Annotated in this window: 49 protein-coding genes, 1 tRNA gene and 1 pseudogene (2 of these 51 cut by a window edge); 20 read left to right on the forward strand and 31 right to left on the reverse strand. The window is 73.8% G+C overall.

Going from position 1 to position 57,027, the window contains the following annotated elements:
* Nucleotides 1–1,501 carry the 5' portion of a glycoside hydrolase family 2 TIM barrel-domain containing protein gene (locus O7599_RS16735; protein ID WP_281622954.1) on the reverse strand. Its footprint begins 1,184 nt before the window's first position, so 1,501 of the gene's 2,685 nt are visible here — the first part of the coding sequence; the start codon lies at nt 1,499–1,501; its stop codon lies beyond the left edge, outside the window.
* A 479-nt stretch (nt 1,502–1,980) separates the two neighbouring features.
* Here O7599_RS16735 and O7599_RS16740 point away from each other — a divergent pair, with 479 nt between their 5' ends.
* Nucleotides 1,981–3,003, forward strand: a complete 1,023-nt coding sequence (locus O7599_RS16740; protein WP_281622955.1) for a hypothetical protein — start codon at nt 1,981–1,983, stop codon at nt 3,001–3,003.
* A gap of 5 nt (nt 3,004–3,008) precedes the next feature.
* Here the strand turns inward: O7599_RS16740 and O7599_RS16745 are convergent, their stop codons facing one another.
* Together O7599_RS16745 and O7599_RS16750 are read right to left on the reverse strand one after the other, a co-directional pair.
* Nucleotides 3,009–3,245, reverse strand: a complete 237-nt coding sequence (locus O7599_RS16745; protein ID WP_281622956.1) for a hypothetical protein — start codon at nt 3,243–3,245, stop codon at nt 3,009–3,011.
* The gene (locus O7599_RS16750) at nt 3,242–4,579 is read right to left on the reverse strand and encodes an amidohydrolase (RefSeq protein WP_281622957.1); all 1,338 of its coding nucleotides are present in this window, start codon (nt 4,577–4,579) and stop codon (nt 3,242–3,244) included. The genes O7599_RS16745 and O7599_RS16750 overlap by 4 nt, the downstream gene beginning before the upstream one ends.
* 210 nt (nt 4,580–4,789) lie before the next feature.
* Between O7599_RS16750 and O7599_RS16755 the strand changes: the two genes are divergently transcribed.
* Complete coding sequence (locus tag O7599_RS16755; RefSeq protein WP_018840305.1) at nt 4,790–4,963, forward strand: thiazolylpeptide-type bacteriocin; 174 nt, start codon at nt 4,790–4,792, stop codon at nt 4,961–4,963.
* Nucleotides 4,964–5,057: 94 nt separating this feature from the next.
* Here O7599_RS16755 and O7599_RS16760 read toward each other — a convergent pair whose 3' ends face one another.
* The 10 genes from O7599_RS16760 to O7599_RS16805 all read right to left on the reverse strand — a co-directional run bounded on the left by O7599_RS16760 (nt 5,058) and on the right by O7599_RS16805 (nt 22,032).
* Complete coding sequence (locus tag O7599_RS16760) at nt 5,058–7,085, reverse strand: TOMM precursor leader peptide-binding protein (RefSeq protein WP_281622958.1); 2,028 nt, start codon at nt 7,083–7,085, stop codon at nt 5,058–5,060.
* Nucleotides 7,082–7,837, reverse strand: a complete 756-nt coding sequence (locus O7599_RS16765; RefSeq protein WP_281622959.1) for an ABC transporter permease — start codon at nt 7,835–7,837, stop codon at nt 7,082–7,084. The genes O7599_RS16760 and O7599_RS16765 overlap by 4 nt, the downstream gene beginning before the upstream one ends.
* Nucleotides 7,838–7,906: 69 nt before the next feature.
* Nucleotides 7,907–8,827, reverse strand: coding sequence for an ABC transporter ATP-binding protein (locus tag O7599_RS16770; RefSeq protein ID WP_281622960.1), 921 nt, complete (start codon nt 8,825–8,827; stop codon nt 7,907–7,909).
* A gap of 46 nt (nt 8,828–8,873) precedes the next feature.
* Nucleotides 8,874–9,983: a M50 family metallopeptidase gene (locus O7599_RS16775; RefSeq protein WP_281622961.1), complete on the reverse strand. Its 1,110-nt coding sequence runs from the start codon at nt 9,981–9,983 to the stop codon at nt 8,874–8,876.
* On the reverse strand, nt 9,980–11,059 hold the full coding sequence (locus O7599_RS16780) for a lantibiotic dehydratase C-terminal domain-containing protein (RefSeq protein ID WP_281622962.1): 1,080 nt from the start codon (nt 11,057–11,059) through the stop codon (nt 9,980–9,982). Before O7599_RS16780 ends, O7599_RS16775 begins: the two co-directional genes overlap by 4 nt.
* Nucleotides 11,056–13,935, reverse strand: coding sequence for a lantibiotic dehydratase (locus O7599_RS16785; protein WP_281622963.1), 2,880 nt, complete (start codon nt 13,933–13,935; stop codon nt 11,056–11,058). Before O7599_RS16785 ends, O7599_RS16780 begins: the two co-directional genes overlap by 4 nt.
* Nucleotides 13,936–13,944: 9 nt before the next feature.
* Nucleotides 13,945–15,567, reverse strand: a complete 1,623-nt coding sequence (locus O7599_RS16790) for a nitroreductase family protein (RefSeq protein WP_281622964.1) — start codon at nt 15,565–15,567, stop codon at nt 13,945–13,947.
* A gap of 30 nt (nt 15,568–15,597) precedes the next feature.
* Entirely contained in the window at nt 15,598–17,478 is a 1,881-nt protein-coding gene (locus O7599_RS16795) for a TOMM precursor leader peptide-binding protein (protein ID WP_281623412.1), read from the reverse strand.
* 487 nt (nt 17,479–17,965) lie between these two features.
* Nucleotides 17,966–20,164: a TOMM precursor leader peptide-binding protein gene (locus tag O7599_RS16800; RefSeq protein ID WP_281622965.1), complete on the reverse strand. Its 2,199-nt coding sequence runs from the start codon at nt 20,162–20,164 to the stop codon at nt 17,966–17,968.
* A 5-nt stretch (nt 20,165–20,169) separates the two neighbouring features.
* Nucleotides 20,170–22,032, reverse strand: coding sequence for an AfsR/SARP family transcriptional regulator (locus O7599_RS16805; protein WP_281623413.1), 1,863 nt, complete (start codon nt 22,030–22,032; stop codon nt 20,170–20,172).
* Between the two features lie 459 nt (nt 22,033–22,491).
* Between O7599_RS16805 and O7599_RS16810 the strand changes: the two genes are divergently transcribed.
* From O7599_RS16810 to O7599_RS16830, 5 genes are read left to right on the forward strand one after another with little or no spacing between them, the layout of a single operon-like run.
* A complete protein-coding gene (locus O7599_RS16810; RefSeq protein WP_281622966.1) occupies nt 22,492–23,631 on the forward strand; it encodes a serine/threonine-protein kinase in 1,140 nt (379 codons plus the stop codon).
* On the forward strand, nt 23,628–24,818 hold the full coding sequence (locus O7599_RS16815; protein WP_281622967.1) for a hypothetical protein: 1,191 nt from the start codon (nt 23,628–23,630) through the stop codon (nt 24,816–24,818). Before O7599_RS16810 ends, O7599_RS16815 begins: the two co-directional genes overlap by 4 nt.
* A gap of 29 nt (nt 24,819–24,847) precedes the next feature.
* Complete coding sequence (locus O7599_RS16820) at nt 24,848–25,456, forward strand: hypothetical protein (RefSeq protein WP_281622968.1); 609 nt, start codon at nt 24,848–24,850, stop codon at nt 25,454–25,456.
* The gene (locus O7599_RS16825; RefSeq protein WP_281622969.1) at nt 25,453–27,951 is read left to right on the forward strand and encodes an Hsp70 family protein; all 2,499 of its coding nucleotides are present in this window, start codon (nt 25,453–25,455) and stop codon (nt 27,949–27,951) included. The genes O7599_RS16820 and O7599_RS16825 overlap by 4 nt, the downstream gene beginning before the upstream one ends.
* Nucleotides 27,948–28,955, forward strand: a complete 1,008-nt coding sequence (locus O7599_RS16830) for a hypothetical protein (protein WP_281622970.1) — start codon at nt 27,948–27,950, stop codon at nt 28,953–28,955. The genes O7599_RS16825 and O7599_RS16830 overlap by 4 nt, the downstream gene beginning before the upstream one ends.
* 44 nt (nt 28,956–28,999) lie before the next feature.
* Here the strand turns inward: O7599_RS16830 and O7599_RS16835 are convergent, their stop codons facing one another.
* The 5 genes from O7599_RS16835 to O7599_RS16855 all read right to left on the reverse strand — a co-directional run bounded on the left by O7599_RS16835 (nt 29,000) and on the right by O7599_RS16855 (nt 37,230).
* Nucleotides 29,000–29,305 (reverse strand): hypothetical protein, encoded by a 306-nt coding sequence (locus tag O7599_RS16835; RefSeq protein ID WP_281622971.1) that lies wholly within the window; start codon nt 29,303–29,305, stop codon nt 29,000–29,002.
* On the reverse strand, nt 29,305–33,867 hold the full coding sequence (locus O7599_RS16840) for a DUF6531 domain-containing protein (RefSeq protein WP_281622972.1): 4,563 nt from the start codon (nt 33,865–33,867) through the stop codon (nt 29,305–29,307). The genes O7599_RS16835 and O7599_RS16840 overlap by 1 nt, the downstream gene beginning before the upstream one ends.
* Before the next feature lie 233 nt (nt 33,868–34,100).
* The gene (locus O7599_RS16845) at nt 34,101–34,484 is read right to left on the reverse strand and encodes a GNAT family N-acetyltransferase (RefSeq protein ID WP_281622973.1); all 384 of its coding nucleotides are present in this window, start codon (nt 34,482–34,484) and stop codon (nt 34,101–34,103) included.
* On the reverse strand, nt 34,484–35,839 hold the full coding sequence (locus O7599_RS16850; RefSeq protein ID WP_281622974.1) for an acyclic terpene utilization AtuA family protein: 1,356 nt from the start codon (nt 35,837–35,839) through the stop codon (nt 34,484–34,486). The genes O7599_RS16845 and O7599_RS16850 overlap by 1 nt, the downstream gene beginning before the upstream one ends.
* Entirely contained in the window at nt 35,836–37,230 is a 1,395-nt protein-coding gene (locus tag O7599_RS16855; protein ID WP_281622975.1) for a citrate:proton symporter, read from the reverse strand. Before O7599_RS16855 ends, O7599_RS16850 begins: the two co-directional genes overlap by 4 nt.
* 112 nt (nt 37,231–37,342) lie before the next feature.
* Here O7599_RS16855 and O7599_RS16860 point away from each other — a divergent pair, with 112 nt between their 5' ends.
* Nucleotides 37,343–38,272 carry a LysR family transcriptional regulator gene (locus O7599_RS16860; RefSeq protein ID WP_281622976.1) on the forward strand — a complete coding sequence of 310 codons (930 nt, stop codon included), beginning with the start codon at nt 37,343–37,345 and terminating at the stop codon, nt 38,270–38,272.
* Between the two features lie 18 nt (nt 38,273–38,290).
* On the opposite strand, the gene O7599_RS16865 is transcribed toward O7599_RS16860, so the two are convergent.
* Nucleotides 38,291–39,685, reverse strand: a complete 1,395-nt coding sequence (locus tag O7599_RS16865; RefSeq protein ID WP_281622977.1) for a PHB depolymerase family esterase — start codon at nt 39,683–39,685, stop codon at nt 38,291–38,293.
* Nucleotides 39,686–40,059: 374 nt separating this feature from the next.
* Between O7599_RS16865 and O7599_RS16870 the strand changes: the two genes are divergently transcribed.
* The 3 genes from O7599_RS16870 to O7599_RS16880 all read left to right on the forward strand — a co-directional run bounded on the left by O7599_RS16870 (nt 40,060) and on the right by O7599_RS16880 (nt 40,925).
* A complete protein-coding gene (locus O7599_RS16870; protein ID WP_281622978.1) occupies nt 40,060–40,359 on the forward strand; it encodes a hypothetical protein in 300 nt (99 codons plus the stop codon).
* Nucleotides 40,360–40,521: 162 nt separating this feature from the next.
* Nucleotides 40,522–40,647, forward strand: a complete 126-nt coding sequence (locus O7599_RS16875) for a hypothetical protein (RefSeq protein WP_281622979.1) — start codon at nt 40,522–40,524, stop codon at nt 40,645–40,647.
* Entirely contained in the window at nt 40,644–40,925 is a 282-nt protein-coding gene (locus O7599_RS16880; RefSeq protein ID WP_281622980.1) for a hypothetical protein, read from the forward strand. The genes O7599_RS16875 and O7599_RS16880 overlap by 4 nt, the downstream gene beginning before the upstream one ends.
* Nucleotides 40,926–41,026: 101 nt before the next feature.
* Here O7599_RS16880 and O7599_RS16885 read toward each other — a convergent pair whose 3' ends face one another.
* Together O7599_RS16885 and O7599_RS16890 are read right to left on the reverse strand one after the other, a co-directional pair.
* Nucleotides 41,027–41,434 (reverse strand): GNAT family N-acetyltransferase, encoded by a 408-nt coding sequence (locus tag O7599_RS16885; RefSeq protein ID WP_281622981.1) that lies wholly within the window; start codon nt 41,432–41,434, stop codon nt 41,027–41,029.
* A gap of 11 nt (nt 41,435–41,445) precedes the next feature.
* Nucleotides 41,446–41,631: pseudogene (locus O7599_RS16890) on the reverse strand (transposase); the annotation flags it as partial.
* Between O7599_RS16890 and O7599_RS16895 the strand changes: the two are divergent.
* Nucleotides 41,621–41,812 (forward strand): hypothetical protein, encoded by a 192-nt coding sequence (locus O7599_RS16895; RefSeq protein ID WP_281622982.1) that lies wholly within the window; start codon nt 41,621–41,623, stop codon nt 41,810–41,812. The pseudogene O7599_RS16890 and the gene O7599_RS16895 overlap by 11 nt on opposite strands.
* Nucleotides 41,813–42,021: 209 nt before the next feature.
* Here the strand turns inward: O7599_RS16895 and O7599_RS16900 are convergent, their stop codons facing one another.
* Genes O7599_RS16900 through O7599_RS16910 form a run of 3 tightly spaced genes read right to left on the reverse strand, consistent with a single transcriptional unit; the run spans nt 42,022 to nt 43,623 of the window.
* Nucleotides 42,022–42,876: a helix-turn-helix transcriptional regulator gene (locus O7599_RS16900; RefSeq protein WP_281622983.1), complete on the reverse strand. Its 855-nt coding sequence runs from the start codon at nt 42,874–42,876 to the stop codon at nt 42,022–42,024.
* A 5-nt stretch (nt 42,877–42,881) separates the two neighbouring features.
* Nucleotides 42,882–43,397, reverse strand: coding sequence for a DUF6879 family protein (locus O7599_RS16905; protein ID WP_281622984.1), 516 nt, complete (start codon nt 43,395–43,397; stop codon nt 42,882–42,884).
* Nucleotides 43,372–43,623, reverse strand: a complete 252-nt coding sequence (locus O7599_RS16910; protein ID WP_281622985.1) for a hypothetical protein — start codon at nt 43,621–43,623, stop codon at nt 43,372–43,374. The genes O7599_RS16905 and O7599_RS16910 overlap by 26 nt, the downstream gene beginning before the upstream one ends.
* Nucleotides 43,624–43,792: 169 nt before the next feature.
* Here O7599_RS16910 and O7599_RS16915 point away from each other — a divergent pair, with 169 nt between their 5' ends.
* The 4 genes from O7599_RS16915 to O7599_RS16930 all read left to right on the forward strand — a co-directional run bounded on the left by O7599_RS16915 (nt 43,793) and on the right by O7599_RS16930 (nt 45,051).
* The gene (locus tag O7599_RS16915; RefSeq protein WP_281622986.1) at nt 43,793–43,981 is read left to right on the forward strand and encodes a hypothetical protein; all 189 of its coding nucleotides are present in this window, start codon (nt 43,793–43,795) and stop codon (nt 43,979–43,981) included.
* Nucleotides 43,978–44,190, forward strand: coding sequence for a hypothetical protein (locus tag O7599_RS16920; RefSeq protein ID WP_281622987.1), 213 nt, complete (start codon nt 43,978–43,980; stop codon nt 44,188–44,190). The genes O7599_RS16915 and O7599_RS16920 overlap by 4 nt, the downstream gene beginning before the upstream one ends.
* Before the next feature lie 136 nt (nt 44,191–44,326).
* Nucleotides 44,327–44,449, forward strand: a complete 123-nt coding sequence (locus O7599_RS16925) for a hypothetical protein (RefSeq protein ID WP_281622988.1) — start codon at nt 44,327–44,329, stop codon at nt 44,447–44,449.
* Between the two features lie 68 nt (nt 44,450–44,517).
* Nucleotides 44,518–45,051, forward strand: coding sequence for a hypothetical protein (locus O7599_RS16930; RefSeq protein WP_281622989.1), 534 nt, complete (start codon nt 44,518–44,520; stop codon nt 45,049–45,051).
* Here O7599_RS16930 and O7599_RS16935 read toward each other — a convergent pair.
* Complete coding sequence (locus O7599_RS16935) at nt 45,017–45,778, reverse strand: helix-turn-helix transcriptional regulator (protein ID WP_281622990.1); 762 nt, start codon at nt 45,776–45,778, stop codon at nt 45,017–45,019. The genes O7599_RS16930 and O7599_RS16935 overlap by 35 nt on opposite strands.
* Nucleotides 45,779–46,501: 723 nt before the next feature.
* Between O7599_RS16935 and O7599_RS16940 the strand changes: the two genes are divergently transcribed.
* Complete coding sequence (locus tag O7599_RS16940; protein ID WP_281622991.1) at nt 46,502–46,939, forward strand: hypothetical protein; 438 nt, start codon at nt 46,502–46,504, stop codon at nt 46,937–46,939.
* A 1,297-nt stretch (nt 46,940–48,236) separates the two neighbouring features.
* Here O7599_RS16940 and O7599_RS16945 read toward each other — a convergent pair.
* The 3 genes from O7599_RS16945 to O7599_RS16955 form a co-directional block, all read right to left on the reverse strand.
* Nucleotides 48,237–48,791 (reverse strand): hypothetical protein, encoded by a 555-nt coding sequence (locus tag O7599_RS16945; RefSeq protein WP_281622992.1) that lies wholly within the window; start codon nt 48,789–48,791, stop codon nt 48,237–48,239.
* 303 nt (nt 48,792–49,094) lie between these two features.
* Nucleotides 49,095–49,631, reverse strand: coding sequence for a flavoprotein (locus O7599_RS16950; protein ID WP_281622993.1), 537 nt, complete (start codon nt 49,629–49,631; stop codon nt 49,095–49,097).
* Nucleotides 49,628–50,830: a helix-turn-helix transcriptional regulator gene (locus O7599_RS16955; protein ID WP_281622994.1), complete on the reverse strand. Its 1,203-nt coding sequence runs from the start codon at nt 50,828–50,830 to the stop codon at nt 49,628–49,630. The genes O7599_RS16950 and O7599_RS16955 overlap by 4 nt, the downstream gene beginning before the upstream one ends.
* 693 nt (nt 50,831–51,523) lie before the next feature.
* Here O7599_RS16955 and O7599_RS16960 point away from each other — a divergent pair.
* Both O7599_RS16960 and O7599_RS16965 read left to right on the forward strand, forming a co-directional pair.
* Nucleotides 51,524–52,672 (forward strand): radical SAM protein, encoded by a 1,149-nt coding sequence (locus tag O7599_RS16960; RefSeq protein WP_281622995.1) that lies wholly within the window; start codon nt 51,524–51,526, stop codon nt 52,670–52,672.
* Complete coding sequence (locus tag O7599_RS16965; RefSeq protein ID WP_281622996.1) at nt 52,669–53,274, forward strand: 3'-5' exonuclease; 606 nt, start codon at nt 52,669–52,671, stop codon at nt 53,272–53,274. The genes O7599_RS16960 and O7599_RS16965 overlap by 4 nt, the downstream gene beginning before the upstream one ends.
* 213 nt (nt 53,275–53,487) lie before the next feature.
* Here O7599_RS16965 and O7599_RS16970 read toward each other — a convergent pair.
* Nucleotides 53,488–53,560, reverse strand: a tRNA-Lys gene (locus O7599_RS16970).
* A gap of 206 nt (nt 53,561–53,766) precedes the next feature.
* Nucleotides 53,767–55,848, reverse strand: coding sequence for a DEAD/DEAH box helicase (locus tag O7599_RS16975; protein WP_281622997.1), 2,082 nt, complete (start codon nt 55,846–55,848; stop codon nt 53,767–53,769).
* Between the two features lie 334 nt (nt 55,849–56,182).
* Between O7599_RS16975 and O7599_RS16980 the strand changes: the two genes are divergently transcribed.
* Entirely contained in the window at nt 56,183–56,749 is a 567-nt protein-coding gene (locus O7599_RS16980; RefSeq protein WP_281622998.1) for a hypothetical protein, read from the forward strand.
* Nucleotides 56,750–56,822: 73 nt separating this feature from the next.
* On the opposite strand, the gene O7599_RS16985 is transcribed toward O7599_RS16980, so the two are convergent.
* Nucleotides 56,823–57,027, reverse strand: partial view of a metallopeptidase family protein gene (locus O7599_RS16985; protein WP_281622999.1) — the 3' portion only. The gene runs 146 nt beyond the window's last position; 205 of the gene's 351 nt are visible here — the last part of the coding sequence; its start codon lies off the right edge, out of view; the stop codon is at nt 56,823–56,825.

The raw sequence follows: 57,027 nt of genomic DNA on the forward strand, positions 1-57,027 counted from the left end.
CGCCGCGGCGGCCGGCGGTGTTGTCGGTGATCTCGTTGCCCAGCGACCACATGACGACGCTGGGGTGGTTGCGGTCGCGGCGGACGGTGCCGGTGAGGTCCCGCTCCCACCAGTCGGCGAAGTGCAGGGAGTAGTCGTCCGGGTTCTTGCCGGTGTCCCACACGTCGAAGAGCTCGTCCATCACCAGCATGCCGAGCCGGTCGCAGACGTCGAGCAGCTCGGGCGTGGGCGGGTTGTGGGCGGTGCGGATCGAGTTGAAGCCGGCGGCCTGGAGGATCTCCACCCGGCGCTCCTCGGAACGGGCGAGCGCGACGGCGCCCATCGGGCCGTGGTCGTGGTGGACGTTGGCGCCCGCGAACTCGACTGGCTCGCCGTTGAGGAGGAAGCCCACGTCGCCGTTCCAGGTGAGCGAGCGGATGCCGAAGCGGGTGCTGACGGTGTCGACGGCCCGGCCGCGTACGAGGACCTCGGCACGGGCGGTGTACAGGCTCGGCGAGGCGGGGGACCAGAGCGCGGGGCGGTCGAGGGGGATGTCGAGGCGGACGGCGGCGTCGTCCGGTACGTCCCGGGTGCCGGGGGCGACGTCCCGGGCGGGCGCCTGCGCCGTCGCGACCGGCCGGCCGCCCGGGTCGAACACGGTGACGCGTACCGCCGCCCGCGCGGGGTGCTCGCCGAGGTTCGCGACGGAAACGGCCACGCGCGCGAGCGACCGGCGCTCGCCCACCTCGGGCGTGGTCACGTGCACGCCCCACAGCGGTACGCGCACGGGGCCGGTGCTGGTGAGCCAGGTGTGCCGGTAGATCCCCGAGCCCGCGTACCAGCGGCTGTTGCGGCCGGAGTTGTCGACGCGTACGGCCAGGACGTGGGGGCCCGTACGGCGCAGGTGGGGGGTGAGGTCGTACGCGAACGAGGTGTAGCCGTACGGGTGGAAGCCCAGGTGCTCGCCGTCGAGCCAGACGTCGGCGTTCTGGTAGACGCCGTCGAAGCGCAGCTCGTGGTGGCGGGCGGCGGTACCGGGAAGGGCGAAGTGCTTGCGGTACCAGCCGACGCCGCCGACCGTGTAGCCGGTCGAGCCGTTGCCCTCGGCACTCGCGGGGTCGAACGGGCCGATCACCGGCGGCGGTACGGGCTCGGCCGGCGGCTCGCGGGGCACGAGCAGCGACGGGTCGGCGGTCGCGGCGCCGTCGGGGGCCGGGGCGTAGGGCAGATCCTCGATGCTCCAGTCGTGCGGGAGGTCGAGGGTGCGCCAGGCGCGGTCGTCGTACGCGGGGTCCTCGGCGCCGGCGGCGTCGCCGCGGTGGAAGCGCCAGCCGTCGTCGAAGGACCGGTCACGGTCGGGGTCGTGACCGGGCGCGGCGACGGATGCGGCGTCGGCCCCGGCGGCGGATGCCGTACGGGCCGACAGGTCGAGCGCCGCCACCGCGCCCGCCGCCGCGGCGCCGACGCCCAGCGCCCGGCGGCGGGTCACGCCGTCCGCTCCGGAGGATTGCTGTCCGCTCATCGACTCTCCCCAGGATGTCCGAAATACCGAATGGCATACGAGATTTGGGGCGGAGCGTAGTTCTGCGGGGAGGACAGCGCAACGACACTTTCGCGACGAGGTCCGAAAGTAGTTCGAGCCGGGTGATCAACCCGGCAGGACACCCGCCCGGCCGCGACCGGCGGGGGGGCGGGGGGCCGGCCCGGGCGCCTCCTCTGTCACCGCCACGGAACCGGCGTCGGCGTTCCGGGGGCGCCGGTTCCGGTATTCGGCATCCGCTGAATTCACCGGCTTCGCCCGGGAATTCGGAGATCATGCGCTCACGCCGCGCCCGCCCCTCGCATTCCACGGAACGCCCCGGGTATGCATGGCCGCAGCGCACTCCGGCGTGACAAATTGTCGTTACGCCGAAGTTCACCCTGCCGTGGCGACGGCGCGTAACCATGGGGCCGACGACCGACGGCCCCTCGTGGCAGACCGCTCGAAGCAGGAGGCTCGCCGTGCACACCAATGAAATGGGCGTTTTCGGGGTCTCCCCCGCCGAGGAGCATCTTTACCGGCATTTCCTCCGGCACCCCGATTCACCCTCCGAGGGCCTCCACGTGAAGCTCGGCATCGCCTCGCACGAATTGGACCAGGCCATGACCCGGCTGATCGGGCTGCGGCTGCTCAGACCCGGGGATCGGGCGGGGAGCTTCGTCCCGGTCGATCCGGAGCAGGTCGTGGCGCGGCTCACCGAGATGCGGCTGCGCGAGATGTACCAGGAGATCCAGACGCTCACCCAGAGCCGGCACGTCCTGACGACGCTGCGCGCGGAGACCGCGGCCCCGGCGAACGGCCGCCCGGCGGGCGCGTACGACGGGGAGCACGGGGTGGAGGAGATAGACGAGCGCGCGGACCTGATGAACCGGGTGGAGGAGCTGGTCTTCTTCGCGCGGGAGGAGATCGCCTCCGTCGAGCCCGGCTTCCACATGATCACCGACGAGGTGGTGAACCGGCGGCGCGGGGTGGAGTGGCGGGCGCTGAAGCGCGGGGTGCGGCGGCGGCTGGTGGTGCCCGCGGACTCGCTGCGGTATCCGCGGGCCTCCGGCTACGTCCGGGAGCTGCTGGCCCGGGGCGGCGAGGTACGGGTGGTCGAGGACATATCGGACCAGCTCGTCGTGTACGACGGCCGGGTCGCCCTCATGCCCAAGGACCCGAAGAACGCCGACGAGGGCGCGCTGATGGTACGGGGGCGGGGGCTGGTCAGCACGCTGTCCGGGCTCTTCGAGAAGATCTGGGAGCAGGCGGAGGACGTCTCCGTCGAGCTGCGCGAGCCCGAGGAGCCGGCGCCGGAGCTGTCGGAGGCGGAGCTGCGGGTGCTGCGCATGATGTGCGCGGTGGGCAAGGACGAGACCGGGGCCCGGGACCTGGGGGTCTCCGTGCGTACGTACCGCAGGCACATCGCCGACGTGCTGCGGGTCCTCGGGGCCTCCACGCGGGCGCAGGCCGCGCTGCTCGCCCGCGAGCGCGGCTGGGTGTGACCGGGTCAGTTCTCCACCGACCAGCCCGTGCACGCGCTGTGCGTCAGCGCGTCTCCCGCCACCGCCGTCGCGCCGGCCTCCGGCGGCGTCAGCCGCAGCCTGATCCGCTCCGGCTCCACCCGCAGGCCGTGCGGCAGATGGGCCCGCAGCAGCCACAGCAGCCGCACCGCCGTCGTCTCGGCCGGCGGGGCGTCGAAGTCCCGGCGGACGAAGGCCACCTCGACCGACCTGCCCGGGCTCATCGGGCCGCCTCGCCAGGGCCGGGACCGGGGCCAGGACTGGAATCGGCGCCGGAGCCGGGATCGGCGCCGGGATCGGCGGCGGGGCCGGTCGCGCCGCCGGCATCCGGTGGACGCGCGCCCAGCGCCCGTCTCGCCGCCGCCGTCAGCGCCTCGATGCCCGTCGGCAGCGCCGTCCGCAGGTCCGGCGCGAACCGCGGCGAGTGGTTGCCCGGCACCGGCAGCCCCGTGCGCGCCGCTTCGCGGCGGGCCGACGCGGAGACGGTGCCCAGCATCCAGTAGCCGAGCCGGGCGCCGGGGGCACCGTGCACCTCCGCGCCGGCGGGGCCGTACCAGGCGAAGTCCTCCGCCGCGGTGGCCGGTTGCCAGCGCAGCACCCGGGCGCCGCCGAACGCCGCGACGTGGGCCGCCCGCAGCTCCGCCGTCAGTCCCACGTCCGGCAGCAGCGTCCGCGCGCGGGACCGTACCGCCACCTCCGGTGCCCGCGGCGCCCCCGCCGCCTCCGCCTCGGCGGCCAGCACCCGGCGCACCCCCGCCAGCAGCCGCTCCAGCGTGCCCTCGTCGAACGCCCGCAGGCTGATGCCCAGTTCCGCGCGGTCCGGGATGACGTTCGCCTCCGTGCCCGCCGCGAGCCGGCCCACGGTCAGCACCGCCTGCTCCGCGGGCGCCCGTTCGCGGGCGACCAGCGCCTGGAGCCGCAGCACGGCCGCCGCCGCCGACACCACCGGGTCCACCGTCAGGTGCGGCGCCCCGGCGTGGCCGCCGGTGCCGTGCAGCACCGCGTCGACCGCGACCGTGCCGGCCAGCAGCGGGGCGCCGTCCGCGTGCGCGACGGTGCCGGCGGGCAGCGGCGCGGTGTGCTGGGCGAGAACGGCGTCGGGGGGTCCGGTGAGGTCGTAGAGCCCGGCGCGCAGCATCGCCAGCGCGCCCTCCAGCGTCTCCTCGGCCGGCTGCCCGACGACCGCCACCGTGCCGCGCCAGCCCGCCGTGTCGCGCGCGAGCAGCCGGGCGGCGCCGGCGAGCGCGGCGAGGTGCACGTCGTGGCCGCAGGCGTGGGCGACGCCGGGCACGGTGCTGGCGTAGCGCAGCCCGCTGTCCTCCGTCACGGGCAGCGCGTCGAGTTCGGCGCGCAGCAGCACGGTCGGGCCCGCGCCGCGGCGCAGCAGGCCGACGACGCCGTGCCCGCCGACGCCGCGGGTGACGGCGTAGCCGTCGGCGGCGAGCGCGCCGGCCAGCACGCCCGCGGTGCGCTCCTCGGCGCCGGACGGCTCGGGGTGGAGATGGACGTCGAGACAGCACTCGACGGCGGACCGAAGGACGTCCGCGGGTACGGCCATGCGCGCCACGCTCCTCTTCCGGGCGGCTCCAGCCTGCCCGACGACGTGATCGGTACGGACTCAGCCCCCTGTCGCCGGGTGTCAGCGAAGTGACAGCGAAACACGGGCGGGGGTGGCAGCCGACGTCGTTTCAATGGCCGTGACAAGCATCGGACCCGCCGGTCCCACGGGCGACGGGCCCGACCTCCGGACACGGAAGAAGGAGTTCCCATGGCTGACAAGGCGCTCTCCACCCTCGCCGACGAGATCCTGGAGCTGGAGTCGGAGACCTTCGAGATCTCGGACTACTCGGACCAGGCCGAGGTCGTCCTCGCCGGTTCGACCTCCTGCTCCTCCACCTCGACCTGCTCCAGCACCACCAGCACCACCTCGTGCAGCGCCTGACGTTCTGTCGGTGACGCCGCGCCCAAGGCAGCCCTCACGGGACCGGACCAGGTCCTCCCGCGAGGGCTGCGGTGCGCGGCGGCCCCGCACCTGACTACGGGAACGGGTGCGGCACCGCGCGCGGGCGGGCTCCGCCAGCCGCCCGGGCCGCCGCCAGCCGCGGCATCCGCAGCGCCCGCTGCCGGTGCCAGCCGAAGTCCAGCGGCAGCAGCCCCGGCGCCAGCGTCGCGACGGTGCGCAGGCCCAGCGCCCGCTGCTCGGGCGTCGTCTGGTCGACGGCCACCACGTCGTGCCCGCGCGCCGCGAGCGCGTCGACGAGCAGCCGCAGGTCGTCACGGAGATCGAGCGTCGCCGGGCGCGTCCGGGCCCAGTCGGCGAAGACGCCGGCCAGGGGCTGCGCCGGGTCGCCGGTCAGGAAGTCCCCGGCGTGGGCGGCCATCCGCGGCAGCCCGTAGAGCTGGGCGTGGTCCTTCAGTTGCCGTACGAGCCCGAAGTCGTCCGCCATCGCCTCCAGTTCGGCGCGGCGCTCGGCCACCTGGTACGGCAGGTGCGGGATGTACGTGAGCACTTCGCTGAGCGCGCCGGTCAGCGCCCCCGCCGGGTCCGGGCCCGCGGCGGCGCCGAAGGACAGCAGCCCGGGGCCGCCGTCCTCCCGTACGGCCACCGCGGTGATCACCGGGACGTCGAGGTCGCTGCGGGTGTCGAAGGCACGTACCTCGTAGCCGAGGAGCGCCGCGCGGTCCAGCATGCCGCGCACCCGCGCGTCGCCGGCCGAGCGGGGGTCGACGCGGGGGCCGGGGCCGCGTCCGTACCAGGCGAGGAGGAAGGCGTCGCGCTCGATGAGCTCCAGCAGCCCGTACAGCGCGGCCTCCGCGAGCGAGCCGCCGGTGGCGCAGCCGTTGGAGCACTCGAAGACGAAGTTGTCGGACGGCAGCCCGGCGCCGTAGTGCACCAGCCGCGCGGGGACGAGCACCGGCCGGTCGTCGCGCAGGCGGTGGCCCCAGATCCAGGGGATGGGGCGGGCCGGGTCGAACGGGTCCACCAGCGGGTCGGCGCGGTACGTCTCGGGGGCGTACACGCCGGTGTCCCGCGGGTCGACGACGCCGTCCTCGCCCCATGCGGCGGCGAGTTCGTCGAGCGAGGCGGTCACGGGGCGCAGGCCGCGGCGGGCGTGGGTGCCGGCGTAGCGCTCCAGGCCCTCCAGGTACGCGAGGGTGCGGCTGGTGGCGTACGCGTCGGCCTGGCCGGAGAACGTGACGTCGTTGAGGCCGGCGTAGCCGCGGACGAAGGCGCTGCCGGAGATCGGCGCGGTGGTGGTGGAGGCGGGGTTGAGGTGGGTGGTGGAGCCGAGCACGCCGCAGACGGGGTTGGTGAGCGCCGCCTCGGGAAGGTCGAGCGCGTCGAGCGGGCTGACGCGGTAGACGTCGGGGGCCGGCTTCGGGGCGGGGGCGAGGTGCATCCGGCCGTGCTCGGGGGCGTCGTCTCCGGGGGTCACGCAGGCGGGGCAGAGCGGCTCGGGGAGCAGCGGGAAGGTGGCCAGCGCCAGGGTGCCGAGGTCGACGCGGGTGACGCGGGCCTGCCCGTCGGGCGAGCGCCGGCCGGCGACCGCGCGGCACACGGCCCACACGGCGTCGGCGACGTGGTCGGTCAGCACCGGCCAGGCGGAGCCGCCCTCGGGCGCGAACCCGCCCTCCAGCGCCTCCCGTTCCGAGCGGGTACGCAGCCGCTGCCACCGCATCGCGAGGCACCGGCCGCAGGCGGGCCGCGGTGCGGGCGGTCCGCCTGCGGCCGGATGCCGTCCGGCCCCCCACGGGCCGACGAGCACCGCGCGCGAGCTGAGGTGCACGGTCGCGCCGGGGCGCTGGTCCGGCCACGGGTCGCGGCCGGGGTGCAGGACGTCGGCGGCGCCGAGGGGAACGACGAGGGGAAGCGGGGGGTTTGGAGCGCGGGTGGCGCAGAAGCCGACCGCGCCTTCCCCGTCGCCCGCGCCCGGCCCGCCCGAACCGCCGCCGGCCGCCCAGCGGCGCCGCAGCGCCTCCGCCAGCCAGGCCCGGGCCGCCTCGAACGGCGCCGGCTCCCCGTCCCGTACGGCCGGCGTCCGCGCCGCGGTCGTCGCCGTCATGTGCGGTCGCTCCAGCGGAAGACCCGGAACGCCACGGCCCCGAACACCACCGCGAACGCCGCCAGACCGCCGCACGCCACCGCGATGTCCGCGCCGCCGCCCGCGTCGGTGAGCGCCGCCGAGACCCCGTCGTTGAGGTGCCGCAGCGGCAGCACCCAGCTCATGGCCTGCATCCACGACGGCATGGCGTCCAGCGGGTAGAACGAGCCGGACAGGAACGCCATCGGCACCATCAGGAAGTTGGCGACCGCCGCCACCGCCTCCGGCGTACGGGCGAAGGAGCCGACGATCGCGCCCAGCGCCAGGAACGCCGTGATCCCCAGCACCAGCACCGGTATCGCCAGCGGCCATCCGCCGGCCAGCTCCAGCCCCAGCGCGGGCAGCAGCGCCACCGCCACGAACAGCACCGCCTGCACCAGCCCGATGCCCACGGCCAGCACGTACCGCGAGCCCAGCACGGCGGCCAGCGGCGTCGGCGTCATCCGGATCACCCGCAGGATGTCGTCCCGGCGCCACTGCATCAGCACGAAGCCGACGCCGAAGACGGCCGCGTTGCCCACGCCCCAGGACAGCACCCCGGGCGCGATGTACGCGATGTAGGGCCGGCCGCTCTCCTCCACGTCCTGGCCGTGGAAGATCAGCCCGAAGACGACGAGGAAGAGCAGCGGGAAGGCGAAGGTGAAGAAGAGCGTGGTCTTGTCCCGGGTGTAGGCCCGGTAGCCGGCCTCCGCCAGCGCGGAATAGGCACTCATGGCATGTGGCTCCGATGGCTCCGAGGGCTTCGCAGGATGCGGGGGGCGGACGGTGGGGGCGGTCAACGGTCAGTCCTGGCCGGTGAGCTGGAGGTAGACGTCCTCCAGGCTGGCGGTGCGGGTACGCACCCCGTGCAGCCCGGCGACCTTCTCCACCGCGGCCAGCACCGGCCCGGCGTCCTCCGTGCGCAGCACCAGGGCGTCGGACTCGCGGGTGACCTCGGTGACGCCCGGCAGCCCCCGGGCGTCCTCCTCGGTCAGCCGCTCGGCGGGCACCAGCAGCCACACCGACGTACCGCCGCGGGCGATCAGCCTGCCCGGGGTGTCCAGGGCGGTGACCCGGCCGCGGTTGACGATCGCGACGCGGTCGCACAGCGCCTCGGCCTCGTCCAGGTGGTGGGTGGTGTAGACGATGGTGCGGCCGGCGCGCTTGAGGTCCTTGAGCAGCTCCCACAGGGCGCGCCTGGCCTGCGGGTCGAGCGCGGCGGTCGGCTCGTCCAGGAAGATCAGCTCGGGTCCGTGGACGAGCGCGGAGGCGATCGCGAGGCGCTGGCGCTGCCCGCCGGACAGGTTCTCCACCCGGACGTCCGCCTGCTCGGTGAGGCCGACGAGCGCCAGGGTGCGGTCGGCGGCGGCGCGTTCCGTCCGGTACAGCGCGGCCATCGTCCTCAGGTGCTCGTACGCGGTGAGCCGGACGAAGAACGCCGCGGCCTGCGTCTGCACGCCCAGCCGCGGCAGCAGCGCGGTGTCCCGGGGCCACGGCCGCCGGCCCAGCACCTCGACCACGCCGCCGTCGGCCTCCCGCAGGCCCTCCATGATCTCGATGAGCGTGGTCTTGCCGGCGCCGTTGGGGCCGAGGAGGCCGAAGAACTCGCCGCGGCGGACCGTGAACGACACCTCGTCCACCGCCCGCACGTCGCCGTAGCTCTTGCGCACCGCCTCCAGGCGGACGGCCGGGGGCTGCCCGGCGGGGTGGTCGGTGTCGGTCACGGGGCTCTCCTTCGGAGGTTCTGCGCGGAGTTCGGGGGTCATCGCGCTACGCCGCCAGCACCACGGCGCGCACCAGCAGCACCAGCACCACGGCCAGCGCCCCGACGGTCAGCACCGTCCCGGCCGCGTAGCCGAGGTAGACGGCGCGGGCGCGGCGCGGGTACGCGGCGGCGTCCGGGGAGCGGCGCAGCGCCAGGGAGAGGTACGTGCGGCTGGACTCGGCGAGCCGCAGGCCGCCGAGGAGTTGGCCGGCGATGGTGTAGCCGTCGAGCGGCGGGAGCGGCACCAGCATCGCCGCGGCCTGGAGCACGCCGAGGAACAGCAGCCCGGCGAGGCCGTCGCGGGTCGGTCCTTCGGGGGCGAGCAGCCACCAGCAGCAGAACGGCAGCAGGAACAGCAGGTTGGCCACGGCCCCGGCGCCCGCGACGACGATGCGGGCGCGGCGGCCGGCGAGGTACATGTAGTCGTCGACCGTGCAGTACATGATCACCACGGGCAGCCGCCAGCGCAGCCCGATCTCCCCCACCACACCGCCGTAGTGCCGCGCGGCGACCCCGTGCGCCAGCTCGTGCAGCGCGGTGGACAGCCACAGCGCGGTGGCGACGGCCACGAGCAGCACGGGGTTCGTGAACACGGCGGCGGCGCCGTCGACCAGTTCGCCCGGGTGCAGGGCGAGCACCAGGAGCATCGCGCCGAGCGCCGCCAGCAGCGCCGTGCCCCAGACGGGGCCGAGGAGGAACCCGGTGGCGCGGTGGAGGCGGCCGGCGGTGGCGTGGGCGTCGGCGACGAGCCGCACGCTGCCCGCGAGCGGGCCGCGCGGCGGCGGCCGTTCGGGCTCGGCCGGGCGCTCGGGGCGCGGGGTGCCGTCGAGGAGGCCGCGACCGCCGAGGAGCTGGAAGAGCCGGCTCCAGTGGGCGTCGCCGAGCCGCTTGCCGAAGGCCGCCGCGTACGCGCCGCCCAGCTCCGCGACCGTACGGGAGCCGTCCATCCGTACCATCAGGAACCGCTCGCGCGGCCCCACCTCGAAGGACTGCCCGGTGGCGGTGTCCTTGACCAGGTGCACGGTCCGCGGCCCGTGCAGCAGCGCGTCGCTGACCAGCACCTCGGGGCGCAGCCGGGGCTGGTGGGCGGCGAGCGACTCCCGGGTGCCGCTCACCGCGCGCTCCCGGTCGCCGGCGCCGCGGCCCGCGCGTGCAGCGCCCGGGCCAGGACGTGGGAGAGGTACGCCTCGTCCTGGATCGTCACGTGCAGCCGGTTGTTGGTCATGTGCATGTACGGGGACAGCAGCCGCTCCAGCGCCTCGTCCGGGTCGTCGACCGGCTCGTCCCGCGTGCCGTCCCAGGACCGGAAGACCAGCTCGCCCCGCTCGGCCAGCTCCACCACCCTGCCGCGCAGCTCGCGGCAGTGCTCGGCCCAGCGGCCCAGCAGCGCGGGCAGCGCGCCCTCGCCCGCCGCGGCGGCGCGGATGCGGCCGTGCCAGGTGAGCAGCCCGGGCGTCACCTCGTCCGCCTTGCGCTCGTACGCGGCGCTGCCGATGAAGCCGGTGTCGGGGAACGCGCGGTGCCAGAAGGCGTAGTAGCGGTCGAGGAAGTCCGCGAGCCGGTCGTCCTCGGGCAGGAACGCGGTGGACATGATCAGCATGAGCTGCGCCGAGGTGCCGAGCAGCACGGTGCGCAGGTGCAGGTTCTTGCCGCGCAGCGCGTCGCACACCAGCTCGCTGGAGCGGGCGAAGTGCCACTCGGCGAGCGCGACGCCGGCCGGGCCGCCGTACTTGCCGTACTCGGGCTCGTACGGCAGCCAGGCGCGTGAGTTGTTGGGCCGCAGGTTCATGCGGCCCTCGGCGTCGGTGTAGCCGGCGCGGTCCTCGGGGCGGAACTCGATGTCGAAGAGCTGGTTGTAGAACTCGTTGAGGAAGCCGGAGTCGACCTGGTAGAGCGCGGGGCGCTCGGCGAGGAAGGCGTCGACGGCGCGCTCGGCGCGGGCCCGCACCTCCGCCTCGCGCCCGGGTGCGGAGGGGCGCAGGCGGAGGCGGACGTGGGGTCCTTCGAGCCAGTAGTTGAGGAAGAACCAGCCGTCGAGGAGGCCGTCGTCGTGCAGCTCGCGGACGAGCGGGCTGACGCACTGGAGGAGGAGGGGGACGGGGTTGGCGGCGTAGTAGACGTGGAGGGCCTGCCAGTCGCCGGGGGGCGCGCCCCGGCCGGGCGCGGCGGCGGGCGCGGGCTGGTCGGTCACGGGGTGTCTCCTTCTGCGGTGCCGGGCGGCGCGGGGGCCGTCTCCACGGCCAGCTCCACCACGTGGCCGCCGTGTTCTGTCGTCAGGTACGGGCCGTCCTCGTCGGGCAGCGCCTCGCGGAAGGTCACGCGCGCCGCGTCGCTGCGCAGCAGGCCCTCGAAGGCCAGCAGCGACAGCGGGCTGTCGAAGTCGACGTACTGCGGCTTCGCGCCGGTCGCGCCGCGCGCCGCGTCGTCCCTGACCATGGCGTACACCCGGGCGGGCAGCCCGTGCCGGCGGCGCCAGCGGTGCCAGGCCAGCACCCACCCGGCGTCCCCGGTGCCGGCGGCGCGCGGCGGGAGCGCGGTCGCGGGGGCGCGCCAGGAGCGGCGGGCGAGGACGAGACGGCCGTGGCGTACGCGCGGGCGGTGCGTGACGCCGTCGTCCGGCTCGCCCTCGGGGACCCCGGCCCAGACGTCGACCGGGGACATCGAGGTCGGCGAGAGCAGGAGCAGGGTGCGCGGGATCTCGGGGAGCGCCAGCGGTACGAGGTAGCCGAGGTAGACGGGCACCACCTCGCGGCCCAGCCGCGCCGAGCGCAGCACCAGCCGGTCGGTCGCGGGGTCGTGCGCCAGGCTGAGGTCGTCCAGGGCGATGCGGTACCGCTCCGGTACGGAGCTGGTCTCGCCGGGGCAGACGATCTCGTAGTCGGTGAGGCGGCCGTGCAGGTTGAGGTTGCTCGTCACCGGGCCGCCGGTGACCTCGGCGAAGACGGCGCCGGGGGGCTGGAGTTCCCGGGCCCGGGTGCGGAGTTCCGCGGAGAGGCCGCCCGGGGTGCCGGGGGTGCCGTCGAAGCAGTGGGTGAAGCGGCTGAACGGGAAGTGCAGCCCGCCGTACGAGCGGTTGAGCACCACCAGCGGCTCGGGGCCGGCGAGCTGGACGTGGTGGCTGTGCAATGCCGGCTCGGCGGGGAGCGCGGCCAGTTCGGCGGCGACGGCGTCGAAGAGGCCGGTGCCGAGGACGAGTTCGGGGTCGCCGTGCGGGTGGTCCGCCCACCGGGCCCGTACCCCGGCGTGGAACGCGCGGCGCGCGGCGTCGAGCGCCCGGAGCTGCGGCAGGCCGAGCCAGTTCTCCTCCGGTACGTACTCCCCCGCCGCGTCGAAGGGAGTCCGGCGCGAGGTGAAGGACAGATACTGGTCGAAGAAGTCCTCGTGGAAGTCGTGGATCAGCTTCAGCAGGTCGGTGCAGCGCCCGCCGGTGCCGTAGCGGGCGAGGAAGAAGCCGCGCAGCGTCAGCCGCTGCGGCAGGGTGAGGTCGAACGCGGGCAGCACCCGCTCGACGGCGGCCAGCGGTCCCGCGAGGGCCGCCACCAGCCCGGCGGGCGTGCCGGCACCGGCCTGCCCGCCGCCGGCCGCCTGGCCGCCGCCGGGGGCCGGCCCGCCCGCGGGGGCCGTCACCTCCGGCGCCGTCGTGTCCTCGTACAGCACCGTGCGCGGCACCCGGGGCTGCGCCACGCCCAGCTCCCGCTGCACGTCCGCCAGCCGCCGCCGCAACTCGCCCAGCAGCTCGCGCCGTTCGGCGGGCGCCGCGGCGGGGTACCGGGCCAGCAGCTCCGCCGGTCCTTCCAGAGCGGCGGCCAGGTCGCCGGCCCAGGGCCGGTCGAGGGCGCGCAGCGCCCGCTGGAAGGCGCCCAGGGGGTCGGTGTCGTGGGCGCGGAGGTCGAGGCAGGGCACGCGGACCATGCCGACGTCGAGGAGGGCGGCCAGGTACGTGTCGACGGCCTCGCGGTCGGCGTCCAGACCGTTGCCGAGCCAGTCGGCCAACTCCCCGTAGCGGACGGTCTCCCGCTTCTCCAGCAGCCCGAGCATGCGCTCCAGCACGCCGCTGCGGCGCAGGAAGAAGAGCCGGTCCTTGACGGTGTCGAAGGTGACGGCGGTGTCGTCGTCCCCGGCGGTCACCCACCGGCGCACGTAGCGCACGCGGTCCTCGTCGCGGCCCCAGCCGGGCGCGGGCGCCACGGGCAGGTCGGCGCGGCGGCGGGGGTCGGCGAGCACGGCGTCGGCGAGCCGGCCGACGGCGAGGACGTTGAGGCGGGGGTGGCTGCGGGGCGCGTACGGGCCGGTGAGGCGGAGGAGTGCCGAGGCGGTCCCGGCGTCCGCGGCCCGGTCCCCGGCGGGCTCCGCGGTGTCCGTGAAGCGGCCCAGGGCGACGGACGTGAAGGCGGCGAACGGGCTCGTCTTGCACGCCGTGCGGTAGAGGTAGGCGAGCAGCGAACGCTCCACCTTCCGCGTCCGCTTGTCCGCGCGCGCCGGGTCGGAGGCGGCGAAGGCGTCGAGCTGCGCGTCGAGGACGGGGGAGGCGAGCAGCACGCCGCCGCGCAGCCGGTCCTCGTCCAGGACGGCGCGCAGCGCCCCGCGGGTGCGCAGGAGTTCGCCGGTCAGCAGCGCCTCGCCGGCCGCCAGGTCGTCGTCCAGCCGGGCCCGCAGCTCCAGCCAGCCGCGCAGCGGCTCGGCGACCTGCGGCGCGAGCCCGGTGACGAGCGCGACGGCGGCGTCGGCGTCGGCGGGGCGCCGCCCGTTGAACACCTCCCGGCGCAGCCGCAGCAGGTCGCGCCGCACGCGCTCGTCGTCGCGCCCGGCGACGAGGTCGTACAGCCGGTCGCCGAGCGGCCCGCCGGTCGTCGCGAGCCGGGCCTCGGCGGCGAGCACGCCGTCGGCCCAGTCCCGTACGGCGGGCGTACGCAGGGCCCGTACGGCCTCCGCGGGCAGCCCGGCGATCCGGGTGAGGAACCGCGGGCCGAGGCCGGGGCCGCCCGCGGGCAGCGCGGCGTCCCGCCGGGCGCCCGGGTCGCGTACGGCCGCGTCGGCCCGCGCCGGCGGCGTCGTCTGTGTCGGCATCACGCCCCCTCAGGCGATCTCGAAGCGGAAGTCGGACGCGCCGCGCCGCTCGTGGCCCAGCATCATGATCAGCAGCGGCATCTCGTCCGTCTCCTGGAGCGCGAACCGCTCGCGGTACGCGATGTTGTCGAAGCCCAGCGCCACCCCGCAGCCGACGTCGAGCGCCGCCGCCGCGGTGTACGTGGCCTGGGCGACGCCGCCGATCAGCGCGTTGACCAGGCGGTAGCCGCGGTCGCCGACGGCGTCCAGGACGCTGTGCGTGCGGACCGTGGGCACGAGGACGGCGCCGGCCTGCTCCAGGTTGTAGTTGGCGAGGAAGTAGTTCTCCTGGAGGAAAGCGCCCGGCGGCTCTCCCGAGACCCGGCGCAGGACGCCGGACTCGCCGCCGGGCACGTACTCGTACGTGCCGGGCGCCACCCCGGTCACGTGGTTGACCAGCGCGTACAGCTTGACGAGACCATCCGCGCCGGCCGCGGCCGCGTCGCCGCCGAGCCGCGAGCCGCCCGCGGCGGCGGCCAGGCAGGCCGTCAGATGGGCGCCGTCCAGCGGCCGTTCGGCCGCGAACCGCCCGAAGCTGCTGCGCCGCGCCCGCAGCGCCGACCGTACGTCCCGGGCCAGCGGCGCCGGCTCCGGCAGCGCCGTCGCCGGCCGCCGCGGGTCGGGCCCGTGGGCGGCGGCGCCGGCGAGCGCGCCGGGGGCGGGGCGGGCGGCGGCGTCGGCGGCGGTGGCGCGGTGCATGGCGGTGAGGGCGTCGAAGGCGCGGACGGTGCGGGAGCGTTCGACGTCGCGGTGGCGTACGGAGACCTCGGGCGGCGGCGCGGGGGCGGCGGGCGCCGCGGGGGCGCCGTCCCAGGGCAGCGGCACGACCGCGAAGATCCCCTCCTCCTCGCCCGCGACCCCCAGCAGCCGCGCCAGCCGCTCCTCGTCGAACCACAGCGCCGGCTCCAGCGCCGTTCCGCGCGCCCCCGCCCACGTCCGCCACGTGCCCAGCAGCGCCCCCACGTCCATGCTCACCGCGTGGAAGGAGAAGCTGTTGTACTTGAAGGAGTTCTGCCAGTACTTCACGCCCAGCACCAGGAACTGGTCCGCCCCGGGGCCCGGCGCCCCCTCCCCCAGCGCGTCCCGCACCGTCTGCGTGACGTCGCCGGTCAGCAGCCGGCGCAGCGCGTGGTGGCGGGCGGAGTAGTAGTGCACGCCGGGCGGTACGGGGGCCGAGGGCCCGCTGATCCAGTAGACGGAGACGGGGTAGAGGCCGCCGCCGGAGGCGGTGCCGCGGGACCAGTTGGCGAGCGGGTAGAACGGCAGGGCGCCGAGGTCCGTGTTGGCCTGCACCCCGAGGCGCCGGCCCACCAGCCCGTACGAGTCCCGCAGCAGCCCGCCGAGCAGCCCGAGGTCGAACGCGGGCCCGCCGCCGGCCGCGCCGCCCGCGCCGCCCGCCGGGGCGAGCAGCCCGCGTTCGACGGTGGCGTCCGCGGGATACGCGGGGCCGGCGGGCAGCGGCAGCCGGTCCGTGCCGGGGTAGTGCTTGGTCTTGCGGGGACCGTCCGCCCAGTCGGGCACGAAGTCCACCGGCTCCATGGGCACCCGGCCGCGATGCATGATCGCGGTCGCGTATCCGTGGGCGTATCCCATCGTCTGCTCCTTCGTGGGCCGGCGGCGTCGTCAGGGGAAGGGGTGCGGGGCGGGGTTCAGCTCGGCGTCGGTGAGGTCGTGGTCGCGCAGCCCGGCCTCGCGCAGCCCGGTACGCAGCCGGGGCATCCGCAGCGCGCGCTGCCGGGACCAGCCGAAGTCGATGGGCAGCAGCCCCGGTACGAGCACGCTGACCGTCCACAGCCCCAGCTCCCGCTGCTCGGGCAGGGTCTGGTCGACGACGATCACCTCGAACCCGGCGTCGGCGACCGCCGCCACGCACGCCGCGGCGTCGTCGGCGAGGTCGTCGGAGACGGGCAGGGTGCGCCCGGCGCCGTACCGCTCCCGCAGCGGGACGGGCCGTCCCCGCGGCCTGAGCAGGAACTCGGCGTGGCGGGCCATCTCCGGCAGCCCGTAGACGAGCGGGTGGTCGTGGAGGGCGGCGACCAGGCCGAAGTCGGCGGCCATCGCCCGCAGCCGGGACTCCTCGCGTTCCGTACGGCCCGCGAGGTTGACGGCGTCGGTGGCGATCTCGTCCAGCGCGGAGGCGAGCGCCGCCTCGGGGTCGAGCCCGGCGCCGGCGCCGAAGCACATCCGGCCGGGCCCGCCGTCGTGGCGTTCGGCGACGCCGGTGACGACGGGGATGGGGAAGGTCAGGGCGGCGTCGAAGAACCGGGCGCGGTAGCCGTACATCTCCAGCCGCGCCACCATCTGCCGGGTGGCGGGGCGGGCGGCGGAGGCGGGGTCCAGTTCGGTCAGCGGCTGCCGCCCGTACCAGGCGAGGAGGAAGGCGTCGCGCTCGACGACCTCCATGAGGCCGTAGTAGACGGCCTCGGCGGCGGAGCCGCCGGAGGCGCAGCCGTTGGAGCTCTCCTGCACGAAGCGGTCGGCGAGGCCGGGGGTGTGGTAGTACGTCAGCACCTCGGGCACGAGCAGCGGGCGGCGCTCGGTCAGGGAGTAGCCCCAGACCCAGGAGACCTCGCGCTCGGGCGTGAACGGGGCGATGCCCGTGGCGGCGTGGAACTCGGGGGCGTAGAGGCCGCAGCGGCGGGGGTCGAGCGCGGGCCGGCCGGCGGCGGTGAGCTGGTCGAGGCTGGCGCGCACGGTGGTGGCACGGGCGCGGGGACGCATCCCGGCGTAGCGCTCCAGGCCCTCCAGGACGCCGATGCGCAGGCTGTCGCGGAAGGTGTCGGCGTGGCCGCCCCAGAAGGTCTCGCGGAGGTAGTCGCCGGAGCGGAGGGAGAAGCAGCCGATGGTGGCGGAGGTGGAGGTGGAGGAGACGTCCAGGACGACGGTGGGCCCGAGGGCGCCGCAGACGGGGTTGGCGAACGCCTCGACGGGCAGGTCGTAGTCCGCGAGCGCCCGGGTCCGGAAGGCGCCGGGGCGGTACTTGGGCGAGGGTGCGAGGTCGAGGACGGCGGCGTCCGCGGAATCCCGCTCGCGGGGTCCGCAGGCGGGGCACTCGGGGTCGGGGACGAGGGGGTAGCGGCGGACGGTGAGGTCGACGAGGTCGACCTGGTAGACGCCGGGGAAGGCGGCGGAGGGGGCGTCGTCGGTGCCGGTGGTGTCGGCGGTGCCGGTGTCGGCGGCGCGGGAGTCGGCGGCGCGGGAGTCGGCGGAAGGAGAGCCCTCGGTACGGGCATCCGCCGTGCGGGTGCCGGCGGCGGGGTGGGCCGCCCGGTCGCGGGTGCCGGCGGAGACGGCCGCGGCCACGACGCCGGCGAGCGCGCCGGCGGCGAACGGCGCCCACTGCGGCGGCACCCCGGCGGCCCCGGTACCGCCCCCCAACTCGACGGCCTCCCGCAGTTGCCGCGACCGCGCGGCCTGCCACCGCCGCTCCAGACACCGCACGCACCCGCGGCCGCCGGGCGCGGGGAGCGGCCCCACGACGGCGTGCCGCCCGTAAAGGCGAATCGGAACCGCCCCCGCGGGGGCGGCGGCACGCCCGCCATCGGCGGCAACCCCGCTCGTCGCGACAGCCGCGCCCTCACCGCCCTCCGGCGGCGCGGCAGCGCTGCGCGGCGGTGCCCCGGGCTCCGCCCGGGCGACGCCGGCGGCGGATGCGGCGGCCGTACGCGCCGCGGACGCGACGGCGCGCGGACGCGCCGCGGGAAGTCCGGCCGAATCACTCGACGGCCCACCGCCGTCCGCAGCAGCCACCCGCGACGCCCCGGAACCCGCCCCGGACACACTGCCCGCGCCCTCCGGCACCGCCGCACCCCCGCCCCCCGGCGGTGGGGCGAAGGCGTTCGTCAGGGCCAGCGGGGCCACCTCCACCCGCGGTGGGGCGTCGAGCAACGCCGCCAGCCGGGCCGTCAGGTCCGCCGCCAGCGCGGCGCACCCCGCGGTCCACGGGTCCGCGGCCGGGGCACCCGGTGCCGGGGCGGGCGGGGGCCCGGGGTCAGTGGCCTGCACCGGGGGTCTCCTTGGTGAGCAGCACCCGTGCCGTGTGCAGGCCCGCCGAGCGGAGGTCGGCCGGCGTCGTGTCGTGCCACAACACGTCGCGCCCCGCGGCCCGGAGGCGGTCCAGGACAGCAGGGAACGTCACGGCCGCTCCCGCCCCGGCCGCCCCGCCGGACCCGTCGAACCCGCCGCCCGCGCCGGACGGCGCTATCGCACCGGGCGCCAGGTCCGGCAGCAGCCCGTCGCCCGTGTCCGGCGCCGTCCCCGTCTCCGCGGCCAACTGCACCTGCCCCAGCAGGTCCCGCAGCGCCGCCACCGCGGCCCCCGCGGGGGTCAGCGCCGCCCCCGCCGCCCAGCGCGCGGCCACGCCCGGCTCCCGGGCCAGCGCCACCGACACCCCGCTGCGTGCCGACTCCCCCAGGTCCAGCAGCTCCACCCCCACCCCCAGCGTCTCCGCCGAGCGCACCAGGAACACCCACTCCGCATCGTCCGGCGCCGGCTGCGCGCGGACCGGGGCGACCCCGTGACCGTCCCGAACCGCGCGCAGCAACGCCTCGTGCGCCAGCGCCGACAGCAGCGCGTGCCCCGCCGCCTCGCCCGCGCACTCGCCCGCACCCGTGCCCCAGGCTCCGCGGAGCACGAGACCGTCGCGGTTGGCCGCACCCGACGGGCACAACGCCGCCGCCGACACGGCCACTTCGTCCTTCGTCAGCAGCGACGTCACCCGCACCCACGACGTGACCCCCTCCGCCGTCACCCCCGAGCCCCCGTCGGCGGCCAGCGCCTCGGGCCCCAGCCGCCGCATCCCCGCCGGCAGTCCGGGCAGCGGCCGTACGGGCGCGGCGTGCTCCGCGTACAGCGTCGCCGCCGCGCGCAGCCCGCGCCCGCGGGCGCCCGCCAGGTGGTGCACATCGAACGCCGCCACCAGCCGCGGGCCCGCCGCGCCGAGCGGCACCTCGATCCGGCTGGCCTTCAGCGGGGTCTGGGTCAGCTCCTCGTCGCGGTAGCGGGTGAAGACCCCGACGTGCGGGCGGACGAGCGCGTCACCGAGCCGGTTGAGCCCGGCGACCAGCTCCTCCGCGTCGCGGGCCGTCTCCACCGTCACCGTCCGCGCGACCGTCAGCTCCTCCGGCCGCGGCGCGGCGCCGTCCGCCCCGGGGACCCGGCCCGGCGCGGCGCAGCGCGGGCAGCGCGGGTGCGGGCGCAGCGGCTCGGCGACGACGTCGAGGGAGTCCAGGTCCTGGATGAGCACCTGGCCCTCGGTCTCCGCGGGCAGCGCGCCGGTGACGGTGCGGAAGACCTCGTACGCGAGCAGGTTGCCGACCATCGCCGCGACCGGCCCGGCCAGCGCCCCGCCCGCGGGGACCGCGGCCGGCTCCGCCACCCCCGCCAGCTCCGCGAGCAGCGCCGCCGCGACCGCCGGGTCGGTGGTGTCGCCGAGCCGCAGCAGGGTGCAGCCGAGGCAGCCGGCGGCCGGCCCGCCGGAGCGGGGGCCGACGACGACGCGGTCGCCGAACGTCCAGGCGGGGATGAGGAGCTGGCCCTCGGCGAGGCCGGCGCGCAGCAGGGCGTGGGTGCGGGAGGGCGCGTCGGCGCCGGTCACGACGAGCACCCCGTACGAGGAGAGCGCGCCGGCGTCCACGGCGCTGAGCACGGCCGGGGAGCCGGCGGCGGTCAGCTCGTCGGCCTCCGCGAGCGCCGCCTCCGGCCGCTCCTCCGCGGCGACTTCGGCGAGCCCGTTGCGTATCAGACCCAGCACGCACCAGCGCGCCGCCTCGCCCGTGCCGAGGACCGCGACGCGCGTGTCGCGGAAGCGCGCGAAGCGGGCCGCGGCCTCGTCCACGTAGTGGTCGACGTACGCGATCTGCGCCGCGAAGCGCTCCGCGACCGCGGCGGGCGGGCCCGGCTCCACGGCCGGGGCGGCGTCGCGGGCGAAGTCCCGCTCCACCAGCGAGCCGACCAGCTCGGCGACCATCGCCCGCTGCGGTGCGCCGAGTCCGGCGCAGATGTCGGTGAGCGGGCGGCTGCCGTCGAGGTGCGGCACGATCAGGGAGGCGAAGCGGTACGCCGTACGCCCGGCCAGGTGGAAGCCGCCGTCCGCGTTGTGGAACAGCACGCCGCCGGGGGTCTGGGTGAACAGCACGTCCCGGCGCAGCCTGGGCCGCATCCCGGCCAGGTCGTCGAACGCTCGTGGCATCCCTCTCACACCTTCTGTCTCGGCTGACTGGTCCGGTTCGGCTGGGAGGACGGGGGCGGCTGGGACGACTGGGGCGGCTGCCCGGTCGCGTCGGAGCGGCCGGGCGGGTCGCCGCTGCGCCCCGCCACCAGCCGCGCGTGCAGCCGCAGCAGCGGATGCGGGTGGTACGGGCCCGGCGGTCCGTCCTCCACCAGCCCCGCGTCCGCGAGCCGTTCGAGCACCGCCTCGCACTCCGCGACCGGCAACCCCAGCACCGCCGCGCCGTCCGCCGCGTCCCAGCCGGGTGCGTCGAGCGCGCCGAGCGCGACGTACGCCGCCGCGAGCGCGGGGTCGAGCCGGTCGAGCGCGGCGTCGAAGAGGTCCACCACCGACATCCGCGGGTGGCCGCTGAGCGACAGCCGGCCCAGCGGGTCGTCGGCCAGCCAGCGGGCGCAGTCGCCGAGCCGCAGCGCCGGGCGGGTGCCGAGCCGGGCGGCGGCGATCACCAGCGCCAGCGGGTGGTGGCCGCACACCTCGGCCAGCTCCGCCGCACCGCCCGGCTCGTCGGCCACCCGTTCCGCGCCCAGCACCGCCGTCAGCAACTCCCGCGCCTCCGCGGCGGGGAGCGCGCCGAGGCGGTGGACCCGTACGCCGTGGGTGGCGACCAGCCCGGCGAGCCCCAGCCGGCTGGTGAGCAGCACCCCGGGCCGGGGGACCGCGGCCAGCACGTCGCGGGCCTGCGCCGCGTCGACCACGTCGTCCAGGATCAGCAGCGCCCGCGCCTCCGGGCGCGCGCCCAGGCGGGCGGCGACCTCGTCGACGACCTCCGCGGCGCCGCGGGGCGAGCCGTCCGGCGCCGCCATCGGGACCAGCGTCTGCCCGCCCGGGTAGTGGTCGCGTACGAGGTGCGCCATCTGCTGGGCGAGCGCGGTCTTGCCGATCCCGGGCCCGCCGCAGACGAGTTCGGCCACCGGCGTACCCGAGTCGTCCGGCTCCGCGGTGAGCCGCCGCCGCAGCGTCGCCACCGCCTCCGCCCGCCCGGTGAACCACGGCACCGGCGGCAGCCCGGGCGGGTCGGGGGGCGGCGCGGGCGCGGCCGGCGCGGCGGCCGGGAGCACCGCCCGAGCGGGCGGCTCGGTCGCCGGTCCCAGGTCCTCGCCGCGCAGGATCGACATCTCCAGCCGCTGCAGCGCGACCGAGGGCCCGACGCCGAGGCCGTCCGCGAGGTACGCCTTGAAGCCGCGGTACTCCGCCAGCGCCTCCGTCTGCCGCCCCGTGCGGTACAGCGCCTCGATCAACTGCTCCCGGAACCTGCCGTGGTCCGGGTGCGCGCGGGTGACGCTCCACAGGTCCACCAGCGCCTGCCCGCACAGACCCAGCTCCAGCCGCAGGTCGCAGAGGCGCTCCACGACCCGCAGCCGCTCCTCCAGCAGCCGCGGCACCTCGTCGCGGTGGATCGCCTCCGACCGTACGTTGGCCAGCACCCCGGTCTGCCAGAGCGCCAGCGCCCCCTCCAGCGCCCCCAGCGCCGCCTGGGCCGGCAGCCCCGGCTCCCGCGTGCGCCGTACCCGCTCGCGGAACTCCACGAGGTCGAGGGAGCGCGCGTCCGCGGTGATCCGGTAGCCGCCGGGCACGGCCTCGATGGGGGTGTCGACCACCTCGTGCTTGGCGAAGAGCCGCCGCAGCCGCAGCACGCACGTCTGGAGCGCGGCGCGCGCGGTGGCCGGCTGCTCGTCGCCCCAGACCATGCGCTGCAGGTAGTCGACGGAGACGATGCCGCCCGCGTTGAGCAGCAGGGCGGCGAGCAGGTTGGCCGGCTTGGAGGGGTGCAGGACGACGGTCTCGCGGCCGTCGCTCATGCTCAGCGGCCCGAGCAACTGGAACCGCACCGCGCTCACCGGCGCGCCCGGGGACCGCCGGACGCGCAGGAGCAGGGGACGGGAGCGGGGGCGGGGAGTGCCGGCGGGGGTGGGAGCGTGATCGGGGTCGTCATGCGAACCACCTGTGTCCTGTGCGGGGATCGGAAGGACGCCCGCGACGCTACCCGCGTATACCGCCTCCTGGCAGGCTCGAAGCTGTCATGAACCTGCACGGGCGCGCGCAGCAAGCGGCCAGATCCCCCCGAAGCGGGACCGCGCGCAACCGCCCGCCAACCGCCGGCCAACCGGCGTTCTACCGCGCGTCCACCGCGGGTCCAGCGCGCGTCCACCGCCCCCCGCCCCGAGCGCGGGAGGGGTCCCGGGCCCGCCGCGCTACAACGGTTGCGATGGGCCGCCGGGCACCGGCCGTACGTCCGCCCGGAGGGCTCCGCGACCGCTGGCACGCAGGGGGAGAGGGGGAGCGCGCCGATGGCGGCATACCGCACGACGGACGGCGCGACCGGCGCGCGGGAACCCCTGCTCACCCCCGGCCAGCGGGTCCACGAGGGCCTGGTGGTCGATCGCCGGCTGGGCGAGGGCGCGTTCGCCGAGGTGTACCGCGTACGCCACCACGTGCTGGGCTGGCAGGCACTCAAGCTCTTCAAGCACGGCGCCTCCCTCGGCGCCAACTTCAGCAGGCTCGACGAAGCGCGCATCCTCTCCACCCTCGGCCACCCCAGCATCATCCGGGTGTTCGACGCCGGCACGGTGGACACGGCGGAGGGCGTGCGCGGCTACTTCACCATGGAGTACGTGGCCGGCGGCAGCCTGGAACGGCTGGTCGAGAGCCACGGGGGCGTCGTGCCCGTCCCCCGGGTCACCGCCGTGCTGCGGCAGGCCGCCGACGGCCTGTCCGTCGCCCACGAGCGGCAGCCGCCGGTCGTGCACCGGGACCTGTCGCTGGCCAACGTGCTCGTCGCGTACGAGGAGTCGGGACCGCTGGTCAAGGTGAGCGACTTCGGGCTGGCGCGGGAGACCGACCCGGTGACCCGGGCGGCGAGCGCGCAGGGCACGGTCGCGTACATGCCGCCCGAGGTGCTCATCCGCGGCCGCGGCTACACCTGCGCCGGGGATGTCTGGGCGCTGGGCACGATCGTGTACTACCTGCTCACGAACCGCTTCCCGTACGACGCGGACGACCCGGCGCGGTCCTTCTCGCCGGACCGGTTCGAGCACCCGCTGCGCCCGCCGGGCGACTTCAACGACGACGCGGACGCGGAGCTGGAGTGGCTCGTCGCGGACATGCTGCGGGTCGACCCGGGCGAACGGCCCGCGATGCGCGAGGTGGCGGAACGCGCCGCCCCGCGGCCCGCGGCACCGCCACCGCTGTCCCCCGCCGAGGCCCCGGCGCCGCCCGCACGGCCCGCGCCGCCTGTGCCGCCCGCGGAACCCGCGGAGCCCGCGCCGACCGCGGAGGAGCTCGTACGCGCCGCCCTCGCACTCTCCCGCGTCCCCGGCCGCCTGGCCGACGCGGCCGACCGACTCGAAGAAGCCCTCAGCCGCCACCCCCGCCTGCGGGAGCGGCATCTGACCCGGCTCACGACCTGGCGCAGAGGAGTCATGCAGTGAAGGAGTCCCCGGCCCGCTTCGCGGACCTGGCGGGTCTGCGGCTGTACCGCAGGAACATCTTCGCCGTCACCGGGCTGCCCGTGGACGCCCGGGGCCCCGCGGTACGGCGGCAGAGACAGCGCCTCGACGCCCGGCTGGCGGTCGAGAGGACCTGGCGGGGCGACGCCCGCTCGCCCGTGCGGGACGGGTACCGCAAGGAGGAAGTGCGGCTGGCCTTCGAGGAGTTCCAGGACCCCCGGCGCCGGCTCGTGGACGAGCTGACGTGGTACTGGGGGGACGCCGACCTGGGCTGCGGCTGCGCCCCCGCGGCGCACGAGCGGCACGACGAGGCCGTGGGCGCGCACCTGACGGCGATCGAGGCGGAGACCGGCCGGGCCGACCTGCCGTCGACCGGGCACGCCCGGTACTGGACCGACGCCGCCGCGGGCTGGGCGAGGCTGCTCGACTCCCCCGGCCTGCGCGCCCACATCGCCCACCGCATGACGGCCCTGGCCGACCCCCGGCTCGACGACCACTCCCCGGACGACTTCCTGGCCGGTCTCCCCCGGCTGCTGCTCTCCCCCTTCGCCGAACTCGCCGACGACCGGTCCGTCCGGCCGCGGCTGGCGGAGGTCTGCGCCGACTGGGCGGAGTACCCGGTCTTCGCCACGCCGCTCCCCGACGTCTTCGAGGACACCGTCGAGGAGACGGCCGACCGGCTGAAGGACGCGCTGCGCACCGCCGGTGAGCGGCACGAGGCGGGACAGCACGCGGACGCGCTGGAGACCCTGGAGCAGCGGGTGCTGCCCGCGTACGCGGAGTTCGAGTCGCTGGAGAAGTTCGTCTCGGAGTCGCGGTCCGAGGAGATGGCGCACACGGTCACCGTGGCGCTGAACAACGTCGCGCTCGGCATGTGCGAGGCGGGCCTGCAGCGACCGTTCCGCAGCAGGCTCGTCGAGGTGATGGAGGCCGCGAGCAGGATCGCCCCGACTCGCGACCAGGCGCAGATCGACCAGAACCTGACGGCCGTACGGACCGGCCACGCCCCCGCGGGCGCCCAGCAGCTCAAGCCGAGCGAGTGCGCGGGGTGCGTCCTGATGCTGCTGACCATCGTCGGCGGGGTCGTCGCCGGTCTGACGGCGGGAGCGGCCTGGGCGACCGGCATCATCATCGGCGGGTTCGTCCTCGCCGGAATGTTCGCCTCATGAAGTCGTACGCCACCCGAGGAACGGCTCCGATGACACAGCACGCGCGCCGCTCGACGAGGGGGCGCGTGCGCGCCGCGCTCGGGCAGTGGCGCCAGCCGCCCGAGTTCCGCGTCCCCCCGCCACCGCTCGACCCGGCCCAGCGGGCGTGGGTCGCGGAGGTCCTGGCGGAGGTGGAGGCGGCGGAGGCGCTGGCGGCGTCCGCGGCCGACGCCGCCGGACCCGCTCCCGGCGCCGGACCGGACGCCGGTTCCGGCACCGGCCCAGAAGCCGCCGGCTCCGGCGCCCTGGTGGGCGCGGCCACCGGCATCTGGCGCGCGCTGCGCAAGCTGGACCAGGGCGTCGGCTCGCTCTCGCCCGCCGACCTGCGGCAGGTCCGGCTCCAGGTCCGCGCCAGCCGCCAGGCGCTCGCCGACGACGGGCTGGAGATCCAGGAGCACGACGGCGAGCCGTTCGACTCCGGTCTCTCCCTGGAGGCGCTGGTCTTCCAGGACGACCCGGAGCTGACCCGCGAGGTCGTGCTGGAGACCGTACGGCCGTCCGTCTACTTCCGCGGCCGGCGCATCCAGATGGGCCAGGTCATCGTCGGCAGGCCGCCGCAGACCCCCGGTGCAGAGACGACCAAGGAGACCCCGGCGTGAGCGAGACCATCGACTACGGCATCGACCTCGGCACCACCAACAGCGCGATCGCGGTGGCGGAGGACGGCGGCGTACGCATCGTCAAGAACAACGAGCAGTGGGACTACTCCCCCTCCGCCGTCTACATCCCCAAGAAGGACATCGTGCACGTGGGCCGGCGGGCCAAGGAGCGCACGGAGTCCGACCCGGCCAACGCGCACGCGGAGTTCAAGCTGGAGATGGGGGTGGCCGGGGCGGCGCGCCGGTTCGCGCGCGCCGGAGTGTCGCTCACCCCGGAGCAGTTGTCCGCCGAGGTGCTGAAGTCGCTGCGGCAGGACGTCGCGGCCGAGACCGGCCACGCGCCGGAGGTCGCGGTGATCACCGTGCCCGCCGCCTTCGCCCTCAACCAGAACACCGCCACCTCCGAGGCCGCCGCCCTGGCCGGGCTCAGCGAGCACTGCCCGCTGGTGCAGGAGCCGACGGCCGCCGCCATCGCGTACGGCGTGCAGGACACCGCGGACTCCGCCCACTGGATGGTGTTCGACCTCGGCGGCGGCACGTTCGACGCCGCGGTGATGAGCAAGCGCGACGGCGAGCTGCAGCTCATCCAGCACGCCGGCGATCCGTACCTCGGCGGGAAGCTGATCGACTGGGCGCTCGTCGACGACCTGCTCGTCCCCGCCGTCCGACGCGACCTGGGGCTGCCCGACTTCACCCGGAGCAACCCCGCCTGGATGGCGAACTTCGCCAAGCTCAAGGCGGAGGCGGAGAACGCGAAGATCGCGCTGTCCCGGATGGAGCGGATCGACATCGGCTGCGATCTGGAGAACGGGGACGGCGGCACCGAGAACTTCGAGTTCACCCTCACCCGGGGCGCACTCGACGATCTCGCGCTGCCCTTCTACACCCGTGCGATCAAGCTCTGCCGGGACGCGCTGGCCGAGAGCGGGCTGCGCCCCGAGCACATCGACCGGCTGCTGCTGGCCGGCGGCTCGACGCTGAGCCCCGGGCTGCGCGCACTGCTCACCGACCCGGACACCGGGCTGGGCATCGCCGTGGACCACAGCCAGGACCCCACCACGGTGGTGGCCCGCGGCGCCGCGGCGTTCGCCCGTACCGTACGGCGGCCGAGGAAGGCGCGGGTGGCGGCCCCCGGCGAGTTCGCGGTCGAGCTGAACCACCCCACGCAGACGGTCGACACCACCGACATCCCGGTGTCCGGCAAGGTGACCAGCGGCAGCGCGGTGGACTTCACCCGGTACGCCGTCGTGGTCTCCAACCCGGACGGCAAACCCCCGTTCCGCGGCCCGCGTACCGCGCTCAGCCAGGACGGCACCTTCTACACCGAGGTCGCCCTCACGGCCGGCGTCACGTCCCGCTTCACCGTCGAGCTGACCGACGCCTCCGGTACGCGCCAGAGGCTCGCCGGCGACGGCCTGTCCATCACGCACGCGAAGGTCGTCCCCGGCGAGGCCGTGCTGACGGGCACCCTCGGCATCGGCCGGGCCGACGGCTCGTTCGACCCGCTGCTGCGCAAGGGCACCACGCTTCCGGCCGAGGTGACGAAGATCTACCGGACCACGATCCCGCTCCACCGCTCGGAGCCGGACGCGGTGATCCGCATCCCGCTGCTGGAGGGGGAACGGCCGCGCGCCGAACGCAACACGCGGGTGGGGCTGCTGGAGATCCGGCCGCGCGACGTCCGCATCGACCTGCCGGCGGAGAGCGAGGTCGAGGTGACGTTCGAGATCGAGGCGAGCAGCCGGGAAGCCCTGGTGACCGCCCATATCCCGCTGGTCCAGCAGCAGTTCGAGGCGACGATCAACCGCACCGAACTCCTCGCGCCGGCACAGCACGAGCTGGCGGACCGGCTGGGGCGCCTGCGGCAGCGCGTACGCAGCCTGAAGGACGCCGCGGAGTCCGAGCACGCCGAGCAGGCCAGGGCCCGGCTGGAGAAGCTGGAGGAGCACCGGCCCCTCACGCAGCTCGGCAGGGAAGTGGACGCCGCCGGCGTCGACACGGGCGCGGCGGTGACCAGCGACCGCCGGATGCGCGATCTGGAGGCCGAACTCGACGACATCGAGGCGGCCATCGAGATCCCGGGCCTGGAACGCCGGCTGTGGGACGTGCTCGGCGCCTGCGGGGAGATCATCGCGCAGGTCGGCGGCACCCCGTCCGACCGGCGGGAGCTGGAGAACCTGCGCGCCCGCGCGAGCGCGCCGGGCGCGGACGCGACGCCGGCGGACCTGGAGAAGCTGCTGAAGCGCGCCGAGGAGTTCCAGGTGGAGCTGCTGCGGCGGACGGACGAGTGGGACTTCGTGGTGTTCAACGCGCTGGTCGAGATGCGCGACCAGATGCACCCGCGCAGCCAGGCGGACGCGGCGATCCGCGACGGCAGGAGGGCCATGGCGGCGGGTGACCGGGGGGCGCTCCCGGGGGTGAACCAGCGGCTCCGGCGGCTGCTGCCGCCGGAGGTGGGGGACGGGATGGGGAGGAAGGAGGGCGGGGTCAGGTGAGCACGGACACAAGCCCGGCGGTGGGCGGCACGGGACGGGACGACACGGCAGCGGCAGGCGGCCCGGCACCGGCAGAAGCACCCGCACCGGCGGCGTCGGGCACGCTGCGGGCGGTGCTGCTGGTGGCGCGCGTCAGCGCGGCGGCGCGGGCGGGCGACCTGGACGAAGCGCTCCGCCTCCTGCGCGAGGCGGAGTCCCGCGACGCCCGGTCGGTGGACGAACACCGGGACGTCCTGGACCTGTTCGCCCGGATCCACGCCCAGCGCGGCGAACTGGACGCGGCGGCCACCTACTGGCGCCGCCTCCAGACCCGCCACCCCGACGACCCCGCCGCCACAGCCGGCCTCACCCGCATCACCCGCCTCACCGCAGACGGCCCCCGCGCGTCACTGGCCCGCCACCGGACCCGTACGGCGGTGGTGGCGGCGGTGTGCGCGGTTGCGGTGGCGGCGACGGGAGCGGTGGCGCTGACCGGCGACGACCCGCCGGCGCAGGCGCGTCCGGAGGCGCAGACGCCGACGGCGCAGCAGATCGAGGAGCGGGTGCGCAAAGAACTCGCGCAAGCCCGCGAGTCGGACCGCACCCGCGCGACCGCGACCCGCGAGGAAGCGGCCTCGCGGCTCGCGGCATCACTCCGCTCCCCGGGCGTACGCCCGCAGGTGCGGGGCCCGAGGGTGGAGGTCGCCTTCACGGACGGCGTCTTCTCCGAAGGCGCGGAGCTGACCCCGGAGGGCACCGAACGCCTGGCGGCCCTGGGCGAGAACCTCACCCCGGTGGAGGCCCGCATCGCCATCCACGGCCACGCCGCCACGGTCCCCGACGCCCCCCGCAGCGGCGGCTCGGTGGTCGCCCTCTGGCGCGCCCTGATCGCGGCCCGCGAACTCAGCACGGCCAGCGGCAAGCCGCTGACGGCGTTCACGACGGCGAGCGCGGACCAACGGAACGCCCCGTACGAGGAGCCGGCAAGGAACCGCACGGTGACGGTGGTGATCACCCCGAGGTAGGGAAGGCCCGGGGAAGCCGCACCCACGCGACTTCCCCGCGACTTCTACGGGATGTGACCGGGTTTCGTCGGGTCCACCTCGACCGAGGCGATCCGGTCCGCCTCGACCCGGATGAGCACGAAGTAGTCCTTGTGGCAGCACCGGCACTCGGCGTACCCCTCGTCGGCGTAGTTGCCGTTCGGGGGGCGGCTCCGGGGGTGGCGCAGGCCCTTCACGCCCCAGTCGACGGCGTCGCCGACCGCGTACCGGCGGAGGTCGAGCAGGCCGAACTTGAACTCGATCTCCGCCGTGCACTGCTCCCCGCACCGCGGGCACGTCATGTCCGCGTCCAGGTAGTTGTACATCCCCATCAGGTGACTCTCCGGATCACGTCGGGCACCTGGAGCGTCATGTTCACGAAGTTCGACAGACGCTTCTCCATGGTCACCGCTTCGAGCCCGCTGGCGCGCGCGAAGGCCACCAGCGCCGCGTCGCCACGCGAGTGGCCCGCCTTCATCACCTTGCCGAACATCTCCTTGAACTCGGGGCTCGACGCCCATCTGCGGGCGTCGGCGGGAGAGATGACGGAAATACTGTTGTCCCTGAGGAACGCCTTGCGCGCGTTCATGCCGTTGGTGACGTCGAGGAACTCGCGTAGCTGGTTCGGGGTGATCTTCACGACCTTGCTCTGAATCTCCGCGAGCGCGTTTGCGTGACCGCGCATGGCCTTCACCATGAGGTCCGTGTCCGCGAGGATCGTACAGGGCGCCAGGCCGTACGGATCGGACCACACGAGCGGGTTCGTGACGTACGCCGTCGGGTTCGGCGCCGGGTCGAGCCCGAGCGGATCCGGGGTGAGGTAGCGCGCCGTCCCCGGGTCGTAGTAGCGGAAGTAGTTGTAGTGCAGACCGCTTTCCGGGTCGGAGTACTGGCCGGGGAAGCGCAGCGGGCAGTACGCGGTCGACTCCTTGCTCCACGCGGTGTTTCCCCAGATCGTCGTGCGGGTGCGCCACGCGGTGCGCCCGGTCGTCGCGTCGAGGAGTTCCGTCGGGGTGCCGACGAGATCGGTGACGATGGCGAAGAACCGGGAATCGACGATCTCCTGGGGGGCGTCGGCGCCCGTGATCCGCTCGGACTGGGTGAGCGGCCGGTGCCGGTCGTGGTTCCAGGTCATGGTGACCGGATACGGCAGTTGCGCGCCCGTGCTGGTCTGCTCCACGAGGGTGCCGCCGTCCCAGACGAACACCGTCTGCTCGACGACGTCGCCGCCGTCGTCGATCCGCTGCTTCGCGGTGCGCCGGCCCAGCGGGTCGTACAGGTAGCGCCACCGTGTTCCGTCCGGGGTGGTCAGCCCCACGAGCCGGTCCTCGGCATCCCACTCGTACCGCCAGACGTCGGGCTTGCGGGACAGGCGCTTGTGGCGGCGGACGAGCGGCCGGCCCGCGCCGTCGTACTCGTACCGCACGCCGCCGGCGCGTTCGAGAAGCGTGCCGGAGTAGCTCCGGGCCCCGGCGACGCCCTCGTCGTGGGGCTGGCCCGACCAGTCGGCGGCGACCTGGTTGCCCGCCGCGTCGTAGGAATAGTTCTCCGTCCCTGCGTCGGAGACCGCCTCCGTGATCCGGCCCATCGCGTCCACGGCCATCTCGACGCGGCCCCGGTAGGGGTCGCGGATCTCCGTGGGCACGCCGTCGCGCCGGTAGCGGTAGGACCGTTTCGCCGGCCGGTCGCCGGCGCCGCCCGCCAGCGCCTGCTCGTGGAGCCGGCCGGCCGCGTCCCACTCGCTGGTGACGGCGACCGGGCCGCCCGCCATCCGCCGGGCGAGCTCGTGGCCGGCGGCGTCGTGGCGGAAGTCCAGGGTGTGGCCGTCCACCGTGAGCCGGGCCGGGTTCCCGGCCTCGTCGTACGACCAGGACGACGAGGAGCCCGCGGGGGTGAGCCGGTCGACCCGGCGGCCGGCCGCGTCGTACGAGAACCGCAACTGCCGCCCGTCGACCGTCTCCGTCAGAATGCGGCCGAGGAGGTCCCGCTCCCACCGGATGACGGCGTGCGGGCCGGCGGCCTCCACCATCTCCCCGGCGTCGTCATAGCGGAAGGCGGACTCGGCCCCGCCGGCCCGCTGGCCGGTCAGCCGCCCCATCGCGTCGTAGCGCAGCTCCAGCGTCTCGCCGACCGGGTTGACGCGCTTGGTGAGCTGGGCGGCCGCGTCGAACTCGCGCAGGTGCTCGCGGCCGTCGAAATCGGTCTCCGCAACGGTGCGGCCGGCCGCGTCGTACGTGTAGCGCCACACCTGGCCGAGCGGGTTGCGCACCTCGGTGAGGCGCAGCTCCGAGTCATGGGTGAACGTGTACCGCGCGCCGTCCGGGTCGGTCCGTTCCTCGACCACGTCGAAGGGGCCGATGCCGAACCGGGTCGTGCCGCCGATCGGATCGACGTGGCTGGTGCAGTTGCCCTCCCCGTCGTACGTCCAGGTCTCGGACGCGCCGTCCGGCCCCGTCTTCCCGGTCAGCAGCCCCTCTATCGACCAGCGCAGTTCGGTCCTGGCCCCGGTGGCGTCCGCGACCGCGGTCGGGCGGCCGAACGCGTCCCGCTCGTACGTGGTGGTCGTGCCGCCCGGGTCGATGATGCTCACCGGCAGGCCGGCCCGGTCGGAGACGACGCGCCGGACGCCGCCGACCGGATCGGAGACCGCGACCAGACTGCCCGCCGCGTCGTAGTCGTACCGGGTGGCCGCGCCGGTGGGATCGGTCGCGCGCACCATGTTCCCGGCGTCGTCGTAGACGTACTCCCACTGCCGCCGACCGGGCGTGCGCACCGCCACCGGCAGTCCCAGCTCGTTGTACTCCGCCGTCGAGACCGTGCCGTCGGGATGCGTGACGGAGGTGGTGTTGCCCTGCTCGTCGTAGGTGAAGCGGGTGGAGCGGCCGAGGGCGTCGGTGAGCGAGGCGAGCCGGTCGTAGCGGTCCCAGGTGCGGTGGGTGGTGTGGCCGAGGGGGTCGGTCTCGGCGACGGGCCGGTACGAGTCGTCGAACGCGTAACGGATGGTGGCGCCGAGCGAGTTGGTGGCCGTGGTGGTACGGGTCCGCTCGTCGTAGACGTACGAGTAGTCCAGCAGGCCGGCGGAGCCGTAGCTGTGGACGCAGCGCCCGGCGGCGTCGTACTCGTACCAGTACGAGGTCCGGTTGCGGTCCTCCCAGCTCGTGATGCGGTGGTCGTCGTCGTAGGTGAAGCGCAGCGGGAGACCGGAGGAGTTGACGACGTCGGCGAGGTTGCCGTGCTCGTCGTAGCCGAAGGAGACGAGGGTCGGCTCGTCCGGGTCGCTGAGCAGCCGGAAATCGGCGATCCGGCCCTGGGCGGCGACAACCCCCACGCGGTAGCCGCCGGAGTGGACGACCTCGGCGGGGAGTCCGTCGGCGTCGTACCGCACCGAGATACCGATACCGTTGCGGTCGGTGACGGCGGTGAGCGCCGACTCGGAGCCGGGCCGGCCGGGGACGGCCCGGAAATGGAAGCTCTCACCGGTCTCGGGACGGCGGACGACCAGCAGTCCACCGCCGGCGACGGAGTCCGCCGTACCTGCCGTATCTGCCGTATCTGATGCGACTGCTGCGACTGCCGTGCCCGACTTGGCCTCCGCCGCCTCCGCGACCTCCAGCGGCCAGCGGGGGCCCTCGACGGGGAACACGGGGTCTCCGCCCGCTCCGGGAGCGGGGTAGTACAGCACCATGCCGTCCTCGGTGTGGTACTGCACGCCCACCTCGTCGACCACGAGCTGCTGGTCGAGGGTGGAAGCCCAGGAGGGGCCGAAGAGCCGGCCGTGGCGGAAGCCGCTGCGGTGGTGGCGCTCCAGGGTGAGCGGCAGGGTGCCGGGCAGGCTGACGTCGTTCGCCGACATGACCAGTTCGCCGGTGGCGACGTCGACGGGGTCACCGCAGGTGAAGAGCTTCTTCATGGCGCGCCCGCCGGCCTTGGCAAGGCCCTTGGCGCCCAGGGCCATCCCCTTGAGGCCGCCCTTGAGCGCCGTGAGGCCCTTGCCCAGCTTCGCCAGTGAGGTCAGCCCCTTCATGCCGGGGATGCAGTCGAGGGCGGCCATCGCGACGTCGAAGAGGGAGGCTTGGCCGTTCATGTACTTGTAGAGGGTGTCGGCGAGGACGACGAGGGCGGCGGCCAGAACCACCCACGCCAGCGGCCCGCCGATGATCAGGACGACGATCCCCAGGACCGCGACGATCACCTTGCAGACGTTGACGATCGTGTCCCAGTTGTCCTTGACCCAGTCGACCGCCTTCTCCCACCACTTCCGGTTCTGAATACCGGCGTCGGACGCCTCCTCCAGCTTGTCCTTGGCCTCACCCGCGGCGTCCTCACGCATCTTCTTCGCGTCCGCCGCCATCTTCTTGGCCGCTTCGAGACCGGCCTCGGCGTTGTCCACGGCCGACTGCGCGGAGGACTGGGCGGACTTGGCGTCGGTGGCGTTACGGGTGGCGGCGCGCACCTCCGACTCGTCGGGCTTCTCCTTGCCCTCCTTCTCGTCGTACTCCTCGGTCTTCTTCGTCGCCCGGTCCACCCAGGAGTTCGCCGAGTCAAGACGCCCGTTGGCCGCGGTCAGGTCACTCTGCGCCTCCCGGCCCTTCGCCAGCGCCTTGTCCGCCAACGACTGCGCACGCTCCAGTTTCGGCCAGTACGCCGCGAGCGCATCGCCCGCCAGGTCGTAGGACCGCTGGAGCTTCTTCAGGTTCTTCGGGACCTCTTCGAACTCGTCCTGGAACGCCTTCGCGGTCTTCCCCGCCCACCGCAGCAGCGCGTCCTCGCCCGCCATGCCCTTGATCTGGCGCAGCGCATCCGCCACATCGTCGGCGAAGTCGTGCAGCTCACGGGCGAGTTGCTTGACCCGCTCCGGATCCCCCGGCGTCGGATCGCCATCCAGGTCGAGCACATGCCAATCCGTCGGACGACTTCCCACCGGTACCAGCCCCCCCGCGTCAGCCGGCGAACGACGTCACTCAACTACCGTCCAGGACGGAGACGTTGTGGGCGCATACGCGGTTCCACCGATGGCCGAGAAGGTGCGGCGCACCCGCACCGGCCGTACGCGACGAAGGGCCGCGGAGGATCTCGTCGGCTGTCTGGTCCAGGTGCAGGGCTGGGGGTTCTCGTTCCAGGTGTCGATCAGTCGCCTGACGCCGCCGTCTTCGTCACCGGCGATCCGCCGTCGGTTCTGCGGTTCCCGGGTCTGTCCGCGGGTGGGAGTTCGAGAGTCAGCAGGTAGTAGCCCAGCGTCTTGCCGTGTCCGTCGAGGGTGGTGGCGACGGTGACGCCGCCGGCCAGTACGCCGGTGAGGCGGAAGGTGAGGGCCGGGAGGGCGGGCAGGAGGTGGCGGTGCACTTCGCCGGTGGCGAGGGGCTGGAAGTGGTCCCGTACCGCCTGCGCGGTGAGCCGGTCGGCGAGGAGGCGGAAGGCGTCCGCGTCGCGCGGGAAAACCGCGAGGATGAGCGTGTCGCCTTTGTCGCCGGCGCGGACGTCCGCCAGGTCGTCGAGGATGGGTCCGGGCATCAGGGCTCCAGGAGCGTGGCCGTGGGCGTGACCAGGTCGCGGGGGATCAGGCAGGAGCGGACGGTGAGGACCTCGTGGGTGTCGCGGCGGGCTCCGCCGCCGCCGGCGGGCCCGTTGGTGTAGAGGGATTCCACTTCCCATCCCACCAGTTCGGCGTCGTCAGCCGTGGGCACGCGGGCCGTGACGCGCAGGCGCACCTCGGCCGGGTCGGGCACGTCGACCAGGCCGCGGAACGCGGCGGCCGCGCCGATGTGTTCGACGTGGACCGCCGCGGTATCCAGGCCGTGCACCGAGGCCAGACGCTCGCGCACGATGTCGCCGGCCAGCCGTGCCCGTTCCCGGCAGCGGGGGCCGGCGTAGCTGATCTGCCCTTCTCCCAGCCAGCCGCCGCGGAACCCGAGCGTGACCTTGAGCTGGTCGGGCCGTGGCCGTCCGATGGCTCCGCGGGCCTCGACCCGGTCGGCGGCGAGCTGGGTGAAGGTCACCCGGCTGAGGTCGGCGACGACGTCGGGGGTCACGTAGGCGGTCGGGTCGTCCACCTCGTACAGGAGCTGCTCGGCGCACGTCCTTTCGTCCAGGCGCCCGCCGGTTCCGGCGAGCTTGCCGAAGACCGCGGTACCGTCGGGGCCGACGTCCGCGTAGGGGAAGCCGAGGCGGGCCATGGCGGGGACGGGCTTGGTGACGGGGTCGGCGAAATAGCCGCCGGTGAGCTGGCCGGCGCACTCCAGGAGGTGTCCGACCATGGTTCCCCGGCCCAGCACCTCGTGCTGGGACGGCCGCCACCCGAAGGCGTGCATCAGCGGCCCGAGGTAGAGCGAGGGGTCCGCCACGCGACCAGCGACGACCAGGCCGGCGCCGAGCTCCAGCGCCTCGGTGACGGCCTCCGCCCCCAGGTAGGCGTTGGCGGAGATGAGCTCCTCGGCGGCGGCGGACACGGGGGCTCCCGTCTCCCAGACGAGGGGGTCCAGGCGGCGTACCGCGTCGAGGACGTCGTCTCCCGTGACGACCGCGACGCGGGGCCCGGGCAGCCCGAGGTCGCGTACGAGCCGGCGCGCCAGGTCGCCGGCCGCTTCGGGGTGGGCGGCCCCCGCGTTGGTCACCACGGCCGTCCCGCTGCGTTGGCAGTGCGGCAGCACCGCGGCCAGACGCGCGCCCAGCAGGGGGTCGTAGCCGGACGCCGGATCCCGCAGCCGCCGGAGCTGGCCGGCGGCGATCGTGCGCTCCCCCAGGCATTCGAAGACCAGGTAGTCCAGGTCGCCCCGGCGCGCCAGGTCCAGCGCCGGGTCGATGCGGTCGCCGGCGAAGCCGGCGCCGGCGCCCAGGCGTACCGTGCGCCGGGGCCCACGCCGCGTCACGACGCCCACAGCGGGATCGCGCCCGTGGCGACGGCCGCCGCCAGCATGACGACGCTGGCCAGCCAGGCCCAGCCGATCAGATGGCGGATGTGCCGGCCGATGTCGACCTCCGCCAGCCCGACCAGGAGGAAGAAGGAGCCGGTCAGCGGGCTGATGGGGAAGCCCATGGTCTCCTCGCCCAGCAGCGACGCCTGAGCGATGTCGGCCCCGCTGACGCCGAACTCCTCCCCCACCCCGATCAGCACCGGCAACACACCGAAGTAGTAGGCGTCGGGGCCGAACAGCAGGCTCAGCGGCACCCCGAGGATCCCGGCGATCAGGGGCAGCGCGGGCGCGGCCCCGTCGGGTATCAGTTCAGCCGCGTCCCGGGCCATGGCCTCGATCATGCCGGTACCCTCCAGGATTCCCAGGAACGCCCCCGCGGCCAGCAGGGTCGTCGCCATCAGCATGGCGCCGCGGGCATGCGCCTCGATGCGCTCCGTCTGGCGCTTCATCCCGGGGTAGTTCACGACCAGGGCCACGACCACGGCCGCCATGAACAGCGTCTCGGGGGGCGCGACCTCGGAGACCAGGCAGGCGATGAGGGCCACGGTGAGCGCCGCGTTGAACCAGAACAGGCGAGGTCGCTCCAGCCGGGACGCCGGCTCGTTCCCCGCGGCGCCGGAGGACGGCGGGGCGGCGGACGGCGGGGCGGAAGACGGCCGCCCTCCGCTCCGGTCGCCCTTCTCCCCGCCGGCGGGGACGGCCGTCTGCGCACGGTCCCGCCGGGGGACGCCGGCGAGTCGGCGCTGCTCCCGGTGGCCGAGCAGCCAGGCGATCAGGACGGCCGTCAGCAGGCCCACCGCCTGGGCCGGAATCAACGGCACCCACAGGTCGTTGGCCTCGGTCTCGGCGGTCGTGGCGGCGCGCGCGGCGGGACCGCCCCACGGGAGTACGTTCATCACGCCCGCCCCCAGACCGACGCAACTGGCCAGCACCAGCCTGCTCATGCCCAGCCGGTCGAAGAGGGGGAGCATGGCGGGGATCGTGATCAGGAACGTGGTGGCGCCCGCGCCGTCCAGGTGCGCCGCGACGGCCAGGACGGTCGTCGCGACGCAGATGGTGGTCGGCGCGTTCCCGGCGAAGGCGACGATCCTGGTGATGATCGGATCGAAAAGCCCGGCGTCCCGCATCACCCCGAAGTAGACGATGGCGAAGACGAACATCGCGGCCACCCCGGCGACACCGCCAAGCCCCTCGCCGACGTACGTGCCGATCTCGGAGGGCGTGAAGCCCGCGACGAGCGCGCCGAGGACCGGCACCCCGGCGAGTGCGACCACGGCGGTGACCCGGTTGGTCAGGAGCAACGCCAGGATCACGCCGATGGTCAGGAATCCCACTGCGCTCACCATGGCGGCCCCTCTCGTGGCGATGATGCCGGTCGGCCCCGAGTGTGGGGCGGCGTCATCGCGCACACCACTGTCCGGGCGTCATGAGTTCCGCATAGATTCATGTGCTATGAGCATGGATCTCTCTCTTCGCCAGCTCCGGGTCATCGTGGCGGTCGCCGACGCCGGCGGGTACAGCGCGGCGGCGCGTGCTCTGCACATCGCGCAGTCCTCGCTCAGCCGGACGGTGCTGGAGGTGGAACACCGCGTGGGCGTGGCGCTGTTCGAGCGGACCACTCGGAAGGTGGCGCCCACGCCCGACGGTGAGGAGCTGTTGGCCATCGCCCGCAGACTCCTGGCGGAGTTCGACGCGGGCATGAACCACTTCCAGGGATACCTGGACGGCACCCGCGGCGCGGTCTCCATCGCGACGCTGCCCTCGCTCGCCGCCAGCATGCTCCCGCCCGTCCTGTGGACCTTCCGGCAGGAACGCCCCCACGTGTCGGTGACGGTGCGCGACGGCCTGTCGGACGAGGTGCTGGACCACGTCGCCACCGGCGCGGTGGACCTGGCCGTCACGGTCGCTCCCACCGTGCCGCGCCCGCTGCGTGGCCACCGCATCGCCCAGGACCGGTTCGTCTGCGTCTTCCCGCCCGGTCACCCCTTCGGTGCGCAGCGGCGGCTGGGCTGGCAGGACCTCGCCGGAGAGGCGTTCGTCGCCTTCGACCGCCAGAGCAGCATCCGCGCGTACGTCGACCGCACCCTGCGCGAGGGCCGCATCGAGCTCGGGCCGGTGACCGAGGCCCGCACCATCGGCGGCGTGGCCGGGCTGGTCGCCGCCGGCATGGGAGTGTCGGTCGCTCCCGGCCTCACGCTGCCCCTGATGAGCTTCGCCGCGCTGCGCAACCGTGTGCTCCGCCACCCCGAGGTGGAGCGGGACATCCACCTGGTCCACGACCCCGGGCGGCCGCTGTCGCGCACCGCCCGGGATCTGATGGCGGCCCTCGGCCAGGCCGGTACCCGAGGGCTGGTCCTGCCCACCGGCGCCCGCTGGGCGCCGGGGTGACGGGAGGGGCGCCGGGCCCTAGCGGGGCCGCCGGCGCTGGTCGAAGAGCCAGTCGATGACCACGTCGTTCTCGTATGTCTGGGCCCAGCACAGGTGCGCGTTCCCCGGAGTGGTCCCTGCCGGGTAGCTGGTGAACAGCGTGTGGCTGCCGTTCGCCCGGGCCCGGCGCAGCAACGCGCGGGAGCGCGCCTGGAACTCCGCCTTCGGCAGGTCGTTGGGCCACTCGCCCCGGGTGACCCCGGCACCGGCGCGCTCCACGGCGTTGATCAGCGTCCATGTGCCGGGGTTGCCGAACCGTCCCTCGCGGTACGGCACGACGGGGTCGTCGACGGAGTGGTCGGCCCAGAGGGGGACGTGCGTGATCCGGTCCATGACGGACGGGTCGCCCCAGCCTGCGGTCGGCAAGGCGGCGGCGAACCTCGCGGGGTACCGGGGGAGCAGGTCGAAGATGCCGCGGCCGCCCGACGACAGGCCCACGAGGTAGATCCGGTCGGCGTCGACGGGATGGGAGGCCACGAAGGCGTCGAGGAGATCGACGGTCGCTGCCCGGACCCCGTCGTCGGTCCAGTCCGTACCGTCTTCGCCGTCCATGGGGCGCGGCAGCGGCACCTGGGGAGCGAGGACGAACGCCGGGTGCCTGCGCTGCCGTTCGGGCTTGGCGAAGGTGACCGCGATCCGGTTCCCGGTGAGCTGGGTCACGTTGTTGTCGGCCACCTCGCCGCCGCCGTGGAGGGTGACCACCAGCGGGTACCGGGTGGCGGCACCCGGGTCGCGTACGAATCCCTCGGGCAGGTGGAGCCGGAAGCGCACCCCGAAACCACGGGTGTCGGTGAACGATCCCGCGGTGAAGCCGTCGACCACGGGGGTGAGGACGCCGTCGTTGTGGACGGCGAGGGGACTCGCGGGGAGCACGACTCCGTCGCGGCGGTCCGTCACGTCGGCCACCTGGCGCACGGCGTAGGCGCCGTCGAGCGGATAGGGGTCTGTGTGGAGTCCGGGCGGGACGGCCGGCGCGTTCGGGTCGCCGGGGTCGAGCTCAATGATCAGGTGGTGGCCGGGCCGCCCGGGGCGTGCGCGGTCGTCGGTCCCGGCCACCGCGTTGGGGTAGACGCGGGTCACCGTTCGGGCCGCCGTCTCGCCCGCCACGGTCGCAGCAACGGTGAAGGCGGCGGGCGGGATGATGCCGCCGCGCACGTCGACGGGCTTCGCGTACCGGAGGGCGACGGCTGTCACGCGCCATCCTGCACGGGGCGTGACCCGGGCGAGGAGATCGCACCCCAGAACCGGATTCCGCCCGGACGCCGCCCCCCGGGACGACGACCTCGCCGCGGCGGCGACGTCCGCGCCGATGGCGGGAGTCGCGACCGCTCCCGCGGCCAGGGAGAGTGCGGAGCGTCTGCTGAGGGGTGTCATGGCGGTCTCGTCTCGTCGTCGCGCGCGGCGTATGGCCCACGAGTGTGGATGCGGCGCCGGACCCGGTCCACCAGCGGTGCCATACCAGCTTCGGATCCGCTGATGCGCCCCGCGCATGGATAGCCACTCGGGCAACCGACATGGAGACCTGACACCACTGTGTACCAAGGACGCGAAGAAGTTCCGCGCCTACGGCATGATCCTGCTCGCCCGGAACCCCGACGCCCCCTCACTGCCCACCGGTGTCTTCGTTTTCGGGCCCACGCGGAGGTAGCCGCCAACGGGCCCCACGGCGCCTTCCCTGCGACAACCCGGCGGCCGAACTCACCCCCAGCACAGGCCATCCCGCCAGACCGGGCCCTACGCTCCGCAGGATGACCAACCCCGACGAAGCGAAAGAGTCGATACGCATCGCGACCGAGTTCCTGAGCCTCTGGCTGAAGGACGACCGGGAGAAGGCCGTCAGGCACATCGCCAGGGTGGTCCACGGCGCAGACGACCACGGCCGCGACCGGATCATCACCGGGCTGCTCAACCTGAACATGCTCGTGATCCTCCAACTGGCGCAAGCACACGGAACCGAAGACGATGAGGACATGACAGCCTGGGCACACGAGCACCTGCGCAGGATCGCCGGTGAGCTGCCGGACTGGGACCCCGAACCAGAGGAGTAGCGCAGCATAGGCTCATCGAGAACCAGGACCTGCGCCCCGGCCGGTTCACCGCCCACCAGGCCGCCACCCTCCTCGACATCAGCCTCGGCGGCGTCCGCCAGCTCGTCCATCGCGGCCGACTCCACCGCGCCGGCGGCACCCCGCGCCCTGGAGACCCTGGCGGTGCGGCTGCAGTGGGAGCCGCTGCGCCTGGTCGCCGGCGCGCTGCTGGGCTGGGCCCGGCCGCCGGAGTACCCGTCCAAGGCGGACGGCGAGCCGGCCGCGCTCGCGCGCCGGACGGGGCCGTGACGACAGCGGAACAGGCCGCAATGGCGGTGGAGCTGGCGACGCTCCGCGGTGAGATCCGCACCGACATGGTCGACATCAAGGGCAGCCTCGCCGTGCTGGTGGAGCGCAGCAACCGCACCGAGCAGGACGTGCGGGACCTGGCGCGCAACACAGACGAGGACATCAAGGCCCTGCGCGCCGACGTCGAGGACGTCAAGCGGTGGCGGTGGATGGCCACCGGTGCCGCCGTCGCGGTCGGCACCGCCGCCGGCGTCGTCGCCAGCATCATCACCGGGTGAAGGAAACGGGGGAGCGCCCCGCCGTCTGGTCTTCGGGCCGGGCGGCGGGGCGCTTTCGTCGTGCCTGATGCAATCGGCGAGCCGCTTATTAAGAGGTCGTCTCAATTGGCGCGCCGTCTTCGTGACGTGCGCTTCATGGCGTGACTGGGGTCCAGTGAGAAGCCGAAGGCGTTGTAGAAGGGGGCGACATCGGCGCTGGCGATGAGCATGGTGGTGCGGGTGTCGTGGTCCTCGGTCCAGTCCAGGAGGGCGTTGACCATCCGCCGGCCGAGACCAGCGCCTTGGTGCTCTGGGGTGACGGCGATGTCGACGAGGAACAGGTACATGGTGACGTCGCCTACCAGCCGTGCCATGCCGACGGCCCGGTCCTGCTGGCGGGCTACGACTCCGAATGCCGAGCTGTCCAGGGCCTGGCGGCATGCCGTCGTCGACGGCGAGGTCCACCCGACAGCTGACCGAAGCGCCTGGTATTCCTCCGGACTCGGGAGTTCCTGCTCGATGCGGTACATGGCCGAAGAGATTAGCCACGGCGGTTCACGCTGGCCGTGGTCCTCCGGTAGCAGATGAGAGCGCTGGCGATGCCGACGAACGCGAGGAAATGCTCGGCCTTGCGCTCGTAGCGGCGGTGGAGTCGGCGGCACCCGCCCAGCCAGGACATGGTCCGCTCCACGACCCACCGGTGCCAGCCCAGCCGGTTGGTGGTTTCGAAGAGGACCCTCGCGTTCTGGCGCGATGAGAGCGACTTCGCCCTGCAGGCCGTTGACTACTGCCTCTGGGCAGTCTTCCGCAAGTGGGAGAGAGGCGACGACACCTGGTACAAGAAGATCGAACAGAAAGTGCAGAGAGAATTTGATCTATGGGGCACAGGCACGATCGAGTACTACTGATCGCGAAAAGCACGAACCCCCGATCAGCTAGGCTCGCGCCGAGCCCAGGGGCTCTTTCGCCGATCGGGGTCGTGTCTGTAGGGCATTCTTAGCGCTGTCTCACATAAGCCGACAGTGACGATTCGCCGTGTGGCATCACTTTGTGTAATCATCTGAGGTTGGTCGGCTGGCTGACCCTCGATGAGGGCGGGCGCCATCGTGCTTGCCTATCAGCCCAGCGCCTCGATCGCGCGCAGGACCAGGGCCCGCGCCTCCGCCCCGTACACCGCGAGCTGTGTGAACTTCGCGAATGCCTGCTCGTACAACTCGATCTCGCTGGGTGCGGTGACTCGCACGCGCGCGGCGAGCAGTTCGACGTTGACCTGCGAGTCATCGAAGATCGTGAACGCCTCCAGCGGCCACACGATCCCCTCCCGCGACGCAGCCGTGGGCACGATGCCGAGGGAGACCGCGGGCAGCGTCATACAGGCGAGCAGGTTGCCCAACTGGCCGGACATCACGCCTGCGTCACCGAGGTGGTGGTTCAGCACGTGCTCCTCGACGAGTACCGCGAATCGGTGGTCGCCTTCGCGGATGACCCGTGAGCGTCGCATGCGCGCGGCTACGGCCTCGCTCACATCGTCCGGGGTGCCGCGGAAGCGGGCGATGGTGCCCATCAGCGCGGCGGCGTAGGCCGGTGTTTGCAGGTAGCCGGGTACGACGTTCGAGGCGTAGGTGCGGAAAGCTCGCGTGCGTTCGTACAGCGGTGCGGCGGCTTCCTGCAGTCGGCGCAGTCCGGTGCGCTGGAGCCGGCGCCACTGGACGTACATCTGGTCCGCCTGCCGGTTGGCGGCGATGAGGTCCAGCGCCTGCCCCTCGACGTCGCACGCGGTGCACCAGGCGCGTATGTCGGCGTCAGACGGGGCAGTGTGAGCGTTCTCGATTCGCGACGGCTTCGCGACCGACCAGCCGCAGCGCGCGGCGAGTTCCTTGCTGGTGATCCCCGCGTCCAGGCGCAGCTCCCGCAGCCGGGCCGCGAGAGCCGCGCGCGCCTCATGAGCACTGGACGACGGGGAAAGGGGCATCGGGGCTACTGGATCTCGTACTCGTCGTGCGGGATCGCGCGCGCCCAGACCTTCTCGAACGCCGCGGCGCAGCGCTCTACGAGGGGTGCATCGTCCTGTAGTTCCTTGTCGACCCACTGTCCGTCACCGGAGAAGTGGTGGATGCGGATGAGCCGGTCGTCGAAGATCCAGAAGTCGCAGCCGGGGAGCAGCAGGTCCGCGGTGTGGCGCCGCGGTAGCCACCGCACCGACTCGCCGGCCTTGACGTTGGCGGTGGTGACGTAGTGCTCCCAGCGGATGTAGTCGGTCACCGGCTCGCTGACGACCCGGGCCCGGCGCATCGACACGCCGCGGGAGACGGCGGCTGCGACGTCGTCGTGGAACGGCCGCCACCAGGAGGCGCGGTCCTCCCAGTCGACGCGGTGACCACGCTGCCACCCCTCGAAGCGGGGGTTGGAGAAGTACCGATCGCGCATCTCCAGGTGGACAGCGGACTGCTTGGCGCTGGCGAGGAGTTCACCGAACTCCGGAATCGAGTTCATCGCACGCCCTCCTGAGTGCGGGGATCATCCTCTGCGGGATCCTGATGATGGTCTCCTCCGGCGGCTTCGGCGATCGCGCCGGTGATGTGCTGTCGCAGTCGGCAGTCGTCTCGTCGTCGGCGGTGTAGCTCTGGACGAGTAAGTCTCCCGCCTCCGGGTCGACCCACACTGTGGGGCATCCGTCTTCGTCCGTCTCCGGGTCGATCCCAACGAATCGAATGGTCATGGCAACCCTCCTGTCCCGCGAGCTGGTTACGGGGAATATCACCACCATCAGCCGGTGAGGTGACGCCGTCAAGGGCGCACTGTGGTGGCACACCAGCACACTTCAAGGCACGCGTAATTCTGTGTAACCCGTCTCCAATCCGCCGCCCTGCATCCCTACCTTCCTGGGCATGGCCGCCCAAGCAGAGGCGTCGTCGGCGCCTGAACGTCCGTTGCTGACCCTGCGCGTGTCCCGCGACAGCGGGCGCACCTACGAGCCCGAGAAGCGGTTCTACGCTCGCGACTGCGAGCCCTCTCTGCTCAACGGCACCTACCCGCCCTGCGAGTGCCCTCGCCACCGCGGAGGGCAGCGACCGTGAGCGCCGATGCCGGAGACGTGGCCGTCCCGCGGACCTACCCGTCGCCGCCCGTGTTCCTGCCCGTCCGCGAGGGCCAGGAGGCGCGGCCCGTTCTCGACTGCGCGGGATGCAGCTGGCTCGACCAGGAGCGCCGGGACGCGCGCAACCGCGGCGACCACTCCACCGCGAGCGACTGCTCCGTCCGTATCCGCCGGCACCCCACCCACTGAACTCCCGTCCCCTGGCCGCCTGTCCGACCGCTAGGGGCGGGCCAGAAGCCCCGCCCGCCGTTACGCCGGCTCCGGCGGGCGGGGCGCCGCACCACCGCCCCGGGCGTTCCGGGGCGCTGGAGAGGAGGCGCACCCGATGACCAAGAACCCGCTGACGATCGACCCCGCCGCCTGTGGAGACCCGGGCGACGAGGACGACAACACCGACATCGAGGACGGCGACGGAGGCGGCGGCAACCCGTCCCCTGGCCACCGCTGAGATACCCCGAAATGTCAGTTCCCGCGGCTACGGTGCCGCGGGGGCCGACCCGGATCGACAGGAGCACGATGGGCAGGGCACAGACCGGCACCGGCCGCGTCACCGTCTTCCCGCTCACCCACCACTGGCCCGACCGCCGCTGCCTGCTCGCCTACACCACCACCGGCGACTTCGGCACCACCGCGATCGTCGGCGTACTGCCTGTGCCCGAATTGGAGCACCCCGAACTGCTGGCAGTCGCTGCGGCCCATCACGCCCAGGGCCTGTACGGCTCCCGCGGCGGACACGAGAACGCCTGCGCCGGCTGGGTGATCTGTACCGGCTGGTCCGCCCGCATCGGCGGCTCCGGCCCCCGCCTCGACATCCCGCACGCCCGCTGGAGCCTGCGTCCCGACCGCAGCATCGCCCTGGCCCAGCAGATGTACGGCCACGACATGCTGCACACCGGCACCTTCGCGCTCGAAGACGGCGACCTCACGCAGCAGGCCCTCCAACTCGTCCGCAGAACGTCCGCCGCCAGCACGGCCGCGGCAGGGGGCGCTTCGTCGTGCCAGGACTCGGTGACGCCTACGCCTCCGGCGACCGGCTGTAGCTGTCGATGACGGACCTACTCGTCGAGGCGTCCTGAAAGACCAGTTCCCACGGGCCGGTGTTGACGTCCATCTCCTTGCCGAAGCCGACCCACTTGCCGGCCATGCGGCGGCCGGTGGGCTCGACGAGTAGCTGCAGCACACCGTGATAGCGGGCGCCCCGGTAGTAGCCGTCCGGGGCGGTCTGCTCCGTCCAGGTGCCGGTGACGACGCTCCCGTCGATCGTGAGGTCCAGAGTCAGCGGTGACTCGGGGTTCAGGGAGGCGTTCGGCAGGCTGCGTCCGTTGAGGACGTTGCCGTGCTGGATGAGCACGACGAAGTGCGCGCCGGTGAACGACTCTCCGCGGCCGGAGGAGAAGAACTCGTATCGGCTCAGCCAGACACCGGCGTAGCTCGTCGCCGGGGCCGTTCGCGGTGCGGTGGCCCCGCCTGCGGCTGGGATGCCGGTGGGTGAGTCTTCGAGGTCGTGACCGCCGTGGCCGTCGTCGGTGACGCGGGCTTGGGGGACGGTGAAGCCGAGCGCGGCCACTGGCAGGCCCGTCACGGCTTCCAGCGCGCGGGCGTAGGCCGGGTGGGGCGCGGTGACGGTGCCCGCCTCCCAGCGCTGAATCAGGCGCTTGTTCGCGCTGTTGGGCCGACCGATGCGGTCGCCGGCCGCGCGTACGGCGCGGGCCAGGTCGTCCTGCGACATCTGCAGCGACAGCCGGGCGGCCTGCAGGGCGCTGTTGGGTGTAGCCATACCGATCACCGTAGCCATGATCTTGCGGGGACGACACCTAAATGACGCCGCCCGTGTCGTCGGAATGTCGCCTGCACCGACGCCGCGGAGGGCGACGTTTCGGCGTCATTCTGTCTGGGTGGCAGAACGTATCAGTACCCAACTGACTCCGCAGCCCGAATCTCCCCGGCTGACGCTGCGCGTGTCCCGCGACAGCGGGCGCACCTTCGGACCCGAGCGGCGCTTCTACTCGCGCGACTGCGAGCCTCCTCCGCTCAACGGCGTCTATCCGCCGTGCGAGTGCCCGCGCTGCCGCGCGGGGCGATGACCGTGGACTCCGAAGCGCGGAACGCGCCAGACCGGCGGACCTACCCGTCACCGCCCGTGTTCCTACCCGTCCACGAGGGCGAAGAGGCGCAACCCGTCCGCGGCTGCGAGACCTGCAGTCGGCTCGACAACGAGCGCCGGGACGCACGCAACCACGGCGACCACTCGGCGGCCACGGACTGCTCCGTCCTCATACGCCGGCACCCCGACCACTGAACTTTCGTCCCCTGGCCGCCTGTTCGACTCGCCAGGGGGCGGGTCCCGGCCGGTCGACCGAGCAACGGACCGGCCGGGAGGCGACCCGGGCGACAACGGCGGAGACGGCGACCCGTCGCCCGGCTACCGCCGATATACCCCGATATGTCAGTTCCCGCGGTTATGGTGCCGCGGGGGCCGACCCAGAGCGACAGGAGCAGCATGGGCAGCGAGCAGACCGGCACCGGCCGCGTCACCGTCTTCCCGCTCACCCACCACTGGCCCGACCGCCGCTGCCTCCTCGCCTACACCACCACCGGCGACTTCGGCACCACCGCCATCGTCGCCGTACTGCCGGTGCCGGAACTGGAGCACCCCGAACTGCTGGCCGTCGCCGCGGCACATCACGCCCAGGGCCTGTACGGCTCCCGCCGCGGGCACGAGAACGCCTGCGCCGCCTGGGTGATCTGCACCGGCTGGTCCGCCCGCATCGGCGGCTCCGGCCCCCGCATCGACATCGAGAACACCGCTTGGAGCCTCCGCCCGGACCGCTGCATCCCACTGGCCGAGCAGATGTACGGCCACGACGTCCTGCACACCGGCGCCTTCGCCCTCGACGACGGCGACCTGATGCAGCAGGCCCTCCAACTCGTCCGATGAACGTCGCCCGCCGGCACGGCCGGGGGCCGGGGCAGATCAGATACCTTCTGACCTGGCCCTGAGCGGTAGGCCGCGTGGGACTCGAACCCACAACCAACGGATTGAAATCTCCAGAGCCCCAGTCCATCAGGTTCGGGGAATCCCGCGCAGTTCCACCGTGTGCCGATACTGATGTTTCCTACTGGTCAGAGCGCTCCTGCCGCGTGCCGGGTAGTCCGGCTACTTCCGAGACGTTCAGCCGAGCAGTGGCCGAGCAGAAAGGCCCTCGCCACCTGGGGTGATGAGGGCCCTGAACGTCCGAGGAGGACGCCGCCGCCCGCTCCGCGCTCCTGTCCGCGGCCGTCAAGCCGCACAAGGTGTGCCCACCAGGCAGCTCACCATCCGGGAGGGCTGCGGCGGCGCCAAGGGTGTGCGGTACGCCGACCTGCCCGGCGCAGACGGCGGAGACGAAGCCGCGTAGCGCCCCCACGGAGCCGGTTTCGGGAAGGCGAGCCGGTATCGCCTCTCTCGAAACCGATTTCGACCCCATCTCGCATCTGACCTGCGCCGATATCGGGTTTCGACCCCACGGGCCGGCAGCCGCAAAGCTGCCCCAGAGCGCCTTCCCAGCGACAGCCCGGCGGCCGAACTCACCCCCCTGCACTGGCCATCCGGCCCATGCCCAACGCGCCCATACCGCGCTACCGTCACCCCCCACCGCATGCGGGAGTGACAATGACGAGAGTGTGGATCACCGGCAAGGGCAGTTGTTGGCACGCGGACCGCGACTGCCACGGAATCAGAGCTGGACACGGCGCAGCCGAGTCGCGGCGCAGCCTGATGACGAACTCCAGGCGATCGTCAACGAGGGCACGTTCACGGTGCACCCGCTGGACGTTCAGGTCGCATCCGCTGAGTCCCCCAACGCCAAGATGCTGCGCAGGGAGGCCATCGAGGAAGTCATGCGTGAATCCGCGGAATGGGGTTGGAACCTCTCCCAGATGGGCTTCAAGAGGCCGCCTGTCCCCGAGATTCACTGGACTGATGATGACGGGAAGCCGCGCATCACGTACGGGCGCTCCGAGCGCCCCTCCGACGCGGAGAAGAGGCTCCTGAACCGCCTGTGGAGTGGGAGGCACAGAGGCGGGAGCAGGGCAGGTAGCGCACCGTGGTCACATGGCACCTCAGCCCGCCCTCGTCGACACCCCGCCGCCGCAGCCGGCCCCTTCCGCCTCAGCCTGCAGAAGGTCCAGCCCGCGACACACCGACGGGGCACAAGAGGTCCCCGGCAGACACGGGACCCAGCGGGCGGCCAAGACTAAGTCCCGGCACTACGCGACCCTGCACGGCCAGGACTCACCTCCTGCGGCGCTGACTCCCCGCCCGGGAGAGCCCCTGTCCTCGCCAGGTGCTCGGCCAAACGCTTCCGCAACCAGACAGCGGCAAAGGGCGTCAGCGGCCCCACGAACAACCGCACCGCAGGAACAAGCGCAACCCACACGATCCCGACCGTCAGGCCGGTCAAACACAGCTTCGCCGTCGCCTCCGGATCTCCCCGACCAGGGTCAGCCAGCGCCAGCAAGGCCAGAAACTCAATCACGCACAAGGTGCCCATGATGGAGAGCCAGAGCAGGCCCAGGCTGATAGGCCAGATCGAACGCCCAGCGCTGATAACCCAGTTGATCACCGCGGCCCGATGCCCCTCCTCGTCACTCGGCACATCACCACGCTCGACACGATCAAAGAAGTCACGCACCTCGCCCATCGCTGTACGCGCGAGCCGTTCGTAGACTGCCAGTTCGACAGCACCCACTAAGACGATCACGGGCGCTACGGCTGCCACCGTCGCCGCGAATGCCTCCGTCATCTCCATGGCGACAGTCTGAACCGGCACTCGAAGGCAGGTAAGGGGACATATGGCCCCTCGTGGCGAACTCACCAGCTACGGGTACCGCAAGGCCCGAGCTGCGTACCGGGATCCCAGCACGTGGCACCCGCCGACGGAGTCCGCGCCTGCGAGTACCTCGCGGACTGGGGCGCAACGAGGTCCCAGTGGGCCTGGCGATCGACGAGGCCGAGCAGAGCGGGCCCATGGCCCGAGCCGCCGACTGCCCGAGCTCAACCTCGAGCACGGCCGGGACAGGGGGCGTTTTCGCGTGCATGCGTCACGCCGGATTCATCCCGCCGCGGCTGCTGCCGCACCCAAGGCTCGATCCCAGGGAAAGCCCGCTGCATCACCGTGCCGCGGCGGATGAGGCTCGTACCCCTCCGCGCCATCCAGGTACACGACGCCCTGCGACCGCAGCGCTTCCACCGAGCGCGCGACCGCCGGCTGGGCACCTTGTGCCTGGTTGAAGTAGGGCATGGCCAGCACCGGGATGCCCATGTGCACGCCCTCCGACACGAGGCCGAGGGCCAGCGTGTCCGCGATCCCCGCACCCCACTTGCACAGCGACGTTGCCGAGAGGGGCGCCACCAGCATCGCGTCGCACTTCGGAAGGGCATCCCTCTCGCCCGGCAGCTTGTACTGAGACCGGACGGGATGGCCCGTCAGCTCCACAAGTTCGGCCAGTCGGGGCTCCCACCAACGAGCCGCCGACGGGGTCAGGATCAGGCAGGTGTCCCACCCCTGTGACTGGGCGGCGCGCACTCCGTCGTCCACACGTTCAGTCGGGCCGGCAGCACATGCGATCAGGTACAGGACGCGGGTCATGCCTGGAGTCCACAACGCCGCGCCAGCGCACGCAACTGCGCCCCCGGCTGGGGCGTCGCCCCCAGCACGTCTTTCACCAGACTCACCGGCTCCGGGCGGCTTTCCACTTCCTCAGGCGCCAGCTTGTCTGCCTCCAGCAACTCCTTCGCTGCATCCTCTTTCCGTCGTGTCAAAAGCGAAGCGTGTGCACGGGCGATGTGATGCCTGGCACGTCTTTCTCGGGACATGCCCGCGAGCGCCGCCTGCTCCACACCCGCCGCCGTGTCCAGTGCGGACCAGCCATCCTCGAACCTGACGAGCATGTCGACGCGGTGCAGCTCGACGTTCGTCGGCCCGAACATCGTGTAATCCTCGTCCAGGTCCGCACCCTGCCGCGCCGCCACATCCTCGGCGTGGTCGATCAGAGCGCCCGCCGACTCGCGGCCAGCGGCTGCCAGCGCAGCGTTCAGGTACAGCATCCCCAGGGTCGACAACCCCAGCGGCCCACGAGCGGAAAGGTCGGGCTCCAGCCGGCGGGCGGTCTCGAGGGCGTAGTCGACGGCGGCCTGCGGGCGTTGCTGGTACATCAGGCTCTTGGCCACGCGGCGCGACGCGGCACCAATCTGCACCGAATCGCCAGAACGCTCTGCGGCAGCCAGGGCCCGGTCGGCGACGACTGCGGCCTGCACCGCCGCCCCGGCCCCGTACTTGTGCAGGAACGACGTTGCGAGCTGCAGCGCACGCGACAACAGGCCATGGGCCTCACACACACGATCACGCGGTGCCGCGTGCGCTGCCTTCTGCGCTCCGGCCAGCAGCGGCGGCAGATCCCGGGAAAGCGCCCGGTAGTGGCACGCCTGGAACGCGGCGCAGCAGTACTCCAGCCGCCGGTGCAGTACTTCGAGCGCGGGCGGGTCACCGTCCGGCAGAGTGCCGGACACCGGGTACAAGGCGTCGACGACGGCCAGTACCTCAGCCGGTGGTGCGGCGCCTGCCTCGGTCGCAGGCGGCTGATCGGACAACAGTTGCTCCACGGGGACGTGCAGTACCTCGGCTGCACGCGCGAGGACGCTCAACCGCGGATCGGCCTGTCTCTGCCCGCCTTCAAGGGACTGCACCCACCGCCTCGACTGGCCCATGAGCCGAGCGAAGTCTTCCTGGGTGAAGCCGCGGCGGTCACGCCAGTACGCGATCCGGCGGCCGATACCCGCAGTGTCCATGTCGGCCCCTTGTCACGAGGCACACACTCTGTGTGTCCCCCTTCGGTATACCGCGTCCTACCTTCTGAGCACCCGAACTTGACGGAAAGGGTGAGACGATGCCCGAGGGTAAGGCCACGCCGCTGACGGCCGCTCCCGCCCGGCCCGCGCCGCCTGAGCGCCCGCTGATGACCCTGCGCGTGTCCCGCGACAGCGGGCGCACCTTCGGGACCGAGAAGCGCTTTTACTCCCGCGACGTCGAGCCTCCTCTGCTCAATGGCGTCTATCCGCCATGCGCGTGCCCCCGCTGCCGTAGAGGGCGATGACCGTGGACTCCGAAGCGGGGAACGCACCAGGCCGGCGGACCTCCCCCTCGCCGCCTGTGTTCCTGCCCGTCCGCGAGGGCCAGGAGGCGCAGCCCGTCCGCGGCTGCGAGACGTGCAGTCGGCTCGACAACGAGCGCCGGGACGCACGCAACCACGGTGACCACTCCGCCGCCACCGACTGCTCCGTCCGCATCGGTAGACACCCCCACCACTGAACTCCCGCGCCCTGGCCGCCGTCTGGATACCCGGCCAGGGGCGGGCCAAGACGCTCCGGCCGCGACGCCCCCCGGCGCGGCCGGGCACCTCCGCGAGCCGCCGACGGACCCTTGGAGGCCACAGCATGAGCAGTTCCCTGCCAACTGGCAGCCGGCGTACAGCACTGCCGCTCTTGACGTCCAAGGAGGCCGCCGGGCTGAAGGCGGACCTCGCTGACGTCATCGAGTACCGCAAGTCCGGGCTGTCCTTGAATCACGTGATCGGCTGCCCCTTGGACTGCGGGTACTGCATCCGCCACCTGGAGCGGTACGCCAATTTCGAGATGAAGACGCCGCGGGCGCTGATCAGCGACGAGGAAGCGGTCGAGCGCCTGGTGCGGCACCGCTACTTCCGGCCGCACATCACGCCCGTGCAGGTGTTCAACAAGGCCACCGACCCCATGCTGCCGCGGGTCAAGCAGCACACGCTCAACACGCTCCGGCTGCTCGACGAGCAGAGGCTGACCAACCACGTGCTCGTCATCACCCGATGGCGCGTGGAGCCCGAGGACTGCCAGGTACTCAACAGCTTCCGCAACCTGCGCGTCACGGTCCTGGTCACCCACTCCGGCATCCAGCACGAGGGCATCGAACCCGTCGACTCGGCCGTAGCCGTGCGGAGCCTGCGCACTCTCTACGAGCACGCCGAGACGTACCGCACCGTGCTGTACTGGCGCCCCGTCGTCCCGGGCCTCAACGACAGCGACGACGACATCGCCACCGCCCGCCAGCTCGCCGAGCACGCCCACGCCGCGGTGTTCACGGGCCTGTTCTTCCGCGACGAGATCGCCGCCTACTACCGCGACAACAACCTGCCCGAGCCCTACAGCACCACGGCGCGGCGGAAGATCCTGCCCGAGCAACTGGAGAGCCGCATCCTGGCCGCGTTCCGCCGGCCGGGCGACACCACGGCGCCGTTCGGCCCGCTGTTCCGCAAGACGTCCTGCGCCGTCGCCTACGCCCACGGCCTGCCCGACTACAACGGGCACTACGGCATCCGCGAACTGTGCGACATCTGCCCGAAGAAGCAGCTCAGCCTCTGTGCCGCCGCCCACCGCGCGCCCGACCCGGCCACCGCCGAGGCAGACGCCCGCGCTCTCGGTGCGACCGGGCCGGCGGAGGTCACCGATCGGGCCGTGCTGGTGCAGGGCCTGAGTGAGCAGCCGCGGTACTTCCTCCAGCATGGCTACGGCTACCAGTTCCACGCCCGCGAACACCCGCACAGCTACCGTAGGCACGGCCGCGCGGACATCGGATGGCGCGGGGAGGAAGGTGCACCGTGACGTTCACCGACTGGCCCCACCCGCTGTACGTGGTCGACGTCGAGGGCAACGGCGCCAACCCCCCGGACCTGGTCGAGGTCGCGGCCATCCCCATTACCGACGGCCGGCCCCGACCGGACGAGGCCCGCCAGTGGCTCATCCGCCCGCCGGTGCCGATCCCGACGCGCATCAGCCGCATCCACGGCATCACCAACCAGATGACCGCCGACGCCCCCGCCTGGCCCGAGATCGCCGACGAAGTCGGGCGCATCCTGGACGGCGCGTGGATCGCCGCGCACAGCGCGTCCGTGGAGTATCGCGTCCTCGGCCGCCACCTCCCGGACTGGCAGCCCGCCGGCGTCCTCGACACCCTCCGGCTGGCCAGGCACACCAACCCCGGCCAATCCGGCTACGGCCTCGACGCGCTCCTCGAACGGACCGGCATCGACCTGTCCGACGCCCCCGGCACCCGGCACCGCGCCGGCTACGACGCCCACGCCACCGCCCGGCTGCTCCTCCACCTCGCCGAGCGATACCCCACCTTCGCCGCGATGCAAGCCGCCGCGGTCCCACCGGGGATGCCCGGCGAGCCCAAGCAGCAGCCGGAGGAGACCCTGTGGTGATCCCGCCCGGACCCTGACCGCCGACCCTGCGCCACGGCGGCCCCGGGAGCGTGTGTCCGCTTCCGGGGCCGTTCCGTGCGCGCGGTTGGTGACTCCGGGCGAGAGGCTAGATCGCCTGCCCCTCGGGCCAGCAGCGGGCCAGCAACTGATAGCCAGCCAGTCAAATAAGCAGTAGAGCCCAGGACAGAGACGCTCTGACCTGGGCTCACGTTGTAGGCCGCGTGGGACTCGAACCCACAACCAACGGATTAAAAGTCCGGTGCTCTGCCAATTGAGCTAGCGGCCCGCCCGGCCAGCATAGCCCGGACCCCGGCGTGCCCCCGAGCGGATATCGCCTGGCGGGCGGGGCGCCGCCCCGGCGGGGGTGGGAGGGGCTCCGGGGTGGGTGCGGAGGTCGTTGGTTGTGGGGGTCAGAGGGTGGGCCGGCCGGTGGGAGCGCGGGCGGACGCGTGTGGGCCCCCTCTGGGAGAGGGGGCCCACGGGGGTGTTCGGTCAGCCCTTGCGGTTGTTGCGGTCCTGGCGCTTCCAGCGGGGCTTGTCCGTGCGGCGGTCGTCCGAGGTGCGGCGGTCGTGGCCGTACGACGGGCGGCCGTCGCGGCGCTCGCGGCCGGCCGGGCGGTCGCCGCCGAAGCGGGAGCGGTCGGTGTCGCGGCGCTCGTAGGGGCGGCGGTTGTCGCGGTCGTAGGGGCGGGCCGCGCCGCGGTCGTCGCGGCGGGGGTAGGAGCGGGTGCCGCGGTCGTACGGGCGGGTGCCGCGGTCGTCGCCGCGGGTGTCGCGCCGGTCGTACGAGCGGGGCTCCCGGGTGCCGTACGAGCGGTCGTCCCGGCGGTCGTCCCTGCGGGCGTCGCGGCGGTCGGACCGGTGGTCGCGGGTCTCCCGGTTGTCGCGGTAGTCGCGGCTCTCGCGGTTGTTCCGGTAGTCGCGGGTCTCCCGGTTGTCCCGGTAGTCCCGGCGGTTCGACTCCCCCGACCTGTCGAAGGCGCGGAAGCGCTGCTCCCGCCGGTCGTGCCGCGTCCCCGTGCGGTTGTACGGGCGGTCGGTGCGGTCCTCACGGTCCGTACGGGACTCGTACGTCCCCTCCTCCCGTCCGGACTCCGCCGGCCCGTCTGCCCGCTCCGCGGACTCCGCCGACGGCGGCTCCGACGGCTCCGGCGACTGCGGGGTCACCCCCGCGCGCGTCGCCAGCCGCGTCGCCTCCGCGCGCAGCTCCACCGCGTGCCTGCGGGCCCGCTCCAACTGGGCCTCCAACTGCGTCACGTCCCGCTCCGCGGCCGTCGCCGCCTGGGCCGCCGAGTCCGCCTGCACCTCGTCGATCGACCGCGCACCCGTGATCCGCGCCACGTCCGGGTCGAACGCGCCGCGCCCGCTGATGATGTGCCGCGAGGCGTCCACCGCCGCGTCCTCCAGCAGGCGGAAGACCGTGCGGCGCTGGTGCGGCAGGGCGAGGGAGACGACGGTGCCGGACTCGCCGGCGCGGGCCGTGCGGCCCGCGCGGTGCAGGTAGTCCTTGTGGTCGCCGGCCGGGTCGACGTTCAGCACCAGGTCGATGCCGTCGACGTGGATGCCCCGCGCGGCGACGTCCGTCGCCACCAGCGCGTGCACCCGGCCGTCCTTGAAGTCCGCCAGCGTGTGCGTCCGCGCGCCCTGCGTCATGCCGCCGTGCAGCGCGGCGGCGCGCACGCCGGTCTCGCGGAGCTGGTCGGCGACGCGGTCGGCGCCGAGCTGGGTGCGAACGAAGACGATCGTGCGGCCCCTGCGCGCCGCGATGGCGGCGGTGACCGGGGCCTTGTCGCGCGGCTTCACGACGAGCACGTGGTGGCTCATCGTCGTCACCGCGCCCGCCGACGGGTCCACCTCGTGGCTGACCGGGTCGACGAGGTAGCGGTCGACCAGCGTGCCGACACCCTTGTCCAGCGTCGCGGAGAACAGCATCCGCTGCCCGCCCGGCGGCACCTGGTCGAGGAGCTCGGTGACCTCGGGCAGGAAGCCCAGGTCGGCCATCTGGTCGGCCTCGTCCAGCACGGTGATCTGCACCCGGTCCAGCGAGCAGGCGCCGCGGTCGATGACGTCGCGCAGCCGGCCGGGGGTGGCGACGAGGATGTCGACGCCGCGCTCCAGCGCGCCGATCTGGCGGCCCATGGACGTACCGCCGCAGACGACCTTCATCGACAGCCGCAGCAGGTCGCCGTAGGGCTGGAGCGCGTCGGCGACCTGCATGGCCAGCTCGCGCGTCGGGGTGAGGATGAGGCCGCGGGGGCGCTTGGGGTCGGTATGGCCGCCCGCGAGGGTCGCGAGCAGCGGCAGGCCGAAGGAGAGGGTCTTGCCGGAGCCGGTACGGCCGCGGCCGAGGACGTCGCGGCCGGCGAGGGCGTCGGGGATGGTGGCGGCCTGGATCGGGAACGGAGTGGTGACGCCGTAGTCCGCGAGCTTGGCCACGACCCCGCGGGGCAGGCCGAGGTCGCCGAACGTCGGTTCGGGGGCGGTGGCACCGGTCTCCGGGGTCTCGGCCGTCTCGCCGGTCTCCGGGGTCTCCGCCGCTTCGAGGGCAGGGTCGAGCACAGGGGTTTCAGACATGAACGAGCTAAAGCCTTCCACAGTCGTCGGCACGCGCCACGACTCCGCGGCGGAATTACACGGACCGCCTCTTGCGGTCTGCCACGGCAGGGAAGGGAACGCGCCACACACGGCGCGCTTCGGTGGGGCGCCGGGCAAATGGGATCAAACGATCTACCAGAGTACGCACCCGAGGGCCCGGCTGGCAAATCAGTTCCGCGGGCAGGGCTCCGGGAGCGGTGCCCGCGGGCGCGCGCTTCGGGTACGCGCCGGTCGGTGCGCCCCGCGACGCGCCCCGTGTCCTCCGCGGGCGCCGGGGAGTTGAGCCTACGACACGTCCTGAAAGGGGCTCCCCATGCCTGAGCCGACAGCCCGTGCCGCCCTGCGGATCTCAGCCGCCACGATGGCGGTGCTGGCGCTCGGCGGGTGCATGACCGTCTCCGGCACCGGCCGGCCCGGCGGCGCCCCCGACCCCGGCTCGGGCCGCAGCGGCACCGAGCCCGACGGCGGCGTACGGGTCAACGACGTACCGTCCGCCGCGGCCGGCGGCACCGGCCCCGGCAGGGCGGGCGGCGCCGGGGGCGCAGCCGGCGGGCGGGACGGCGCCGGAAAGGACCCCTCGGCTACGGGCCGGCCGGGCGGCGGCGCGGCGGACCCGGCGCCGCCGTCCCCCGGCACCGGCGAGCCCGCCGACGCGGGCGGCGCCGGCGACTCCCCGGATCTCCCGCGGCCCACCACCCCGCGTCCCCGCCCCCGGCCGACGGTCCCCGCTCCGGACCCGACGGTCCCCGCCCCGACGCCGACACCCACGCCGACCCCGACGCCGACCCCCACCGACGATGCGGGCGGCGGAGGCAACGGGGGCAGCGAAGGCGGCACAGGCGGCGCCGGCGGCTCCTCGCCCCAACTCCCCTCCGCCTGACCCCGGCTCACCCCGGCTGACCCCGGCTCAGGTCGACCTCCGCCGGCAGCCGGCCCCCGGCCCCGGGCCCCCCTCAGCCGTACCCCAGCGCGTGCAGCCTCTCGTCGTCGATCCCGAAGTGGTGCGCGATCTCGTGCACCACCGTGATCTCCGTCTCCGCCACCACGTCCTCCCGCGACTCGCACATCCGCAGCGTCGGCCCGCGGTAGATCGTGATCCGGTCCGGCAGCACCCCCGCGTACCACTCGCCGCGCTCCGTCAGGGGCGTGCCCTCGTAG

Origin of the sequence: Streptomyces sp. WMMC500 (assembly GCF_027497195.1) — a bacterium.
Taxonomy (GTDB): domain Bacteria; phylum Actinomycetota; class Actinomycetes; order Streptomycetales; family Streptomycetaceae; genus Streptomyces.

Bases quoted from the DNA above. Each gene is read 5' to 3' on its own strand.
- O7599_RS16800 (WP_281622965.1), bottom strand. From the start codon at position 20,164: ATGCCACGAGCGTTCGACGACCTGGCCGGGATGCGGCCCAGGCTGCGC.
- O7599_RS16930 (WP_281622989.1), top strand. From the start codon at position 44,518: ATGGGCAGGGCACAGACCGGCACCGGCCGCGTCACCGTCTTCCCGCTC.
- O7599_RS16750 (WP_281622957.1), bottom strand. From the start codon at position 4,579: ATGGCCGTACCCGCGGACGTCCTTCGGTCCGCCGTCGAGTGCTGTCTC.
- O7599_RS16845 (WP_281622973.1), bottom strand. From the start codon at position 34,484: ATGCCCGGACCCATCCTCGACGACCTGGCGGACGTCCGCGCCGGCGAC.
- O7599_RS16885 (WP_281622981.1), bottom strand. From the start codon at position 41,434: ATGTACCGCATCGAGCAGGAACTCCCGAGTCCGGAGGAATACCAGGCG.
- O7599_RS16950 (WP_281622993.1), bottom strand. From the start codon at position 49,631: ATGACCCGCGTCCTGTACCTGATCGCATGTGCTGCCGGCCCGACTGAA.
- O7599_RS16865 (WP_281622977.1), bottom strand. From the start codon at position 39,685: ATGACACCCCTCAGCAGACGCTCCGCACTCTCCCTGGCCGCGGGAGCG.
- O7599_RS16975 (WP_281622997.1), bottom strand. From the start codon at position 55,848: ATGTCTGAAACCCCTGTGCTCGACCCTGCCCTCGAAGCGGCGGAGACC.
- O7599_RS16905 (WP_281622984.1), bottom strand. From the start codon at position 43,397: ATGAACTCGATTCCGGAGTTCGGTGAACTCCTCGCCAGCGCCAAGCAG.
- O7599_RS16945 (WP_281622992.1), bottom strand. From the start codon at position 48,791: ATGGAGATGACGGAGGCATTCGCGGCGACGGTGGCAGCCGTAGCGCCC.
- O7599_RS16755 (WP_018840305.1), top strand. From the start codon at position 4,790: ATGGCTGACAAGGCGCTCTCCACCCTCGCCGACGAGATCCTGGAGCTG.
- O7599_RS16940 (WP_281622991.1), top strand. From the start codon at position 46,502: ATGGGCAGCGAGCAGACCGGCACCGGCCGCGTCACCGTCTTCCCGCTC.
- O7599_RS16955 (WP_281622994.1), bottom strand. From the start codon at position 50,830: ATGGACACTGCGGGTATCGGCCGCCGGATCGCGTACTGGCGTGACCGC.
- O7599_RS16745 (WP_281622956.1), bottom strand. From the start codon at position 3,245: ATGAGCCCGGGCAGGTCGGTCGAGGTGGCCTTCGTCCGCCGGGACTTC.
- O7599_RS16925 (WP_281622988.1), top strand. From the start codon at position 44,327: ATGACCAAGAACCCGCTGACGATCGACCCCGCCGCCTGTGGAGACCCG.
- O7599_RS16915 (WP_281622986.1), top strand. From the start codon at position 43,793: ATGGCCGCCCAAGCAGAGGCGTCGTCGGCGCCTGAACGTCCGTTGCTG.
- O7599_RS16820 (WP_281622968.1), top strand. From the start codon at position 24,848: ATGACACAGCACGCGCGCCGCTCGACGAGGGGGCGCGTGCGCGCCGCG.
- O7599_RS16785 (WP_281622963.1), bottom strand. From the start codon at position 13,935: ATGCCGACACAGACGACGCCGCCGGCGCGGGCCGACGCGGCCGTACGC.
- O7599_RS16910 (WP_281622985.1), bottom strand. From the start codon at position 43,623: ATGACCATTCGATTCGTTGGGATCGACCCGGAGACGGACGAAGACGGA.
- O7599_RS16790 (WP_281622964.1), bottom strand. From the start codon at position 15,567: ATGGGATACGCCCACGGATACGCGACCGCGATCATGCATCGCGGCCGG.
- O7599_RS16870 (WP_281622978.1), top strand. From the start codon at position 40,060: ATGACCAACCCCGACGAAGCGAAAGAGTCGATACGCATCGCGACCGAG.
- O7599_RS16835 (WP_281622971.1), bottom strand. From the start codon at position 29,305: ATGGGGATGTACAACTACCTGGACGCGGACATGACGTGCCCGCGGTGC.
- O7599_RS16860 (WP_281622976.1), top strand. From the start codon at position 37,343: ATGGATCTCTCTCTTCGCCAGCTCCGGGTCATCGTGGCGGTCGCCGAC.
- O7599_RS16765 (WP_281622959.1), bottom strand. From the start codon at position 7,837: ATGAGTGCCTATTCCGCGCTGGCGGAGGCCGGCTACCGGGCCTACACC.
- O7599_RS16980 (WP_281622998.1), top strand. From the start codon at position 56,183: ATGCCTGAGCCGACAGCCCGTGCCGCCCTGCGGATCTCAGCCGCCACG.
- O7599_RS16810 (WP_281622966.1), top strand. From the start codon at position 22,492: ATGGCGGCATACCGCACGACGGACGGCGCGACCGGCGCGCGGGAACCC.
- O7599_RS16855 (WP_281622975.1), bottom strand. From the start codon at position 37,230: ATGGTGAGCGCAGTGGGATTCCTGACCATCGGCGTGATCCTGGCGTTG.
- O7599_RS16760 (WP_281622958.1), bottom strand. From the start codon at position 7,085: ATGACGGCGACGACCGCGGCGCGGACGCCGGCCGTACGGGACGGGGAG.
- O7599_RS16935 (WP_281622990.1), bottom strand. From the start codon at position 45,778: ATGGCTACACCCAACAGCGCCCTGCAGGCCGCCCGGCTGTCGCTGCAG.
- O7599_RS16900 (WP_281622983.1), bottom strand. From the start codon at position 42,876: ATGCCCCTTTCCCCGTCGTCCAGTGCTCATGAGGCGCGCGCGGCTCTC.